The organism is Mycobacterium sp. UM_WGJ (assembly GCF_000455125.1).
GTDB lineage: Bacteria > Actinomycetota > Actinomycetes > Mycobacteriales > Mycobacteriaceae > Mycobacterium.
The window spans coordinates 1-56,949 of the sequence record NZ_AUWR01000016.1; the positions used below are offsets into that span (position 1 = coordinate 1).

Here is a 56,949-nt window from a genome sequence, read left to right on the forward strand (position 1 = left end):
TCGGCCCCCGGGCCGGCGCGCAAGCCCAGCATCGCCGCCGCCACCCATGGCAGGCAGCCGTACCCGACCAGCAGGCTCCAATGGCCCTGCAGCAGCCGCTCGGCCACATACGGGTTCCAGATCACCACCGTGATCGCCACCAGTTGACCGGGCAGTCCGGACTCCGGCAGTACGGTCGCCACCAGCCGTGCCGCCCCGCATCCAGCAAGCCACAGGCCCATGAAGAGTAGCGCCTTGACCACGGTCCCGCCGTCGATCAGCCGCGACGCCAGCGCCACCGCGAAGTCTTGGGGTACCGCCCGCGGGGATGCCTCACCCAGCCCGAGGGCGGCGCCGGTCAGATATGACCGCGGTGTCGAAACTGCGTCGCGCAACAGCAGATAACCCGGGCGCAGCAATGGCGCCAGGATGAGCAGTGTCAGCCCGAGTGCATAGCACGGCGCGATCCAGGCTCTGGCGCGCACCACCGCGCAACTACGGCTGGTCGGGAGCCGAATCCGGGGTGCCCCGTTCCGGGGGGCTCGACTCCGGTGGCGTCGCCGGGCGGTCCAGCTGGGGACGTTGCGCCGGGATCTTCTCGGTCTCGGCTTCGGCACCGGACGGGCGATCGGCCGTCGGCGCCTTGGGCGCGAAACCGCCGAAGAATCCACCGTCGGAGCCGTGCCGGTCGCTGCGGCCCAGCGCGGCCTCGGCCGGCAGGCTGAACCAGCCGACCAGGACTCCGCCGATCAAGCAGATCAGCCCCGCCGCGGTGAAGGTGATCGGCAGGACCCGGGACCACAGTGCCACCCGGTCACGTTCGTTGCGCGCCGCGTTGACCTGCTGCTCGATGGTCTCCTCGGAGCTGGTGACCGTGTAGTCGGCCAGTGCGATCTCCGGCTTGAGCGCGTCCCGGGCGTAGTAGTGGTTGGCGTGCAGCTTCGACTTGACGATGGTGCCCGAGACGGGGTCGACCCACATGGTGCGCTGCGCGGCGTAGTACCGCGTCATCGTGACGTCCTCGTCGGGGTCGGCGCCTTCGATGTTCCAGAGTCGGGCGGGCGCGGTGATCTCACCGTCTTCGTCGTGGCCGTAGAGCGACGGGTAGCGGACCGGCTCGGTCAGGCTGCCGTCGTTGTCGTAGCCGACGTTCTGGACGAACCGGTAGGTAGTCAGCCCGTTGACGTCGTCCTCACCCTCGTAGTTGGCCTCGTAGGCCTTCTGCGCGATCGGGTCGAAGTACTGGTAGGACTGCTTCTTGGTGTCGAAGGGGAACCGGTACGACAGTCCCTCGTGCGGCAGGGCGATGTTGGTGGGCGGGCTCTCGTCCTCAAAGTTGCGCGGTCGCTGCACCGAGCCACCCGGGTGTGTGTCGTCCGAAACCGCCTCGGCGGTCGTGCGGTTCAGCGTCACGGTGTCGACGATGGCCAACAGCAGCCCGGTGTCCTTCTGCCGGTCCGCGCGCCGCAGCGACGAGCCGACCTGCAGGGTCACCACGTCGGCATTGGCGGGCGACTCGACCCCGATCTGTTGCTGGGACACCAGCGGCACGTCCTGGTCGACGACGGCGTGCTCGCTGCCGAGAGACTCCGGGTCCAACGCGGCGCCGCTGCCGTTGCCGATCAGCGTGACGTCGATGTCGAGCGGGATCTTGGCGATTTTGCCCACCGTGTAGGTGGACAGCAGCAGTGCCGCAACCATCAGGGCGGCGCCGAGGCCCATGACTGCGCATGCCGCGATACGCATCATGATTGCTCGGTTCACGTCGCCGCATCCTCCTTTTGTCCCGGTACCCAAATTTGTTTGACCCTAACAGCAGCAGCCGCAACAGCTACTGTGTGTCCATCGATGCCTCGGTCGGAAATCAGATGAGTCAGCAGGTGGGTGGCGTACGTAGCTTCCTGCCCGCAGTCGAGGGTATGCGCGCCTGCGCGGCTATCGGGGTCGTGATCACACACGTCGCGTTTCAGACCGGACACTCGTCGGGGATCAGCGGCCGGATGTGGGGTCGTTTCGACATGGCGGTCGCGGTGTTCTTCGCGCTGAGCGGATTTTTGCTGTGGCGTGGGCACGCGGCGGCCGCGCGCGGACTGCGTCCGGCGCCGCGCACCGGGCATTACCTGCGTTCACGGGTGGTGCGGATCATGCCGGCCTACCTGGTGTCGGTGGTGGTGATCCTGGCGCTGCTGCCCGATGCCGGCGGCGCCAGCCTGGTGGTGTGGCTGGCCAATCTCACGATGACCCAGATCTATGTGCCGCTGACTCTGACCCCGGGCCTTACCCAGATGTGGAGCCTGGCCGTGGAGGTCAGCTTCTACGTGGCCCTGCCGCTGCTGGCATTGGCGGCGCGGCGGTTGCCGGTGCGCGCCCGAGTACCGGCGATCGCCGGCGTGGCGTTGCTCAGCCTGGGGTGGGGGTTCTTGCCCATCCACACCCCCTACGGGGTGAATCCGTTGAACTGGGCGCCGGCCTACGGCTGCTGGTTCGGGGCGGGCATGCTGCTGGCCGAGTGGGCGTACAGCCCGGTAGGGCGGGTGCACCGGCTGGCCCGTCGGCGGCTGCCCATGGCAGGGGTGACTCTGGTGGCGTTCGCAGTGGCGGCCTCGCCACTGGCTGGGCCGGAGGGGCTGACTTCGGCCACCGTCGGTCAGTTCATCGTGCGCACCGCGATGGGCGGGGTGCTGGCGTGGGCGTTGTTGGCGCCGCTGGTGCTGGATCGGCCCGACACACCGCACCGGTTCCTGGCCAGCGCGCCGATGGTGACGTTGGGCCGCTGGTCCTACGGAATCTTCATCTGGCACCTGGCGGCTCTCGACATGGTGTTCCCCGTCATCGGCCGATTCGCCTTCACCGGTGATATGGCGGTGGTGCTGGCGCTGACGCTGGTGTTCACCGTCGCCATCGCCGCGGTGAGCTATGCCCTGGTGGAGCAACCGTGCCGCGAGAAGCTACGAGGTTGGGAGACCCGGCATCTGCGGGAGCGCTCCGATGCCGATCAGGCGGCCTTGCCCGACGGGGTGTACTCGGCGGAGTCGCTGGTGAATTCGGGCGTGCCGTAGGCGGCCAGTCGTCGCTTGAGCAGCCTGAGTATGTAGGCGTTGGTCAGCCGGCGCAGGCCCGGGGTGCGCACAGCGCGCTGCACCACCAGCAGGCGACCCGTCACGAACGGAGCCGTCAGGGCGATCCGCGCGTAGTCGCCGGCGCTGAGCGTGACGCTCATCTTCTTGGCCACGTCTCGCCTGCCGCCGCAGAACGTCTTGACGAAAAAGGCCTTGCTGTAGCTCTTCTCCACCGCATCGGCGATGCGCTCACGCAGCGTCTGCTCCTGGCGCAGGTAGGCGGCCATGGTCGAGCGGACCAGTTCCCCGCAGGTGGCGTCGTCGAAGTCGTCGCGCAGTAGCGCAGCGCGGGCGCTGAACACCCGGATGATCTCATCGGGCGTGGTCGGCAGCAGTTCTTCCGGCAGGCCGAGGAGCACGCAGCGATAGCGGGTGAACTCGACCTGGGCGCGCTCGCTCGGGGTGAATTCGGTGCGTCCTTTCCGGCGGGCGTCCATCGCCAGCACGAAGAGGTTGATCATCCCGGCCGGCATCTGGTCGATCTGCGGAATCGGCAGCCCGTAGATGTCGATGTCCCATTTCGGCGATCGCTTGAGCGCGTTGAAGCGGACCATCGAGTGCATCAGCCGCACCATGGCCGCGGCCTCGAAGCCCGGGCCGTGCCGGTCCAGCGCGCCGGGCAGCGTGGTGACGGCGAAGAAACTGGTGGTTTCGTTGACCCGCCCGGCGGCACGCTTGCCCGACAGTGCGCCGGTCAGCGCCATCGGCAGCGCGGCATAGGTGTTGAGGAAGGTCGCGATGAACGCACCGCGGACGACGAAGGGTGCCAACAGCGCCATCGGGAGACGGGAATGCTCTGCTCCCTTACGCACCAGATCCATGTCCAGCCAGTCCGGGGTGGCCTCCATGTCGGCGATGAACGCAGCCAGCTCCGGCGGGGCGTCGGGCACCGCGTCGACACCGTGGCGGCAGGCCTGCTTGAGCATGCCGATCAGGGTGCTGACGCTGTGCTGGCCCATCAATGCGGCGTAGGAGTCCGACACCACGTCGCCCAGCCAGGTGGCCGTCGTGATCAGCTCGACGGCGGCATCGTCGGCCAGCAACTTGGCCCGGGTGGCGGGGTTGCCCGGCAGGGACGCGACGTCGTCGGGGGAGGCGGCCGTGCGGTAGGGCTGCACGTCGAAGTCCAGGTCGCCGTAGAGCTCCGGCAGCAGCTCGGCCTGCCGGCGAACGCGCTGGTACAGGTCGGGGTAGTGCGTGGGCATCCAAGACCTCCGGTGAACGAATTTCGGCCGCACTATGGCACAAATTCATGTAATTGTGTCACGATAACAGGTGCGAAGACCCGCCGACGGACCCGCTGGCCTACCTCGCGTCGGCCCAGCTCACCGCGCAGCATGACAGGATGAACGCCATGGGAAGTCCGGCAACGGTCAAGGTCGCCGATCCCATGACTGGCACGGCGGGCGCCATCGTCGCGGCCGCCCGCGTGGAGTTCGCCCGGCATGCCTTTCGTCGCGCCAACATCGATGCGGTCGCCCAGCGCGCCGGGGTGAGTCGCCGCACGCTGTACCGGCACTTCCCCACCAAGGAAGCACTGTTCGAGCAGCTGGTGGAAACCGACACGCAAGCGCTGTTCGTCGAACTCGGCAACGCCGCCCGCGCGCAGGACGCCCGCGGCGCCATCGTGGAATGCTTCACCCTGGCCATGCGCCGCATCACCGAGAGTCCGCTGGCGACCGCGGTCATCGAAAGTGAGCCGGAACTGCTCATCGGAGTCAATACCCCCAGCGGTGAGAAGGCGCTGGTGCGTGCCAGCCATCTGGTCGCCGCGACGCTGCGTCTCTGTGGAGTCGGCATGCCCGACGATGAGGTCCTCACCACCGCCGAAATCCTGGTGCGGCTGGTCGCCTCACTGCTCACCAACAGGGCAGGGGTCCTCGACATCAACGACACCGCCGCCGTTCGCAAATTCGCCCAGACCTACCTCGCCCGACTGGTCTGGTAGCCGGCGGGCACCCGGACCCGTTACGCCAGCTGTCCAGCTGGCGTGTAATCCTTTGCATCGCTGGTGAATTCGGGCTTGCCATAGGTCTTGAGCCGACGCTTGACGAGCCGCACCAGGTAGTCATCGGTGATCTGGCGGAGTGCCGGGATCCGATTGGCGCGCCGAACCACCAGTAGGCGCCCGATGATGAACGGCGCCGTCACGGCGATCCGCAGGTAGTCGGCCAGGCCGATCGGCACTCCCTTGTCCTTGGCCACGGCGCGGTCGCCGTTGCAGAAGGCCTTCGTGAAAGCTGCCTTGCTGTAACTCTTCTCGACGGCATCGGCCATGCGTTCCCATCGGGTGTCGACGGGTCGCAGATAGGCGGCCATAGTCGAGCGCACCATCTCGCCACAGGTGGCGTCGTCGAAGTCCTCACGCAGTAGCGCCGCGCGGGTGTGGATGAGGTGGATGATCTCGGTGGGCGTGGTCGGCAGGAGCTCCTCGGGCAGCCCCAGCAAAAACGCGCGGTAGCGAGTGAATTCGACCTGGGCGCGCTCGCTCGGCGTGAATTCGGTGCGCCCTTTCCGGTGGGCGGCCGTAGCCAGCAGGTAGAGGTTGATCATTCCGGCCGGCATCTGGTCGACCTGGGGGACGGGGACGCCGTAGACGTCGACGTCCCACTTGTCCGAGCGCTTGAGCGCGTTGTAGCGGACCATCGAGTGCATCAGCCGCACCATGGCGGCCGCTTCGAATCCGGGGCCGTAGCGGTCCAGAGCGCCGGGCAGCGTGGTGACGGCGAAGAAGCTGGTGGTCTCGTTGACCCGGCGCGCGGCGCGGCGGCCGGACAACGCGCCGGTCAGCGCCATCGGCAATGCGGCGTAGGTGTTGACGAAGGTCGCGATGAAGGCGCCTCGGGTGACGAACGGCGCCACCAGGGCCGCCGGGATGCGGGCGTGCCGTGCACCCTCACGCACCAGATCCATGTCCAGCCAGGAGGGCGCGGCTTCCATGTCGGCGATGAACGCCGCCAACTCCGGCGGCGCGCCGGGCACGGCGTCGATGCCTTCGCGGCAGGCCACCTGGAGCATGTCGATCAGAGCGGAAACGCTGTACTCGGACATCAGTGCCGCATAGGGATCGGCCACCACGTCGCCCAGCAGGGTTGTCGTGCAGATCAGTTCGACGGCTTGTTCGTCGGCCAGATAGGGAGCGCGGTCGGCGACCCACTGCGGCAGCGCCGAGAGGTCGCCCGGGTCGGTGGTGGTGCGGTAGGGCTGCGCGTCGAAGTCGATGCCGCCGTAAAGGCCCGGCTGCAGCTCGCGCTGACTGTGAACACGGCGCGCAAGCTCGGGGTAGTGCGTGGGCATCCGACCTCCGGTAACTAACATATTGTTAGTTACAGGTAACAGGCCGTTATTTATGCTGTCAACTATGACTTTGGCGCAGTCGCGGCGGCGGATGACGGCCGAGGCTCGGCGTAGCCAGATCCTCGACGTCACCCACGCGATCGTGGATGCGGAAGGCTTCCACGCCGCCACGCCGAATCGAATAGCCCGCGAGGCCGGGATCAACCGCTCGCTGCTCTACCAGCAGTTCGGTGACCCCGCCGGCCTGTTCGTCGCGCTGATCGATCGCGAAGCCGCCCGCGCGGGCGCCCAGTTCGCAGAGGTGATCGCCGAAGCGGCGGAACCCGGTGGCGACGGCGACCTGGCCGGCAGATTCGACAGCGTGGTCAAGGCCGCCGACGCCCATCCCGCGACCTGGCGGCTGTTCCTGTTCCCCCCGCAGGGCGCGCCGCCGGAACTGCATGAACGCCTTGCGCAGGCGCAAGAAGTGGTGCGCGGCTATCTGGCGGGTGAGTTGCTGCGTGTCTACCCGGACCTGCCGGATCCCGACTACACCGCCCGCGTGCTACACGCAGTCGCCCGTGAACTCCTGCAGTTGCGCCTCAGCGATCCCGACGCCGCCACCCACGAGCGGTTGCACGCGCTGGTCCGATCATTGGCGCTACGTGCTGCGACACCGGCACGGTGAAAGTCACGGTGCGGCCTCAGTAGCCGCCGGAGTGCTCGAAGATCTTGCGCGGGTTGTCGACCAGCATGGTGCGCAGCTGCTCTTCGGTGACGCCGCGCTGCCGTAGCGCCGGAATCACGTCATTGTGGATGTGCAGGTAGTGCCAGTTCGGTGCGGCCACTGAGCTCAGATCGCCGGGCAGCGCGTCGAAATAGCAGTTGGCGTCGTGGGAGAGCACCATCTTGTCGGCATGGCCGCGCTCGCACATGGCCGCCACGGTGTTCACGCGCTCCTCGAACGGCAGGATCAGGTCGATGCCGAAGCGGTCCATGCCCAGATACGATCCCGCCGCGATCAGCTCCTCCAGGTAGCCCAGATCGGTGCTGTCCCCGGAGTGCCCGATCACCACCCGGGACAGGTCGACGCCTTCTTCTTCGAAGATGCGCTGCTGCTCCAGGCCGCGGCGAGTGCCGGCGTGGGTGTGCGTGGAGATGGGCGCGCCGGTGCGGCGGTGGGCGTTGGCCACCGCGCGCAGCACCCGCTCGACGCCGGGAGTCACGCCCGGTTCGTCGGTGGCGCACTTGAGGATTCCCGCCTTGATCCCGGTGTCGGCGATGCCGGACTCGATGTCGCGGACAAACATGTCGGCCATGATCTCGGGTCCGTCCAGCATGGTTCCGGGTCCGCGATAGTGGTAGAAGAACGGCACGTCGTTGTAGGTGTAGATACCGGTGGCCACCACGATGTTCAGGTCGGTGCCGGCGGCCACGCGGGCGATCCGTGGGATGTAGCGGCCCAGTCCGATCACGGTCAGGTCGACGATGGTGTCGACTCCGGCGGCCTTCAACGCGCCCAGTCGGGCGATCGCGTCGGCCACCCGGGCGTCCTCGTCGCCCCAGGCGTCCGGATAGTTCTGGGCGATCTCGGTGGTCATGATGAACACGTGCTCGTGCATCAGGGTGACGCCGAGGTCAGCGGTGTCGATGGGCCCGCGCGCGGTGTGGCATTGCGACATGGCTCGATCGTATGGAGATTGGCGCGGCGGGCGGTTGCCTTCGCCGAGAATGCCTAGTGGTGCTCCAGCAGATTGTCGCGGATCCGCGCGTAGGAGTGGGTGAACAGTTCCACCTCGCGCGGACTGAGCGAGTCGAACAGACCGGCCCGCACCGCGTGCACATGGCCCGGCGCCGCCGCACGCAACTTGTCCATGCCCGACTCGGTGAGCTCGGCGTACTGGCCGCGCTTGTCTTCTTCACACTTGACCTGGTGGACCCAACCGGCGTCGGTCAGCCGTTTGACCGCTCGGGTGACCCCGCTGCGGGTCGTCACGGTGATGTCGGCCAACGCATTCATCCGCAGCCGGCGGTCGGGCGCTTCGGACAGCAGCGCCAGGATCTCGAAGTCGGACAGGCTCAGTCCTGAGTCGCTGACCAGTTGTCGGTCCAGGCTGCGCAGCAGCAGGCGCGTGCTGTCGAGGTAGCCCCGCCACATCTGCTGCTCCTCCTCGGTGAGCCACCGTGTCTCCATAAGACCTAAATATAGTTGACTAAATCACAATCGTCCAGGTGAATATCGGGTTCAGATGGCTAGGAAATGCGGGAATTGACCACAAAATAGTTGCGTTGACAACTATCAGCTAGAGTAGCGAGCAACGCACAAGGAGGGCCGCAATGGCGAGCACCGGTATGCAGTTCGGCATTTTCACCGTCGGCGACGTGACCGTCGACCCGACCACCGGTCGTGCGCCGACCGAAGCCGAGCGGATCCGGGCGACCGTGGCGATCGCCAAGAAGGCCGAGGAAGTCGGCCTGGACGTCTTCGCCACCGGCGAGCACCACAACCCGCCGTTCGTGCCGTCGTCGCCGACAACCCTGCTGGGTTACATCGCGGCACAGACTGAGCGTATTCAGCTGACCACCGCCACCACCCTGATCACCACGAACGACCCGGTGAAGATCGCCGAGGACTACAGCGTGCTGCAGCACCTCGCCGACGGCCGGGTTGACCTGATGCTGGGGCGTGGCAACACCGGACCGGTGTACCCCTGGTTCGGCAAAGACATCCGGACCGCGCTGCCGCTGACGGTGGAGAACTATCAGTTGCTGCGCCGGCTGTGGCGCGCGGACGTCGTCGACTTCAGCGGTGAATACCGCACTCCGCTACACGGATTCACCCTGGCGCCGCGGCCGCTCGACGGAGTTCCCCCGTTCGTCTGGCACGGCTCTATTCGCACCCCCGAAATCGCCGAGCTGGCCGCGCACTTCGGTGATGGCTTCTTCGCCAACCACATCTTCTGGCCGGCGTCGCATACCAAGCGGATGGTGCAGCTCTACCGGCAGCGCTTCGAGCACTACGGTCACGGCGGTGCCGATCAGGCGATCGTGGGCCTGGGCGGTCAGGTGTTCCTGCGACCCAACAGCCAGGATGCGATCAACGAGTTCCGGCCGTACTTCGACAACGCCCCGGTTTACGGGCACGGCCCGAGTCTGGAGGAGTTCAGTGAGCAGACCCCGCTGACAGTCGGCTCGCCGCAACAGGTGATCGACAAGACCCTGAGCTTTCGGGAATACGTCGGCGACTACCAACGCCAGCTGTTCCTGGTCGATCACGCGGGCCTGCCGTTGAAAACGGTGCTCGAACAGCTCGACCTGCTGGGTGAGCAGGTAATCCCGGTGCTGCGCAAGGAGTTCGCCATCGGACGGCCCGCGCACGTGCCCGGCGCGCCGACGCACGAGTCTCTGGTCGAGGCTGCGCGGCTATCCGAGATCCAGGAGGCGTCATGAAGTTGATCGTGGTCAGCGGCGGTCTGCGTGAGCCGTCGTCCACTCGGCTGTTGGCCGACCGGCTCGGTGCGGCGGTTCGCGCCGAGCTCGGCCGGGACGATGTTGCGGTGCTCACGCAGGTAGTCGAGCTGCGTCATCTGGCTCGGGCGATCACCGACGCGATGTTGACCGGTTTCGCCGCACCGGAACTGGAGGCGGTGTTCGACGCGATCGCGGACGGTGACGGGGTGATCGCGGTGACGCCGACGTTCAACGCGACGTTCAGCGGGCTGTTCAAGTCCTTCTTCGACGTGCTGCCCGAGCAGACCCTGGCGGAGAAGCCGGTACTGATCGCGGCGACCGGCGGTACCGAGCGCCACTCGCTGATGCTGGACCACGCCCTGCGTCCGATGTTCTGCTATCTGCATGCGCTGGTATCACCTACCGGGGTGTTCGCCGCCACCGCAGACTTCGGCGCGGACGGATCCGGCTCAGGCCTGTCCGAACGGATCGCCAAGGCGGCCAAGGATTTCGCCCGGCTGTTGCGGGCGAGCGGCGCACGGCCGCACCAAGACCAGTTCAACGACGAGCTGACCGAAATTCAGGGCCTGCTGACCGGCACGCGCTGACCGACACGACCCAACAATCAAAGGAGTGATGGCAATGACGAAGTTGGCGGTTATCTACTACTCGGCCACCGGCCACGGCACCAAGATGGCCGAACGGGTGGCCCGGGCGGGCGAGGCGGCGGGCGCCGAGGTCCGCGTGCGTCATATCGAGGAGACACGCGACCCAGAGACCTTCGCTCACAACCCGGCGTGGAGCGCCAACTACGAGGCGACCAAGGATCTGCCCGCGGCCAGCGGTGAGGACATCGTCTGGGCGGACGCCGTCATCTTCGGGTCCCCGACCCGATTCGGTTCCCCCGCTGCGCAATTCCGGAACTTTCTGGACGGGCTGGGCGGGCTGTGGGCCAAGGGCCAACTCGCCGACAAGGTCTACGCCGGCTTCACCTCGAGTCAGACCGCCCACGGTGGGCAGGAGGCCACGCTGCTGAATCTGTACGTGTCCCTGATGCATTTCGGCGGCATCCTGGTACCGCCGGGCTACACCGACCCGATCAAGTTCGCCGACGGCAACCCCTACGGTGTCGGGCACATCACCGGACCGAACAACCAGAACGAGCTGGACGAGCCCACGCTGGCCGCACTCGACCACCTGGCCACTCGGGTGGTGGGCGTCGCCGCCAAGGTCGCGGCGGGGTGATGACCGGCGTCAGGCCACCCACACCGTCTTGAGGTTGCAGAACTCCCGGATGCCGTGTCCAGAGAGTTCCCGGCCGTAGCCGGACCGCTTGATCCCACCGAACGGCAACTCCGGGTAGGACACTGTCATGCCGTTGATGAAGACCTGGCCGGCCTCGATCTCGTCGGCGAACCGGCTGATCTCCGCCTCATCGCGGGTCCAGGCATTGGACCCCAGCCCGAACGGGCTGGCGTTGGCGATTTCAATGGCCTCGTCGATGTCGGCGGCGCGGTACACCGATGCCACCGGGCCGAACACCTCCTCGGTGAAGATCGCCATGTCGCGACTGATGTCGGTGATCACGGTGGGGGGATAGAACCAGCCCGGGCGGTTGAGTCGCTTACCGCCGCAACGGATCACCGCTCCGGCAGCGGCGGCGGCATCGACCTGCTGCGCGACCTCGTCACGGCCCGATTCGGTGGCCAGCGGTCCGACATCGGTGTCCGGGTCGGTCGGATCGCCGACCCGCAGTGTCGACATCTGGCTGACGAACTGGGTGACAAACTCGTCGTAGATGTCGGTGTGGACGATGAATCGCTTTGCCGCGATGCATGATTGGCCGTTGTTCTGAACCCGCGCGGTGACCGCGGTGCGGACCGCGGCCTCCAGGTCGGCCGAGGGCATGACAATGAACGGGTCGCTGCCGCCCAGTTCCAGCACGGTGTGTTTGACCTCGTCGCCGGCTATAGCGGCGACCGAACGCCCGGCTGGTTCGCTGCCGGTCAGGGTGGCCGCCGCCACCCGCGGGTCGCGCAGCACCCGCTCGACGGCACCCGAGGAGATCAGCAGGGTCTGGAAGCAACCGTCCGGGAAACCGGCGCGGCCCAGCAGGTCGGCGAGGTACAGCGCGGTCTGCGGCACGTTCGAGGCGTGCTTGAGCAGGCCCACATTGCCGGCCATCAGGGCTGGGGCGGCGAATCGGACCGCTTGCCACAGTGGGAAGTTCCACGGCATCACCGCCAGCACCACCCCGAGCGGTTGATAGCGGGCGAACGCCTTGGATGCGTTGACCTTCGACGCGTCGGCGACCTCGTCGGCCAGCAACTCCGCACTGTGGTCGGCGTAGTAGCGGAAGCCCTTGACGCACTTGAGCGCTTCGGCTTTGGCCGAGGTCAACGTCTTGCCCATCTCAAGGGTCATCATGGCGGCGACTTCGTCGGCTTCGGACTCCAGCAGATCAGCGGCGGCGTGCATCCATCTGGCTCGCTGAGCGAAATCGGTGCGACGGTATTCGACGAAGCGATTCGCCGCGCGGGTGATCGCGGCATCGACTTCGGTGTCGCTGGCGGCGGTGAACGTCTTGACCGTTTCGCCGGTGGCCGGGTTGGTCGTGGCTATCGGTGTTGCAGGCACGCGGGCCTCCTTCTCAGGCGCTGCGGTGTGAGAGTGCATGTCCAGCCTGCCACCATCGAACCGCGTAGGCTCGCCACGAGCCAGCGTCAGTACATCGATACGGGAGTCGCCCGATGCGTTTCAACCCACCGCCCAACTGGCCGCCCGCGCCACCTGGCTGGGCACCGGATGCCAACTGGGCGCCGGATCCGACGTGGCCGCCCCCGCCCCCGGGCTGGCCGCTGTGGGTGGAGGACGACGCTGTCGGCATGGCTCCCGGGGGCTATCCGCCGTATGGTGCGCCGTGGCCGGTCCCGGGTGCTCAGCCCAGGTCACGCAGGGTGTTGTGGCTGTCGCTGGCCGCGGCCGCAGTGGTGGTCGCGGTCGTTGCCGGGCTGGTTCTGAGCCTGGGTGGCCGACTCACGGCAGCGGACAATCCGTCACGCAAACCCGACATCAAGGAGTTGACGTCGGAGATGTTGGTGGAGCGGTCCTCGTTTCCCGACCCGTCCGGTGGCAAGTGGATCAGCGGGGTGAACAGCGCCGGCGACGCGCCCTCGGACATGCCGAATCTGTCGGTCGACCCGCCCGAATGCGCCGACTTCTACTCCAGTCCGGCCTCCGCCACGCAGACCGCGACGGCGACGCTGGCCAAGCTGCAGCCCGGCGGCCTGCACACGATGCGCGTGCGACTGGCCCTGACGCCGGACCGCCCGAACCTCAAGCGGTTCGTGGAGAAGTGCCAGACATTCACGCAGACCTTTGAGCAGGGTGGGCGTTCGGTGACCACCGACATCCAGATGAACCCGCTGGATGCGGATGGAGTGCCGCCGTGGGCGGTCGCGACCGTGATCACCAGCGCCAGCAAGGCCGCCATCCGGTTGCCGATCTCGATCACCGCTTCCACCATCTCCGGCTATTACCGCGGGGTGCTCGTCGTGGCGACCAGCAACGACATCGGATTACGTGTGGAGAGCGACGGATCCGACGACGCCACGCACGCCGAGGATCTGGTGAAGCTGTTCAACACGCAGATCGAGAAGCTCGAAGCCGCGCAGTAGCGGCACTCTTCGCCGCAGATGCCACAGGGGCGCCACCGGCCCCTGGCGCCCGCTGCCCTCGACTCCGTCGGCTGGGCTTATTGCGGTGGCCCGCTGCCCTTGACTCCGTCGAGCTTGCGACCACCGCGCGCGACCACCGCGGGCGACCACCGCCGTACCTATGGGCGCTGGCCCGCTTCGCCCGACTCCGTCGGCTCGGCCCATTGCGGTGGCCCGCTGCCCTCGACTCCGTCGAGCTTGCGACCACCGCGCGCGACCACCGCCGTCGCCGCCAGGACCGCCACCGAGACCAGGGCCGCCAGCTGCACCCCTGCGGAATGGCCGGCATAGCCGTCCACCGACCGCCAGGGGTGCCGGCACAGCACCGCGCCCGCCGTGATCAGACCGCCGGCGCTCAACCCGAGCCGGGCCACCTCAAAGGAGCGCTGCCGGTGCTGCAACGCGAGCAGCAACACCATCGCGGCGCCGAGCACCGCCGCCCCGGCAGTCCCGGCGATCAGGAAGCCGACCGTCAGCGCACCGGCCGCCGCCACGCGCCGGCTCGGCCCCCACGGCGCTGCCGGCGGGCCGGGGTCGCGGACCCGCCGCACTGGCCACCAGGCCAACAACGCAAGCAGCGGAAGCAGAGCCAGGCCGCCGGCCATCCCGAGCCGGTACATCCGATTGGGCCCGAACGTCAGCGTGATCGCGCCGTCGGTGCCTGCGGGCAGCACAAAGCCCTGCTGCCATCCGTTGACCGCCACCGGAGCCAAGCGTGTGCCGTCCGACGTGCGCGCCACCCACCCGCCGTTGATGCTCTCCGGAACAACCAGCACCCGAGCGGCCGCCGCGGCGGGCACTGTCACTTCACGCCGGTCCGCGCTCCACGTGCCGATCTGCGCGGGCCTGGTCGCGGCGGCCCTCGTAGACGCTGACGGCGCGGACAGCGTCGCGCCGTCGACGACGAACGCCGGTCCCGGGCTGACCATCAATTCCTGCGCGCCGGGCGGCAACGCGATCGGACGCAGGTCGCATGCCTGCGCTGCCACCGGTTTGTCATCGAGCAGCGCGCCGACCGTGGTCGTGATCGAGGTGTGTACGAACCGGCCGGCGATCGCGATGATCGGCCCGTGGTCGCAGTCGACGTGAACCGCACGCGACCGGTTTCGGACGGGATCGGCGGGGGCCACGGGACGTCCGTCGGAGCCGAGCACACTGACCTCGGCCAGCCCCGGCGGCTTGAGCTGATCGAAGCCGATCGCGGTCCGATCGATCACGTCCTCCCACCCCAGCAGGCTGATCGTGACGGTGTCGGTGACCCGCGGCAGCAAGCCCACCTGCTGATCGTCGGATCCCCCTAGCTCCCGCACTTGGGGGCCGGAGCCCAGGTCGACGGCCACCAGTGTGGGGTGCGCCGGCAGCGGGGACTGACTGGGGGTGAACCGCACTCCGGTCACCTTGACCGGACGCGGCAACGTGATGGTCAGGGTCGGCGGGGATCGGTGTGCGACCACTCGCTGTGACGCCGTCCAGGCGGTGCCTGGGTCACCGTCGGCCGCGGCATACGCCGCCCCCTGCACGTCGAGCACGTCGGCGTCACCGCGGGCCCGCAAGGCGCCCGGCTCGGCGATCAGGTCGACCAGGTTCGGGCCCTGGCGCGGTCGCACCCACACTGTCGGGGTCACCGACATGGCTCGCGGCACGTTCAGGGTGCGGCTGAAGGTGGCGGGCTCCTCGGGCTCCAGCATCATCGATGCCGCGCAGCGCACCGCGCCGTCGGCCTTCGCGCAACCGGTCCGGCCCGGCAAGCCCGCACCCAAGTCCCACTGCGCCACTTGAGCTCCCGCGGGTGGAGCGGGAACCAGCGCCGTGTGGCGCAGGTCGACCGGATGCGCGAAGCCCGACGCGTCGTATTGGGTGATCGCCAGATCGGTGATTCCGAATTGCACGCCGGGGGAGCCGTCGTCGGTGCCCGACGCGGTGATCCGCACCCAGGGTGTTTCGCCGTAGGGCAGTGCGGCGATCAGGGGCTCGCCGGCGCGGTCGAACCGTAAGGTGGTGGTGCCGTTCACCGTGGAGATCTGTATCCGCCGCACCTGGGCGCCGACGGCCGTCGCACTGGGCGTCAAGGTGATGGTGCCGTTGGTCAGCGGGTGGTCGAAATCCACCTGCAACCACTGGCCGACCGCCGACTGCAGGGCGTTGGACACCCAGGCGGTTCCCGAGTCGCCGTCGATGGCGGCTGCCGGTGAGGTCGACGGTGCGACGTCGGGCAGCGTGGTGGCGTCCGAGGACGAGCTGGACGCCGTGAGACGGCCGCCGAGCCAGCCGCCGAACACCGTGCTGGCGCCCGGTGTCGGATAGTCCGGTACCCGACTGTGGGTGTGCCGGGCGTCGCCGGCTGCCCGGATCGTCGACGAATGGTCATCGACCCGGCCGTAGTCGGTCTCGCGCGCCAGCGGGGTGTCGGTGACGGTGACCACCGGCGTGCCCAAGTCCGCGCGCCGGGCGTCGGCGGTCAGCAGCACCGGGCCCAGGGCGGGCTCACCGCGCAACCGGCGGTGTTCGTCGAGTCGCAGCAGCACCTCCGGGCCGCCGTCGACCCGCGGCATCGCGTGGAGGTCGGCCAGGTACGGCGCGCCCGGGTTGGCATCGGTCGCGGGGTCGCCGACCCGGTAGATCTCGATCGCGGGATAGGCCGGCCGCAGGCCGCTGTCGGCGACGAATCCCGGGACGGTGCCGGACCCGACGGGCTCGCCGAACTGGGCCACGCGCTGTAGTCCCGGTGAGCCGTCGACGGCGCGGTGCACCAGCAGCGGTCGGGCCGACCGGGAGGTGTCGGGGTCCAGGTCGTTGCGCACCACCAGGTAGGAGATGCCCTGTCGGAGCAGGGTGTCGGCCAAGCCTGCAGACGGGCGGCCGGCGGCGAACAGGCGCTGCACGGAGTCGAGCGCCCGAATGGTCTGCGGTGGGGTCAGCGGGATCGAGTCGCGCACCCCCCACGGGCCGACATCGAGGACCTGCAGCGGTTCGTCGTGGCTGGTGCCCCAGGTCTGAGTGGCAAACGGGGCTCCCGGTGCCACCAGCACCCGGCCGGGGGTGGGGCCCCCGCTGTTGTGTTCGGCGATCCACGCCGCGGCGTCGCGCCAATACTGCGGCAACGCGCTGAATGTCCCCGGCGGGGTGAGCCGGCCGGTCCAGGCCAGTGACGTCGAGACCATCAGCGCCGTCAGGACCACCAGACCGACCGCGGCCGACTTGTGATGTTCGGGGTGAACGAACGCGCGCCGCCACACCACTGCCGGCGCGCTGCCCGGCAGCGGGATACGCCCCAGCAGATGGGTAAGCCCCAGGACCAGCGGGATACGGAGCACGGACTCGAGTTTGTGCAGGTTGCGCAGCGGCGCCCCGGCGCCGTCCAGGAAGGCCTGCACCGAGTGGGCCAGCGGCGAGCCCAGTCCCCCGGCATAGCCGATGGCCAACAGCGTCACCCCGATCAGCAGCATGGTGACCAGCCGTCCGGCGCCGGGCGACCGCCGAGACAGCATGCCGGTCAGTCCGGCCAGACCGGCGGCCGCCACCAGGCAGGTGCCCAGGATCATCACCGGGCGGGTGACCAGCGGCGCCCCGGCCGTGGCATTCGGCGCGACGAACGGCGTCCAACTATGGGTGCCGCGCAGCATTTCGGTCAGCGACGTCCACCGGGTGGTGACCCCGGCCGATTCGATGAAGTCCAGGAACGGTGGGCTGACCCGGCCAAGCAGCAGCAGGGCCACCACCCACCACGTCACCGCCAACCCCAGCGCCAGCAGCCACCAGCCGGTGAAGCGCCACCAGCGCCGGTTCGGGCGATGACACAGCCACCAGATGATCGCCGGCAGGCACCCCGCGAGCGTCGCGACCGCGTTCACGGCGCCCATCAACGCGACCGCGACCCCAGCCTGGCCGGCCAGCACCCGGGTGGGCCGCTCCGGGATGTCCTGGCCCGGGTCACGTGGCGCCCCCAACGCTCGGATCACCGGCAGCAGCACCCAGGGCGCCAGCATCATCGGCAGTGTCTCGGAAGAGATAGAACCCAGGGTGCTGAGCACTCGCGGCGACAGTGCGAACGCGGCGGCGCCGATCAACCGTGCCGTCGGGGTTCCGATCCGCAACGTCTCGGCGACCCGCAGCAGGCCCCAGAAGCCCACCGTGAGCAGCACCGCCCACCACAGCCGCTGAACGATCCAGCCGGGCAGCCCCAGCAGATCACCGGCCAAGAAGAACGTGCCGTGCGGGAACAGGTAGCCGTACGCCTGGTTCTGCACCTGGCCGAACGGCAGTTCGCTGCTCCACAGGTTGGCGGCACGAGCCAGGAAGCGCAGCGGAGCGATGGTCAGATCGAGTTTGGTGTCCGGAGAGATCCGGCCGGGTGCCTGCAAGAGGCTAAAAATCAGCGTGACGAGGCCAACCAACCACAACCAGCGCCGGGACAACGGTGTTACAGCCTGCGGCTTTGCCGGCGGACAGTCAGGCATTGCCGGCGTCCGCAGGTCAGCCGCGGTTGCCGTACTCCACCCTGTTCAGCACCGAGGACTGCGGGTCGCCACCGGCGATCTGCGGCTTGGTGTCTTGTTGCACCATCAGCGTGACGCCGAAGACGGCCGCCGCACCCAGCAAGACCCCCACGACCATGCTTATGGCGGCCGGTACCACGAACCGAGGCATGGTCAGGCTCCTTCTGCACTCTCGTGACGTCGATCAGGGGCGCCATCAACATCAGCCCCCGCTTGGGCCCCGACCGCCAACGTAGCACGTGGGCTTCGCGAGCCCGGCGGTTCAGGGAGGCTCGACGTAGGAGAGGCGATGCTGGGGCCGCCGCATGAGCCCGGCGGTTCAGGGAGGCTCGACGTAGGAGAGGCGATGCTGGGGCCGCCGTATGGGCCGGGCGGTTCAGGGAGGCTCGACGTAGGAGAGGCGATGCTGGGGCCGCCGCATGAGCCCGGCGGTTCAGGCCGTGACAGCATGGTGCGATGCCTGGATCGCTGACTCGACAACTGCCCGGTCTGCTGCTGGCCGCCGCGGTACTGCCGGCGCTCGTCACGTCGTGCTCGCACCGTGACGAGACGCCCGCACCGTCGTCTGACGCCGCGGCGTCGCCTACCGCGACAGTCTCCGCGCCGCCGGGCGATCCGGTGTGTGAGCAGGTGTCGGCTTTGTCGGTCCGCGACAAGTTGGCGCAGCTGGTGATGGTGGGGGTCCGCGATGCGGCCGACGCCCGCGCCGTGGTGACCGATCACCACGTCGGCGGCATCTTCATCGGCAGCTGGACTGACCTGTCCATGCTCACCGATGGCTCGCTGAAGGAGATCAAGGACAGCCAAGCACCCACCGGCCCGCTGCCGCTGGCGGTCAGCGTGGACGAGGAGGGCGGCCGGGTGTCTCGGCTGTCGTCGCTGATCGGGAAGTCGCCGTCGGCCAAGGAACTGGCGCAGACCAGTAGCGCCGCGCAGGTGCGTGAGCTGGCCGCCGAGCGGGGCCGCAAGATGGCTGACCTGGGCATCACTGTCGATTTCGCGCCGGTTGTCGATGTGGTGGACGCCGATACCGACGAAGACACCGTGATCGGGGACCGTTCGTTCGGTTCGGACCCGGCCAAGGTCACCGAGTACGCCGGCGCGTACGCGCAGGGTCTGCGCGACGCCGGGCTGCTGCCGGTGCTCAAGCACTTCCCCGGCCACGGCCACGGTTCCGGTGACTCGCACACTGCCGGAGCGGTGGTCACGCCGTCTCTGGCGCAGTTGCAGGACAACGACCTGGTGCCCTACCGCACCCTGGTCACCGAGGCGCCGGTGGCGGTGATGATGGGCCACCTGGAGGTTCCCGGGCTGACCGAGGATCCAGCCAGCCTGAGCCCGGCGGCGGTCACGCTGCTGCGCACCGGCACCGACTATCACGGACCGGCGTTCGACGGCCCGGTGTTCAGTGACGACCTGTCGTCGATGGCGGCGATCACCGAGCACTACGGAGTCGCCGAGGCGGTGCTGCGCAGCCTTCAGGCCGGTGTCGACATCGCACTGTGGGTCACCACCGACGAGGTGCCCGCGGTGTTGGACCGGCTGGAGCAAGCGGTGTCCGCCGGCGAGCTGAAGCAGGAAGCCGTCGACGCCTCGCTGGCGCGCGTCGCCGCGGCCAAGTTGCCCGGTACGCACTGCCACGGGTGATTCCGGCGGCGCGGACAGCGCACAAGTTACTCTTCGGTAAGATCGGGCCGAGGGGGATCGCGGAAGGACCTCGAGGCGATGGCAGCTGGTAACAAGCGGTTACCGCGGGCCGTGCGCGAACAGCAGATGCTCGACGCCGCGGTGCAGATGTTCTCGGTCAACGGCTACCACGAGACCTCGATGGATTCGATCGCCGCGGCCGCACAGATCTCCAAGCCGATGCTCTACCTGTACTACGGCTCCAAAGAGGAGTTGTTCGGGGCGTGTCTGGACCGCGAACTGCGCCGCTTCGTCGAGTCGGTGCGCACCGAAATCGACTTTCAACAGCCCCCGAAAGACATGCTGCGCAACACGATTCGGGCCTTCTTGCGGTACATCGACGCCAACCGGGCGTCCTGGATCGTGATGTACACCCAGGCCACCAGTTCGCAGGCGTTCGCCCACACCGTGCGCGAGGGACGCGAGCGAATCATCGAGCTGGTCGGCCGGCTGTTGCGGGCCGGCACGCGTAAGCCCGAGCCGGGCGTGGACTTCGAGTTGATGGCGGTCGCGCTGGTGGGTGCCGGCGAGGCGATCGCGAGCCGGGTCAGCACCGGTGATACCGGCGTCGACGAAGCCGGCGAGCTGATGATCGACCTGTTCTGGCGTGGACTCAAGGAAGCCCCGGGCGGCCGCGACGGCGCCGACGCCGCCGCGGCCGGGTAGTGGGGCGCGGCCTCAGGCCGTGAAGAGATCCTGGATGGTCGCGGTGATGTCGCGGACCGCACCGTTGAGTGCCAGGAATTCGAAACCGGCTGCCAGCGTGCCCAATCCGACGACGCCGGCAATCGGCAGGCCGATGGCGTCGATGACGTCACCTTGGGTGAGTTCCTGGGCGAACACTTCGAACGCATAGGCCGGTGCGGTGGTGAGCAAGGCGTTGAGGATGTCGGCAGTCGGAAGCAGCGTCGCGTACGCCGAGGCAACGATGCTGCTGAACGCGTTGGCGAGTTCGCTGAGGCTGGGCAGCGTGAACGACGTGACATCGCCCGCCGAGGCGCCCAGGAAATCGGCTGCGCTGGGGATTTGGCGCGAATTCACTACCCCGGAAGCACTTTCGGTAACCCACCTATGGGCTGCGTGTTGGACGGATGCACAGGTCGCCAAGACGGTGAAGTCGTTGGAGCAGCACATCTATCGACTGGCAGTGGCCTCCGCTGAGGCGTTGCCCGAGGCTGCTCCGGGGTTCTCCGCGCCCGCCTATATGGCGGCCGTGATGGTGGTGGTCCGCGGCCTGGTGATGTCGATCCCGGTTTGGGGTATCGACGTCGTCAGCACCCGTTGGGAGGCCAGCAAGGCGACCCTGCTGAAGGCGGCCGGCTTCGCCGTCGACAACGCCTAAGGGGCAACAGCGGTATCGGCTATAGGCCCCGCACCGCCCCCGTCAGGTAGGGGTAGCCCTTGGCTACGTTGCGCAGCGCCAGATCCCAGCCGCCGTCAACCCTGTCGATGTAGAGGCCGGGGCTGGCCGGCAGGAGCATCGGCTTGCCGAACCGCACCGCATAGTCGACAGCGTCCGGAAGCGCGCCTTCGATATTGGCCAGAACGGTTGCCGCGGAGAACATCCCGTGCGCAATCGCGGTGGGGAATCCGAACAGCTTGGCGCCGATCGAGCTGGTGTGGATCGGGTTGTGATCGCCGCCCGCGGATGCGTACCGCCTAATCTGGCCCGGCGTCACACGCAGCACCGCGTTGGGAGGGCCCAGCTTGGGCTGCTTGGCCGGCGGCGGCTTCGGCTCGTCGGACAGGCTGGTGCGCTGCTGGTGCAGGAATGTCGTCACCTGGTGCCAGGCCGGGTCGTTGCCCACGGTGATGTCGGTGACGATGTCGACCAGCAGGCCCTTGCGATGTTCCCGCAGGTTCTCTGCCCGCACCGTCACTCCGACGGTGTCGGTGACGGTGATCGGGCGGTGGCGCGTGATCCGGTTTTCGGTGTGCACCGAACCCATCGCGGCGAATGGGAAGTCAAACCCGGTCGCCAGCTCCATCACGGTCGGGAAGGTCAGCGCGAACGGGTAGGTCAGCGGGACCTGATCGGCGAATCGCAGCCCGGTGACGGCCGCGTAGGCGGCGACGTGGTTGGGGTCGATCACCAGCTCGTCGACCCGCAGCGTCCGGTTCGGCAGCGTTGGTGTGCGCGGAATGAAGGGCAGCGCCCCGGCTACCGCACGCACCATGTTTCTCATGCCACTGGGTTGGGACATCCGTCTCACGCTCCCAGCATGGCTTGGCCACAGACCCGGATGGTGTTGCCGGTGACCGCATTCGACGCCGGACTGGCGAAGTAGCCGATCAACTCGGCGACGTCGACGGGTTGACCGCCCTGGAACAGCGAGTTGAGCCGGCGTCCGACCTCGCGGGTGGCCAGCGGGATCGCCGCCGTCATCTCGGTTTCGATGAACCCTGGGGCGACGGCATTGATCGTGATGCCCTTCTTGGCCAGTGTCGGAGCCAGCGCTTCGGTCAGGCCGATCATGCCGGCCTTGGTGGCCGCGTAGTTGGTCTGGCCGCGGTTACCCGCGATCCCGGCCATCGACGACAGGCCGATCACCCGGCCGCCGTCACCGATGCTGCCGTTGGCGACCAGCCCTTCGGTAAGGCGCTGCGGTGCAAGCAGGTTGACCGCCAAAACTGCGTTCCATCGGGCGTCGTCCATGTTGGCCAGCAATTTGTCGCGAGTGATACCGGCGTTGTTGACCAACACATCGGCCTTGCCGCCATGGTGTTCGGCGAGGTGCGCGGTGATCTGGTCCACTGCGTCGTCGGCGGTGACGTCCAGGGCCAGCGCGGTCCCTCCCACCCGGGAAGCCGTCTTCTGCAGCGCCTCGGCGGCCTGCGGCACGTCGATCGCCACCACCTTGGCGCCGTCGCGGGCGAACACCTCGGCAATGGTGGCGCCGATGCCGCGCGCCGCCCCGGTGATGATCGCGACCTTGCCCTCCAGCGGCCGGTCCCAGTCGGCGGGAGCGGTCGCGTCGTCGGCGCCCACGTAGAACACCTGGCCGTCGACGTAGGCCGAGCGGGCCGAGAGGACGAATCGCAGCGTCGATTCCAGGCCGGTGGCCCCAGGCTTGGCGTCGGGCGACAGGTACACCAGCTGCACGGTGGCACCGCGCTGCAGTTCCTTGCCCAGCGAGCGGGTGAAGCCCTCCAGCGCGCGCTGGGCGATCTGCTCGTCGGCGCTGCCGGCGGCCGCGGGGGTGGTGCCGACGACGACCAACCGGCCGCAGCGCCCCACGTTGCGCAGCAGCGGGGTGAAGAACTCATGCAGTGCGGTCAGCCCGGCGGGTGAGGTGATGCCGGTGGCGTCGAAGACCAGTCCGCCGAAGGAGTCGGCCCACCGGCCGCCCAGGTTGTCGCCGACCAGCTCGTAGTCGTCGGCCAGCGCGGCCCGCAGCGGCTCGACCACCCGGCCCGACCCGCCGATCAGCAGCGGGCCGGCCAGCGCCGGCTCGCCGACCCGGTAACGACGCAGCGTCTCGGCCTGCGGAACGCCGAGCTGCTTGGCCAGGAACGATCCGGGGGCGGAGCCCAGGATCTGGGACAACAGGTCCGAGGGAACTTTGGGGGCCATCGTGCTGCCTTCCATGTGGGGACGTGCCTGGTGCGGGCCACGGTGTCGACAACGAACTTACTCCAGAGTAAGAATACTGGGTAGTATCAGGACGACCGTCCCCGGCAATGCGGGGGACCCACCATCAGAGACGAGAGATCGTGGCATCTGCATCTGCTGCTAAACCTGCCGAGGCAACCGCCGGCACGCGCCGCCGCGTCGCCGTCCTCGGGGGCAATCGCATTCCGTTCGCACGCTCCGACGGCGCCTACGCGAACGCGTCCAACCAGGACATGTTCACCGCAGCGCTAGGCGGTCTCATCGATCGGTTCGGCCTCGCCGGCGAGAAGCTGGACGCGGTGATCGGCGGGGCGGTGCTCAAGCACAGCCGTGACTTCAACCTGATCCGCGAATCGGTGTTGGGCTCGGCGCTGTCGCCCTACACGCAGGCCTTCGACCTGCAGCAGGCCTGCGGTACCGGGTTGCAGGCGGCGATCTGCGCCGCCGACGGAATCGCCGCTGGCCGTTACGAGGTGGCTGCCGCCGGTGGCGTGGACACCACCTCGGACGCGCCCTTGGCGATCGGCAACGAACTGCGTCGCACGCTGCTTGCGCTGCGCCGGTCGAAGTCGAACCTGCAGCGCCTCAAGCTGGCAGGCAAACTGCCCGCCGCGCTGGGCGTGGAAATCCCGGCCAACAAAGAGGCGCGGACCGGCCTTTCCATGGGCGAGCACCAGGCCATCACCACCAAGCAGATGGGCATCAAGCGGGTCGACCAGGACGAGCTGGCCGCAGCCAGCCACCGCAACATGGCCGCCGCCTATGACGGGGGCTTCTTCGACGACCTGGTGACGCCGTTCCAGGGGCTCTACCGCGACGACAACCTGCGGCCCCAGTCCAGCCCGGAGAAGCTGGCCACGCTCAAGCCGGTGTTCGGCGCGAAGGCCGGTGACGCCACCATGACCGCGGGCAACTCCACCCCGCTTACCGACGGTGCGTCGGTGGCACTGCTGGCCAGCGAGGAGTGGGCGGCCGCACGCAACCTGACCCCGCTGGCGTATTTCGTCGACGCCGAGACGGCCGCGGTGGACTACGTCAACGGCGCCGACGGCCTGCTGATGGCGCCGACCTACGCGGTGCCGCGACTGTTGGCGCGCAATGGTCTGACCTTGCAGGACTTCGACTTCTACGAGATTCACGAGGCGTTCGCCGCCACGGTGCTGTGTCACCTGGCGGCGTGGGAGTCGCAGGAGTACTGCACGCAGCGGCTGGGACTGGATTCGGCGCTGGGCGCCATCGACCGGTCCAAGCTCAATGTCAACGGCTCGTCGCTGGCGTCGGGTCACCCGTTCGCGGCCACCGGCGGGCGGATCGTGGCGCAGGCGGCCAAGCAGATCGCCGAGGCCAAGGCCGCCAAGAAGGGCGCCGCGAAGAACAAGCCGGTGCGTGCGCTGATCTCGATCTGCGCAGCCGGGGGCCAGGGCGTGGCCGCCATCCTCGAGGGCTGACAGGCGCGACGATCGACGTTTGATTCGCGCCGTTGCCGGGTAGTCGAGACATCGGTTCGCTTCGCGTGGCCGCGGGCCCCCGGTGGCAGCGCGAAGCAACCTGCCCGGTCCGCCGCTGAACTGAGGGGATTCAGCGGCGGACCGTTTGGATCCGCCGCCGGTTGCGAACCGCGCCGATCGCCTGATCCCACAGCAACAGCGCGCTGGCCTTCAACTGGGCCGGCTTCGCCAGGTCCCTGGCCATCAGCGCGGTGGCCGCCGCTTTGGTCTGCACCGATGCCTTCGACGTGTGGCCGGAGTCGAATGGCGGCTGCGGGTCGTATTCCATCGACAACTGGATGGCCTTGGCGCGGCCCTCGCCGCCGATCTGGCCGGCCAGCCACAGCCCGAGATCGATCCCGGCCGACACCCCCGCACAGGTGACGATGTCTCCCTCGTGCACGATCCGCTCGTCGCCGACCGCGGTAGCGCCGAACGTCTTCAGCGCCGGCAGCGCCATCCAGTGCGAGGTGGCGCGCTTGCCGGTGAGCAGTCCGGCGGCGCCCAGCACGACCGAACCCGAGCACACCGATGCCGTCCACGTCGCCGTCGGGTGGGCGGACCGGACCCAGTCCAGCAGTTTCTCGTCGCGGGCATGTGCCATGGTCGTCATCCCGCCGGGGATCAGAATCACGTCGGGGGAGGGCGTCTCGTCGAACGAGTGGGTTGCCCCGACCACCAGAACCCCGGAGTCCGCGGTAATCGGCCCCGGCTCGTGCCACACGAAGCGCACCTGCGCATCCGGGAGCCAGCGCAACACCTCGTAGGGGCCGATGAAGTCCAGCGAGGTGAATCCGGGGTAGAGCACAATTGCGATCTGCATGGGTATTTCCTTTCAGGCGAAGGTCTTGCGGTAGTGATCGGGCGAGATGCCGAGTCGGCGAATGAAGGTGCGCCGCAGGGTTTCCGCGGTGCCGAATCCACAGCGCCCGGCGATCGCGACGACGGTGTCGTCGGTCTCCTCGAGTTGTCGGCGGGCGGCCTCGGTGCGCACCCGCTCCACGTACGCGCCCGGTGCCATGCCCACTTCGTCGGTGAAGACCCGGGTGAAGTGCCGGGGGCTCATCGAGGCCCGCGATGCCAGCTCGGTTATCCGGTGCGGGCCGCCGGGTTCGGACTCGATCAGCTCCTGGACGTCACGGATCGGCGCGCGCCGGGAGCGCGGCAGCCATGCGGGGACCGCAAACTGGGACTGGCCGCCGGGTCGCCGCAGATACAGCACCAGCCAACGGGCCGCGGTCTGTGCCACCTCGGTTCCGTAGTCCTCTTCCACCAACGCCAGGGCCAGATCGATGCCGGCGGTGACCCCCGCCGCGGTCCACACCGCCGCCGAACTGCGCACGAAGATGGGCTCCGGGTCGACGCGGACTGCGGGGAACTCGCGGGCCAGCGCGTCGGCGAACGCCCAATGTGTGGTGGCCCGGCTTCCGTCGAGCAGACCCGCCTGCGCGGCCAGGAACGCGCCGGTACACACGCTGACCACCCGTCGGGTTTGAGCCGACGCGCGCCGGACCCAGTCGACGGTTTCCGGGTCGGCTTGCGCCGCCTGGACGCCGACGCCGCCGGGCAGGACCAGGGTGTCGATGGGCTCGTTCGGTTCTGGTAGCGGACTCGGCGCGAGCGCCAGCCCGCTGCTGGTGGCGATCGGTGCGCCGCCAACACTGGCCACGGTGACCTGGTAGCCGTCCTCGCCACGGCCCTGACCGAGCAGCACCAGCGTCGCGGTGGCGAAGACCTCCGCGGGCCCGAAAACATCCAGTGCCTGGATGCCGGGGTAACCGAGGATGACGACATTGCGGGCCATGCCATCAGTGTCAGCTGCCCGGGCAGCTGGCGTCTACGACATACATCCCACATATCAGGACACAGCCGCGTTCGCCGAGCAGACGTGGAGGCCCTCATTTCGAGCCAGCATGAGGGCTTTCGGGTCTGCCCGCCGGGTGATCCCGGAAATGCAACAGGCCCCCAAGGGGTCTCCCCGGGGGCCTGCGCGGTCTGTGCGTGGCGTTTAGAACGCCGCTTCGTCGAGCTCCATGATGTCGTTGTCGATGTTCTCGATCACCGAGCGGGTGCTGGTCAGCAGCGGCAGGAAGTTCTTGGTGAAGAACGACGCCACCGCGATCTTGCCTTCGTAGAAGGAGCGGTCGGCACCTTCGGCACCGGCGTCGAGCTTCGCCACCGCGACAGCCGCCTGCCGGGCCAGCAGCCAGCCGATCATCAGGTCGCCGACGCTCATCAGGAAGCGCACCGAACCCAGGCCGACTTTGTAGATGCTGGTGATGTCCTCCTGCGCGGCCATCAGGTAGCCGGTCAGCGTTGCCGCCATGCCCTGCACGTCGGCCAGCGCGGTGGCCAGCAGTTCCCGCTCCGCTTTCAGCCGCCCGTTGCCGGTCTCGTTCTTGATGAACGTCTCGATCTCGCCCGCGACGTGGCCCAGCGCGGCGCCCTTGTCGCGGATGATCTTGCGGAAGAAGAAGTCCTGCGCCTGAATTGCCGTGGTGCCCTCGTAGAGCGAGTCGATCTTGGCGTCACGGATGTACTGCTCGATCGGGTAGTCCTGCAGGAAGCCCGAGCCACCCAGGGTCTGGAGGCTCTCGGTGAGCTTGGCGTAGGCCTGCTCGGAGCCCACCCCCTTGACGATCGGCAGCATCAAGTCGTTGATCTTGACCGCCAGGTCGGCGTCGACGTCGTGCAGCGCCTTGGCGACCACTTCGTCCTGGAAGGTGGCGGTGTACATGTACAACGCGCGCAGACCCTCGGCGTAGGCCTTCTGGGTCATCAGCGAACGGCGGACGTCCGGGTGGTGGGTGATGGTCACCCGCGGCGCGGCCTTGTCGGTCATCTGGGTGAGGTCGGCGCCCTGCACCCGCTCCTTGGCGTACTCGAGCGCGTTGAGGTAGCCGGTGGACAGCGTCGCGATGGCCTTGGTGCCGACCATCATCCGGGCCTGCTCGATCACGTCGAACATCTGCGCGATGCCGTTGTGCACCTCGCCGACGAGCCAGCCCTTGGCCGGTACGCCGTGCTGACCGAAGGTCAGCTCACAGGTGGCCGAGACCTTCAGGCCCATCTTGTGCTCGACGTTGGTGACGAAGACACCGTTGCGCTCGCCGAGCTCACCGGTTTCGAAGTCGAACAGGAACTTCGGCACGAAGAACAGCGACAGACCCTTGGTGCCGGGCTTTGCGCCCTCCGGGCGGGCCAGCACCAGGTGGAAGATGTTCTCGAACAGGTCATCGGAGTCAGCCGAGGTGATGAATCGCTTCACACCGTCGATGTGCCACGAGCCGTCCTCTTGCTGGACGGCCTTGGTGCGGCCGGCGCCCACGTCCGAGCCGGCGTCCGGCTCGGTCAGCACCATGGTCGAACCCCAACCGCGCTCGGCGGCGAGGACGGCCCACTTCTTCTGCTCTTCGGTGGCGATGTTGTAGAAGATGTTGGCGAAGCCGGCGCCACCGCCGTACATCCACACCGCGGGGTTGGCACCCAAGATGTGCTCCTGCAGGGCCCACATCAGGACTTTGGGCATCGGAATGCCGCCGAGCTCCTCGATCACCCCGACCCGGTCCCAGCCGGCTTCCAGGTGGGCGCGCACCGACTTCTTGAAGGACTCGGGCAGCGTCACCGAGTGGGTGGCCGGGTCGAACACCGGGGGGTTGCGGTCGCCGTCGACGAAGGACTCCGCGATCGGGCCCTCGGCCAGGCGGACCATCTCGCCGAGCATCTCTTGAGCGGTGTCGACGTCCAGGTCGGCGTAGTCGCCTTCGCCGAAGACCTGGTCCAAGCCCAGCACCTCGAACAGGTTGAACACCTGGTCACGGACATTGCTCTTGTAGTGGCTCACTACTTCCTCCTCATGGAATGCCACCTGTGGTTGGGTACTCAGGCTTAAGTTACCCACCAGTAACGTAACCTGAAATATACTCGCCAGTAGCCATAGTGCAAGCTGATGTGAGCTATGTCCTTCATGCGGGTGACCAACCGGTTGGTCCCTGGCCCAGAATGCGGTCGCCAGCGGCCGATCTGCCGAGGTGACAGGGCGGCGAGTAGGGTTCTGGGCGACCAGACCAGACGAGGCGAATGAGTCCCCGGTGAATCCCCACGTGAGTTCCGAGAGCAAGTTGACCCCGTTGACCCAGTCGTCGTTGCGGGAGGCCTTCGGGCATTTCCCGTCCGGAGTGGTGGCGGTGGCAGCCGAGATCGACGGCGTTAGGGTCGGCCTGGCCGCCAGCACCTTCGTGCCGGTCTCGTTGGAGCCGCCGTTGGTGTCCTTCTGCGTGCAGAACACCTCGAGCACCTGGCCCAAGCTCAAGGACTCGCCCCGGCTGGGCATCAGCGTGCTCGGCGAGGCGCACGATGTCGCGGCGCGCACCCTGGCTGCCAAGACCGGTGATCGCTTCGCCGGGCTGGAGACGGTGACCAACGACGGCGCGGTGTTCATCAAGGGCACCGGAGTATGGCTGGGCAGCTCGATCGAGCAGTTGGTGCCCGCCGGGGACCACACCATCGTGGTGCTGCGGGTCTGTGATTTGACCGTCGATCCAGAGATCGCCCCGATCGTTTTCCACCGCAGCGGTTTTCGCCGCCTCGGGGGCTAAGGCCCGAGTCGCTGTGCGGGTGCCGGGGGTGCGATAGCCCCCGCCGATGTGTTGCTATGGGCAGATGGCGCCCCTGCGTAGCGACCCCGTGCAGTTGAGGACCACCGCCGAGACGCTGGTGGCCGAGGCCGCCGCATTCGTCCGGCGTCGGCGTGCCGAGGTGTTCGGCGCCGAAGTGGCCGAGCCGTCCTCAGGCCTGGTCCAGACGAAGAGCACTCCGACCGATCCGGTGACCGTGGTCGACACCGAGACCGAGAGCTTCATCCGGGATCGGCTGACCGGGCTGCGGCCCGGTGATGCGGTGCTGGGCGAGGAAGGCGGAGGTTCCGGGGACGTCTCTGGCCGCGAACCGGGTGTCGTCACCTGGGTGGTCGACCCGATCGACGGCACGGTGAACTTCATGTACGACGTCCCGGCATACGCGGTTTCGGTGGCAGCGCAGATCGGCGGGGTCTCGGTGGCCGGCGCGGTCGCCGACGTAGTGGGTGACCGGATCTATTCTGCCGGTGCCGGATTGGGCGCCCGAGTGACCGATCAGCAGGGAACTGTCGCGCTGCGCTGCGCCGATGTGAGCGAGCTGGCACTGGCACTGCTGGGCACCGGGTTCGGCTATTCGCCACGGCGCCGGGCCGCCCAGGCCGCGTTGCTTGCCCGGTTGCTGCCGGAAGTGCGCGATGTGCGCCGGATCGGATCGGCCGCGCTGGACCTGTGCATGGTCGCTGCCGGGCGGCTCGACGCCTACTACGAGCATGGGATCAAGCCGTGGGACTACGCCGCCGGAGCACTGATCGCGGTCGAGGCCGGGGCGCGGGTGGTGCTGCCCGGTCCAGAGGTCGACGGCGGCGACGTGTGTGTCGCCGCCGCACCCGGTGTCGCCGATGCCCTGATCGCCTTGCTGCAACGCGAAGGTGGCTGGGCCGCTATTCCGGCGTAGCCTCCGATCGCCGCGGCCTGCGGCCAGTCACGGGGTCGAGGGTCAGTCCGCCTTGCGGCGGAAAATCTTTCGACCGAGCCAGACGACGGGGTCATAACGGTTCCCGACCACCCGCTCCTTCATCGGGATGATGGCGTTGTCGGTGATCGTGATGTGTTCCGGGCAGACCTCGGTGCAGCACTTGGTGATGTTGCACAGTCCCAGACCCGCGTCGTCCTGGGCGAAGTCACGCCGGTCGGCGGCGTCGAGCGGGTGCATGTCCAACTCCGCAAGCCGGATGAACATCCGCGGCCCGGAGAACCGCGGCTTGTTCTCCTCATGGTCCCGGATGACGTGGCAGACGTTCTGGCACAGGAAGCATTCGATGCACTTGCGGAACTCCTGGGAGCGCTCCACATCCACCTGCTGCATCCGGTACTCGCCGGGCTTGAGATCCGCCGGCGGCTTGAAGGCCGGCATCTCTCGGGCCTTCTCGTAGTTGAACGAGACATCGGTGACCAGGTCACGAACCACCGGGAATGTCCGCACCGGGGTCACGGTGATCGTTTCAGCCGGGTCGAACATCGACATCCGCGTCATACACAGCAGTCGCGGGAAACCGTTGATCTCCGCCGAACACGATCCGCACTTGCCGGCCTTGCAGTTCCAGCGCACCGCCAGATCCGGGGTCTGGGTGGCCTGCAGGCGGTGGATGACGTCGAGCACCACCTCGCCCTCGTTGACCTCGACCTCGAAATCTTCAAGTCCACCGCCGTCAACGTCACCGCGCCAGACTCGCAGGTGGGCGTTGTGTGTCATTACGCTCTCCGTCCCGGATGTTGCGCCAGCTCTTGGTCGGTGTAGTACTTCTCCAGTTCGGAGATCTCGAACAGCTCCAGCAAGTCCTCACGCATCCCGGTCTGAGATTCCGGCGTGACCGTGATGTCAAAAATCGCCTGGGGGCTCTGCTTCTCCGCGACCCGGCAGACCAGCAGGGTCTTGCGCCAGTTGGCGTCCATCCCCGGGTGGTCGTCGCGGGTGTGCCCACCGCGGCTCTCGGTGCGTTGCAGCGCGGCTTTGGCCACGCATTCGCTGACCAGCAGCATGTTGCGCAGGTCGACGGCCAGATGCCAGCCCGGGTTGTAGTGCCGTCCGCCGTCGACGGTGACCGCCGCGAAGCGGGCCTTGAATTCCTCGAGTCGGACCAGGGCCTGCTCCAGCTCGCCGGCATTGCGGATGATGCCGACCAGGTCGTTCATCGACTGCTGCAACTCGGAGTGCAAGGTGTACGGGTTCTCCGGTGTGGCGCCGCCGGCCGGACCGTGGAACGGCGCCAGCGCCAGCTCTGCTGCGGCTTCCAGCGCTGCCGGTGTCACCGACGGGCGGGTGTTCAGCCCCTGCACGTACTGTGCCGCGCCCAACCCGGCGCGACGGCCGAACACCAGCAGATCCGACAGGGAGTTGCCGCCCAGCCGGTTGGAACCGTGCATCCCACCGGAGCATTCGCCTGCGGCAAACAGTCCGGGCACCGCCGCCGCGCCGGTGTCCGGGTCGACCTCGATACCACCCATCACGTAGTGGCAGGTGGGGCCGACTTCCATTGCTTCCTTGGTGATGTCCACCTCGGCGAGCTGCATGAACTGGTGGTACATCGAGGGCAGTCGCCGCTTGATCTCCTCGGGCGTCAGCCGAGAGGCGATGTCGAGGAACACCCCGCCATGCGGCGAACCGCGGCCGGCTTTGACCTCGGAGTTGATGGCGCGGGCCACCTCGTCACGGGGCAGCAGGTCCGGGGTGCGGCGGGCCGAGTCGTTGTCCTTGAGCCACTGATCGGCCTCTTGCTCGGTCTCGGCGTACTGGCCCTTGAACACCGGCGGGATGTAGTCGAACATGAACCGGGTTCCGTCGGAGTTCTTGAGCACCCCGCCGTCGCCGCGGACGCCCTCGGTGACCAGGATCCCCTTCACGCTGGGCGGCCACACCATCCCGGTCGGGTGGAATTGGACGAACTCCATGTTGATCAGCGTCGCGCCGGCTCGCAGCGCCAGCGCGTGGCCGTCGCCGGTGTACTCCCACGAGTTGGACGTCACCTTGAACGACTTGCCGATGCCGCCGGTGGCCAGCACCACGGCCGGCGCTTCGAACAGCACGAAGTTGCCGCTCTCACGCCAGTAGCCGAAGGCGCCCGAAATAGCGCCGCTGGCTTCGTCTTTGAGCAGTTCAGTGATGGTGCACTCGTGGAAGATTTTTATCCGGGCCTCGTAGTCACCGAACTCGGCATAATCGTCCTGCTGCAGCGAGACCACTTTCTGCTGCATGGTGCGGATCAATTCCAGGCCGGTGCGGTCACCGACGTGGGCCAGCCGCGGATAGGTGTGGCCGCCGAAGTTGCGCTGGTTGATCTTTCCGTCGGGGGTGCGGTCGAACAGTGCGCCGTAGGTCTCCAGCTCCCAGACCCGCTCGGGTGCTTCCCGGGCGTGCAACTCGGCCATCCGCCAGTTGTTGAGGAACTTCCCGCCGCGCATGGTGTCGCGGAAGTGCACCTGCCAGTTGTCCTTGGAGTTGACGTTGCCCATCGACGCCGCGCAACCACCCTCGGCCATCACGGTGTGCGCCTTGCCGAACAGCGACTTGCACACCACCGCAACGCTGAGGCCCTGTTCGCGTGCTTCGATCACCGCGCGCAGGCCAGCGCCCCCGGCACCGATCACGACCACGTCGTAGGAGTGCCGTTCGACTTCAACCATGAATTCTCGCTAACCCTTCGTGTGATCGCGGCACTTAGCCGACGAACCGGAAATCGGTGATGACGCCGCTGGAGACCAGGGCGACGTAGAGGTCGGTGAACGCCAGCGTGCCGAGGGTGATCCAGGCGAACTGCTGGTGGCGGCCGTTGAACCAGCTGATCTTCGTCCAAAACCAGTAGCGGACCGGGTGTTTGGAGAAGTGGTTGAGGCGACCGCCGAATATGTGCCGGCAGGAGTGGCAGCCGCCGGTATAGGCCCAGAGCATCGCCACGTTCGCGAGCAGCACGATGTTGCCCACCCCGAACCCGAACCCGCCGGGCCCGTCGTCGGAGTGCAGTGCGGCGATTGCGTCATAGGTGTTGAGCGCCGCGAGCGCGAACGCCGCATAGAAGAAGTAGCGGTGGCTGTTCTGCATGATCAACGGCAAACGAGTCTCGCCGGTGTAGTGGGCACGGGGCTCGGGCACCGCGCAGGCCGTCGGCGACTGCCAGACGGAGCGATAGTAGGCCTTGCGGTAGTAGTAGCAGGTCAGCCGGAAGCAGAGCAGGAAGGGCAATACCAATGCCCCCAACGGAATCCACCGAGGGAATTCCGGCAGCCAGACGCCCAAGTGGCTTGAGCCGGGCACACACGACGCGCTGATGCACGGCGAGTAGAACGGTGTCAGGTAGTGGTACTTGTCAACCCAGTAGGCGCTGCCCCAGAACGATCGGATGGTCGCGTAGATGATGAACGCGAGCAGTCCCAGGTTCACCCGCAGCGGCGAGAGCCACCAGCGGTCGGTACGCAGGGTGCGATTCGCGATTCGTGCGCGAGTCGCCGAGTAGACGCCGGGACGGTTCACGGCGGGTGCGCTCATCTAATGGGGTTCCCTTCGGCTCAGTTCGTCGGAGGGCGCCCCTTGGCCGCAGGCAGCACCCGGTGTGGGTCAGTACCTGCCTTGGCCGCCGACGCCTTCGTCGTCGACGTCGCGCCAGAATTCGGTGTCGTATTCGGTGTCAGGGATGGTGATCTTCTCGTGCGACCGCTCGGCCGCCCAGCGCTCCAAGTCCAGCTCTCCGGCATCGGATTCGAGGAGCTGAACGTCGGTGAGGATGCGCTCGGCGTCCAGCTCGATGCGGCGCATTCCAGGGATGTCGCCGAAGCGGGTCTTCAGCCCCAGCACGCAACGCCGCAGGTCACCGATCAGGGTGTGCAGCTCGGCGAGTTCGGTAGTGCTCGACACCAGACCTCCTCGGGTGGTACGGATCACAGTACGTTCACCCGATGCTAATCACACCAGGAACGGAACGTGAGACAGATCACGTTGTGCGCTGACGTGTTGGACGCCGAAAACCCCTACACACAGGCGTGTGCAGGGGTTTTCGGGTCGAAGACCGCCGCGCCGGTTTACTTGGTGATGGCGATGGTCTGCGGCCGGGTGCCCGCGTACACCCCGGCTACCCGGACGGTCAGTACGCCGGCGTCATAGGTCGCGGTCACGGCGTCGCCGGTGACATGGGCCGGAACCGCGAACGAGCGGCGGAACGCGCCGTAGCGCACCTCGCGCAGCGTGCGGTTGGTGTCGGCGTCGGTCTCGGCGTACTCGTCGCGCCGTTCGCCGCGGACCACCAGGTGGCCGCCGTCGAGTTCGACCGTCACGTCCTTGTCGACGTCGATGCCCGGCAGTTCCAGTCGCACCACAGCGTCGTCGCCGTCCTTGGTGATCTCGGCAGCCGGCCGGAACCCCGTCGCGGCGGGAGCCCGCCAGTCGCTGGCGGTGGCCGGGCTGAAGAAGTCACGGACCCAACGGTCGGTGTCGAACGGGTGGTGCCTCAAGGTCAGGGTGCTCATGGGGACTCCTCGAATGATTACCGCGTGCCGGTCGGGTGCCGGCCCGTCACTGGGTAGAACTTGAGTCACCCTCGCTAAAGTTCCGTGTTCGCCGGCAGTGAACACGGACTCACAAAAGTGGTGCCGTGAGCGGTATCACGGCGTAAGCAGCGAACCGTTCACACGCTTGTAACGTATGGCGATACTCCGGCAATATCGGGTTCCTAACCTCCCTTCTATGACCACGATCGAAACCCCGCGCGCCGTCAAAGACCTTGTCGTGGTCGGACACGGCATGGTGGGGCACCGCTTCGTGGAGGCGCTGCGCAGCCGGCCCGGAGGCGCCGACTGGCGGGTCACGGTGCTGGCCGAGGAATCCGATCCCGCCTACGACCGCGTCGGGCTGACCTCCTACACCGACGGGTGGGACCGGTCCCGGCTGGCGCTGCCGGGCAACGACTACGCCGACGACGAGCAGGTGCGGCTGATGCTGAGCACCCGGGTCGAGAAGGTCGATCTGGCCGACAAGTCGGTGCTCGCCGCGGATGGGCAGCGTTACGGCTACGACACCCTGGTGCTGGCGACCGGCTCACGCGCGTTCGTCCCCCCGGTGCCCGGCCACGATCTGCCCGGCTGCCATGTCTACCGGACCCTGGACGATCTGGACGGAATCCGGGCCGACATCGAGTGCATGCTGGAAGCCGGTAACGCCCGGGCCGGAGTGGTGATCGGGGGCGGACTGCTGGGGCTGGAGGCCGCCAACGCGCTCCGGGCGTCCGGGATCGAGCCGCACATCGTCGAGATGGCGCCGCGCCTGATGCCGCAACAGCTCGATGACGCCGGCGGTGTGCTGCTGAGCCGGATGATCTCGGAACTGGGCATCGCGGTGCACGTCGGTGTGGGCACCGAGTCCATCGAGCAGCTGACCCACCAGTACGGTTCACCGACCCTGCGGGTAAAGCTCTCCGACGGCAACGCGATCGAGGCCGGCCTGGTGATCTTCGCCGCGGGCGTGCGTCCCCGTGACGAACTGGCTCGTGAGGCGGGTCTGGCGATCGCCGAGCGTGGCGGTGTGTTGACCGACCTGTGTTGCCGGACCAGCGATTCCGACGTGTACGCGATCGGTGAGGTGGCCGCCATCGAGGGCGTCTGCTACGGCTTGGTCGGCCCCGGCTACACCAGCGCCGAGGTGGTCGCCGACCGCCTGCTCGAGGGTGTGGCCGAATTCGGCGAGGCGGACATGTCCACCAAGCTCAAGCTGCTCGGTGTCGACGTGGCCAGCTTCGGCGACGCGATGGGGTCGACGGAGAACTCGCTGTCGGTCGTCATCAACGATCCGGTGAAGCGCACCTATGCCAAGTTGGTGCTCTCCGACGACGCCAAGACTCTGCTCGGCGGGATCCTGGTCGGCGACGCCTCCTCCTACGGCGTGCTGCGTCCGATGGTCGGCGCCGAGCTGCCTGGCGATCCCCTGGATCTGATCGCTCCGGCCAGCTCCGGCGACAGCAAGAGCGCCCTGGGGATCAGTGCGTTGCCTGGGGCGGCGCAGATCTGTTCCTGCAACAACGTCAGCAAGGACCAGTTGTGCGCCGCGATCGCCGGCGGCTGCCACGACGTGCAGAGCCTGAAGGACTGCACCAAGGCGGGAACTTCGTGTGGATCCTGCATTCCGCTGCTCAAGGAGCTGCTGGTCGCCGAGGGTGTCGAGCAGTCCAAGGCGCTGTGCGAACACTTCGCCCAGTCGCGCGCGGAGCTGTTTGAGATCGTCCAGGTCACCGGAATCCGCACCTTCTCCGAACTGCTGGAGCGGTTCGGCACGGGCCACGGCTGTGACATCTGCAAGCCCACCGTCGCCTCCATCTTGGCGTCCACCGGATCAGACCACATCCTTGAGGGCGAGCAGGCCGCTCTGCAGGACACCAACGACCACTTCCTGGCCAATATTCAGCGCAACGGCAGCTACTCAGTGGTTCCGCGGGTGCCCGGCGGTGAGATCAAGCCCGAGCACCTGATCCTGATCGGCCAGATTGCCCAGGAATTCGGCCTTTACACCAAGATCACCGGTGGCCAGCGCATCGACATGTTCGGTGCACGGGTGGATCAGCTGCCCGCGATCTGGCGCAAGCTGGTGGACGCCGGCATGGAATCCGGTCAGGCGTACGGAAAGTCGTTGCGGACAGTGAAAAGCTGTGTGGGCAGCGACTGGTGCCGCTACGGGCAGCAGGATTCGGTGAAGATGGCCATCGATCTGGAGCTGCGCTACCGCGGACTGCGCGCGCCGCACAAGATCAAGATGGGCGTCTCGGGCTGCGCGCGTGAGTGCGCCGAGGCACGCGGCAAAGACGTCGGTGTGATCGCGACCGAGATCGGTTGGAATCTTTACGTGGGCGGGAACGGCGGTATGTCGCCCAAGCACGCCCAGTTGCTCGCCAGCGACCTCGACACCGAGACCGTGTTCCGCTATGTCGACCGGTTCCTGATGTTCTACATCCGCACCGCCGATCGGTTGCAGCGCACCGCGCCCTGGATCGAGGCGATGGAAGGTGGACTCGACCACGTCCGCGAGGTCGTCTGCGACGACTCCCTGGGGCTGGCAGCGGAATTCGAGGCGGAGATGGCTCGCCACGTCGACAACTACGCCGATGAGTGGAAGGGCGTCCTCGACGACCCGGAGAAGCTGTCACGATTCGTCTCCTTCGTCAACGCCCCCGATGCCGAAGATCCCACCGTCGCCTTCACCGTGCGCGACGGCCGCAAGGTCCCGTTACCCGTCCCCGTCCTGCGAGTATCTGAGGAGAAGTCATGAACACCAACAACATCGACACCTGGATCACCGCCTGCCGCTACGACAGCATGATTCCCGGACTCGGAGTGGGTGTCCTGCTCGCCAACGGCAAGCAGGCGGCGCTGTTCCGGCTCGACGACGGCTCGGTCCGTGCGGTGTGCAACATCGACCCGTTCTTCCGGGCAGCGGTGCTGTCCCGCGGAATCGTCGGTGACCGCGGCGGCCGGCTATCTGTCATCTCCCCGTTGAAGAAGCAGGCCTTCGCCTTTGACGACGGCAGCTGCTTGGACGACCCGAGCGTCTCGGTGCGGGTGTATCCGACTCGGATCAGCGAGGACGGCTACGTGCAGGTCGGGCAGCCGGTCGCGGAACGGGCCGTTGCTTAGCCGGCCCTAGCCGGCTTCCTGGCCTACCTGGTCCACCTGATCTACGGCCAGGCGATACCCCCGTTTGACAACGGTGGTGACGATATTCTTGTCGCCCAGCGTTGTTCGCAGCCTCAGGACAGCGGTTTCTACCGCATGAGTGCTGGTGCCGTTGCCGGGTAGCGCCTCGAGGAGGGTCTGCCGGGAGACAACGCGGCCGGGCTGGTGAGCCAGCGCCCGTAGTGTGGCCATGCTCGAGGGCGACATCGGCTTGGCCACCCCGTCGACCAGTACGCAATTGCCGCGCACTTCGATGCGATGGCCCGCGGCGTGAACGGTGTGGGCGCGCAGCCGCGGAAGCTCATCGATGATGTGGCGAGCTAACGCCCCCAGTCGCATTCTCCGCGGCGAAGAGGTCGGGATGTCCAAGAGTGCCAACGGCCGCGCCGTCAACGGTCCGACGCACATGGCATGCACGTCGTCGGAACGCAGAGCGAGCAGCAGTGCGTCCGAGATGCCCAGATCGGCGGCACGGGTCAGTGTCGCCATCACAGCGGCGGCCGAGGTGAAGCTGACAGCATCGAATTGGCGTTGGGCGATCTGGGAAGTGAGCTGGTCGAACTCCCCGCCGGGCTGGGCCGGACGCCATCGGTAGACGGGGATGGGCAGTACGTCGGCGCCCGCCTTGCGAAACTGATCGAGCAGCTCCGGAGCGGGATCCCAGTCGCCGGTGGTGCCGTGGAGCTGCACGGCCACGCGGGCTCCGGCGATATCGGATTTCAGGTAATCGAGCATCGCGGCCGATGACTCCGATTCGGGTGACCACTCCTCGGGCAGGCCCGCGGTGCGCAATGCGCCAACAGCCTTCGGTCCACGGGCCACGACACGGGCGGTCGTCAGGGCTGCGATCAGCCGGTCGGCAATACCCCATCCTTCGGCAGCGGCGATCCAGCCGCGGAGGCCCATCGCCGTCGTCACCACCAGGACATCTGGCGGGTTCTCGATCAATGATTCAGTGCGCCCGTGCAATACGGTGTCGTCGGTCAAGTCGATCATGGTGATGGCCGGGGCCGCACAGACCGAGGCGCCGTGGCGACGCAGCAAGGTGCAGAGCTCCTCGGCGCGGCGCGCTGACGTGACTGCGACCCGGTAGCCACTCAGCGACGTGGACACCTTACGCCGGTGCCAACGCGGCCCGGGCCGGCTGCGGGGCGAAGAACGGCCGACGTACATACCTGTGCCAGGTCAGCGCCGCGGCCCCCACATAACCCACCAGGAAGATCCAGAATGCCGTGGTCGCCGAGCCGCTGGTGATGTACGACTGGCGCAGTGCCAGGTTGATTCCTACGCCACCCAGGGCGCCGATTGCGCCGGCAAATCCGATCAGTGCCCCCGACATGGCCCGCGCCCAGTGCCGACGGTCGCTCTCGTGCATACCCATTTGGTGACTGCGGGCCTCGAAGACCGACGGAATCATCTTATACACCGAGCCATTGCCGATCCCGGAGACGATAAACAGCGCCACGAAGCCGATGACGTAGCCGACCATGACCGCGCCGGACGTGGGGCCGGTGCGACCGCTGTCCAGTGTGCTCACGGCGACGAGCAACGCGGAGGCTGCGAACAAGCCGCCAAAGGCAGCCAGCGTCACCCGGCTGCCGCCAAGCCGATCGGCGAGGCGCCCGCCGAAGATCCGGGACAACGACCCCAAAAGCGGTCCCAAAAAGGCGATTTGGGCAGCGTGCAACGAGGCCTGAGCGGGACTCTGGCCGCCGCCCACAAAGCTGATCTGCAACACCTGGCCGAACGCGAACGAGAACCCGATGAAGGAGCCGAACGTGCCGATGTAGAGCAGTGCGACGATCCAGGTGTCGAGTTCGGGAAGGATCGCACGCATGGCCGTCAGGTCTGCCCTTTGACCGTCGAGGTTGTCCATGAAAAGTGCTGCGCCGATCGCGGCCACCGCGAGGACGACCAGATAGATCGCACATACCCAGTACGGCTGGCGGTTACCCACGGTGGCTAGCACCGCCAACCCGACCAGCTGGATCAGCGGAACGCCCAGGTTGCCACCGCCGGCATTGACCGCCAGCGCCCAGCCCTTGAGTCGATGCGGGTAGAAGGCATTCACGTTGGTCATCGAGGCGGCAAAGTTGCCCCCGCCCAGACCGGTCATGGCCGCGCACACCAGGTAAGGCCACAGCGGCAGACCCGGATGGGCCAGCAGGCCCATCATCCCGATGGTCGGGATCAATAGCACCAGCGCGGAGAAGATCGTCCAGTTGCGGCCGCCGAAGGCCGCGGTGGCCAGCGAGTACGGTATGCGCAGCACGCCACCGGCGAGGGTGGCGGTGGCTGCCAGCAGGAACTTGTCGCCGGCGCTGAAGCCGTACACCGACTCGGGCATGAACAGCACCATCACCGACCAGATCGACCAGATCGAAAAGCCGGCGTGCTCAGCAACTGTCGACCAGATCAGGTTGCGTCGCGCAACCTTGTCGTTGCCGGCCTTCCAGGCCACGGTGTCTTCGGGATCCCACTGGGTAATCAGGTGTGAACGAGCCATGTGGTCACGGTAGAAATCTTTCGTTACCGCAATGCTGCACGAGATGACTCAGTCGTGAACTTCTCCTCACGGCGCTGGTGGAAGCGTGTGAGGCGGGAGGTCCGGTGAGGGCGCAAAGGCAGCGCAGGCTACCGATCAATATGGCGGGGATAGAATGGAATTCACAGTGCAAGCGCCATGTCCCAAGTTCGGAACGACGCAGACCGATGCCGAAAAGGTGTTATCGCACCGGAATCCGCGTATGGGCGGTGATGAACCGATCGGCGACGACCCGGGCGATCCCGGGATGCGTGCCCAGCGGCGCGGTAACTCGATCCGCGCCGGCATTGTGCAGGCGGCGCTGGAAAAGACCGTCGGCCAACAAATATGACGCGATCACGACGCGTGACGCGCCTTGGCTGCGCAGGTCGGCGACAGCCTCGGGAACGCTGGGTCCACCGGTAGCGGCGAATGCCACTGTGACGGGTGCTCCGATTATGCCAGACACCATCTGCGCTGCGTGCTTGAGGTCGGCCTGCGCGACCGGATCGGTGGACCCCGCTGCAGCGAGAACCACTGATTCACCTTGGCGCCAGCCTGATTCGGACAGCCGAGCGGCGACGACCGCGGCGACACGAGGATCGGGTCCCAGTGCTGGGGTGATCGTGACGTCGGGGTGGACGCTGGCGGCGACCTGGGTCGGCACGTCGACGCCGACGTGGTAGCCGCGGGCAAGGAAGGCGGGGACGAGGATAGCCGGGCGGCCGTTTTCGGCCTCAGCGGAGAGGATCTCGGCCGGGCTGGGCCCCAACACGTCGATGAATGCCACTCTGACCGGTTGCGCCAGCAGGGTGCCGACCCGTTCGGCGAGTTCGCCGATCATGACTACCCCGTCGGGCTGACGGGTGCCGTGCGCGACCAGGATGGGAATCATGCCACGCCCTGCTCAGTGTCGACGGCGAGTCGGTAACCTCGCTTGACCACCGTGGCGACGATGTGGCTGTCGCCCAGCGCTGTTCGCAGTCGGAGGACGGCAGAGTCGACGGCGTGGATACTGTTGCCACGTCCCGGGAGAGCGCGCAGCAGGGTTTCCCGGGCGACGACGTGGCCCGGTCGGAGCGCCAAGACGCGCAAAGCGGCCAGGCCGGCCGGCGAAACCGGCTTGACTATCCCATCCACGAGGACCCGGCTCTCCTCAATATCAATACGATGACCGGCGGCATAGACGGCGGTACTCATGCATAAGATTTAGTCGCAGTCGATTTCGTCTGTGTTACCCCGCGATTTCGGAGCCGTTGCCCTATATGTGTTCCAGGTCACGCCGAGATCTTCTCGGCGTCGACCCGAACCCGGTCGCCTCGGCTGCCGCGTGGCCGGCGGACATACATCACCCAGGTCAAACCCGCAACGGCGCAGTAGGACGCCAGAAACACCCAGAATGCCGGGGTCTCGGACCCGAAGCTGGCGTAGGCCTGACGCAGGATCAGGTTGATGGCGACCCCGCCGAGCCCGCCGACTGCGGTGGCAAACCCGATCAAAGCGCCGGAATGTGAACGCGCCCAATGCCGGCGCTCGGCTTCGTCGGCGTCCAGCGAGCGACTGCGGGCCTCGAAGATCGACGGGATCATCTTCAGCACTGATCCGTTGCCCATCCCGGCAAGGATGAACAGCACCATGAATGCGGCGATGTAGATCGCGATCGTCGATGTGGTCGCGCGGGTAGTGTGGTCGTCGATGGTGCTGGTCACCACCAGCACGGCGGACGCCAGAATCATGCCGAGGAACACCACCAGGGTGATGCGGCCCCCGCCGCGGCGGTCGGCCACCCGGCCGCCGTAGATGCGGGCCAAGGCGCCCAACAGTGGGCCCAGGAACGCGATTCGCGCGGCATAGAGTGCCGCCTCGGCGGGACTGTGGCCGGCCTTTTCGAAGGTGACGTGCAGCACCTGGGCGAACGCGAAGGCGAAGCCGATGAACGAGCCGAACGCTGCGCAGTACAACGCCGAGACGATCCAGCTGTCCGGGACCGCCAGGATCGACCGAATGCTGCCGACCTCTTCCTTGCCGTGGTCGAGGTTGTCCATCCACAGTGCCGCGCAGGTGCCCACCACGGCAAGCAGGACCAGGTAGACCGAGCAGACCAACTCCGGCTTGGTGTTGCCGACGGTGGCCAGGACCAGGAGGCCGACGAGCTGGATGGCTGCCACCCCGAGGTTGCCGATGCCGCCGCACAGTCCGAGGGCGACGCCCTTGAGACGCTGAGGATAGAAGGCGTCGACGTTGGCCAGGGAGGCGGCGTAGTTGCCGCCGCCCAGGCCGGTCAGCGCAGCGCACACCAGATACATCCACAGCGGTTGGCCGGGGTTGAGGAGCAACAGCAGTGTCCCGGCGGTCGGAATCAGCAAGATCAGTGACGAGGCCACCGCCCAGTTGCGGCCGCCGAATTTTGCGGTGGCGCGAACGTAGGGGACGCGGACGCATCCGCCGACCAGAGTGGCGACCGCGGCCAGCAGCAGTTTGTCGCCGGCCTTGATGCCATAGACCGACTCGGGCATGAACAGCACCACTACCGACCACAGCGACCAGATCGAGAACGCGACATGCGTACTGGCGGTAGACCAGATCAGGTTGCGGCGTGCGATGGCGGCATTGCCGGCCTCCCAGGCTGCGCTGTCCTCAGGATCGAAATTGGTGATGTGGCCGTTGCTCATGCGATCTCCTCGGGATCCGGGCCACCGCCACGCGCAGAATCTCGCATCACGATGGACGGTGTGCGAACCTACCGGCCCGATCTGGCAAGTGGCAGAGCGGAACCTGAAAATGAGGTGGACTCAAGGAATTTGAGTGGCCCGCATCACGTATTGGACGCGCGCGCAGGATATTTCGCCTGGTTGACCGAGCGAGTGGAGAAGCGTTGCGTTCGGTTGGAAGCTTCTGTCAGCTGACTGGAAGCCAGATGTTGACGGCCTTCGAAATCTGCAGATAGAGCGGTATCCCGATGGTCACGTTGTAGGAGAACGTCAGGCCCAAGGATGCGGCCAGGGGTACCGTCGGACTGGCCTCGGGGATCGCCATTCGCTGCACCGCCGGCACGGCGATGTAGGACGCCGCACCGCACAGCACTGCGAAGAGCACGTAGCTGCCGGCCTCGAAAGGGGTGCCGGTGATTTGCGCGTAGGTGTGGATGATGAAAATTCCAGCGATCGCAAAGAGGTTGGGCGCCAACAATCCAAAGGCGATCAAGCCGCGTCCCGCCGACCGCAGGTCCTTGAGCTTGCGGGAGGCTGTCATCCCCATCTCGAGCAGGAAGAGGCACAGCATCCCCTGGAACGCGGTGACGAAGACATGATCGCCGTCCTCGATGACCGAAGCGCCCTGCAGGCGGCCGACGAAGCCGATAACGATCCCACCGAACAGCAGGTACAGCCCCGGGTTGAGCAGCACCTCTCGCAACAGCGCTCCGCTGGGCGGCGCCGAGGATGTAGTCGACATCGCAGCGCTCGGCTGGGCATGCTCCCGCCTTTCCAGCGCGAGGTCGATCTCGTCTTGGATGTGCCCTGTTGTGGTGTGCGCTGCGCTCATAAGGGCGGAGGCGGTGACGAGCTGTCGGCTGGCCTTTTTCTTCTTCTTCTTGTAGCCGGGTTCGTCGGCCATGTTGCCCTGCGCGTCCATCCCGCGTGCCCGCAACCGTGACACCAGGATCAGGGCCACGATGCAGCCCGGAATCTCCATGACGGCCAGCATTACCGGCATGTAGGCGTCGAACGCTATGTCCAAAGTGGCGAGTACGCCAAGGCAGGTGGCGAACGTGCCGGCGGAGTCCGACCCGTAATACCCGGCGACGGTGGCTCGGTCGATACGTCTCATCTTGGTCATCCGGGTCAGCAACCAGTAGGCGACGAATCCGATGATCAAGTTGGTGGCGAAGCCCAGCACGATGAAGCCCAGAACGCCGCCGATGCTCGACGAGTCGACGGTCGCGAGCTCTTCGCCGCCGCGCCAGCCGATGGCCAGCAGCAAATACAACGTCAAGCCCTGATACAGGACGTAGGGGAACTCGAACTTGATCTTCAGCAGCGGGATGAGGAAGCCCATGTAGAAGAAAAGCAACAGTGGCTTGAACAAGTTGTGGGTGAAGTTGTGCCAAAACTCGTACAGCATGAGGGTGCGTCTTTCGAGAGGGGGACCGCCAGGGCCGGGGCAAGCTGTGACGGTCACACCATAAGGCCACACGCGTTAGTTAGCGCCTCGAAGTAGGGCCCCTGCGACGATTGGCAGCAGAGTGGCAGGGAGTCACAAAATCCGGCCTTGCCCCCGGAATGTCTCCACGCGGGGCGAGGGGCGCCGATACGGCCACGATGGCGAATATGCCCAGCTCAGAGCGCTGAAAAATTGTCTCCCGGGGGCGGCAAGCGCCGATACGTGCGGTCGTGACCCGGTTTTCCGGTGAGGTCCACGCAATATTAAGTTAACAATCAATCTGGGCGACGCTTCAATCGCACGGCCGATTCTTATGAACATCCGGAGAAAGGGTGCGGTTCGGCCCGGGTACGTCCAGTCGCCGCCCATACACGGCGCATCCACCCTCCGTTAACCGTGCGGCTACCAGACGTGGCCGTCCCGCCAGCCGCACGTCAGTTCGGCGGTGAGGTCCAGGTCGGTGCCCACCGGCATAACGAACACGGTCCCGTCCGCCTCGGGGGTGCGCACCGGACCGGTCGGGGCTAAGACGGCCGTGGGACCACGCCACAGCAACCATCCCCGCGCGGTGTAGAGCCGGCGGCTGATACGGGGTGAACTGAGCGCGCCGAGCTCGAACGCGCCGCGGATCACCTGTTCGCATGCCTCAAGTACCGCGGTGCCCAGACCCCGCTCCCGGTGATCGGCCCGGACGGTGACGGCCTCTACATAGCCGCACCGCAGAGATCTGCCGCGATAGAGCAGTTGGCGCCGGATCACAGAGCCGTGGGCGATCAGGACGCCGTGGTGCCAGATCAACGCGTGCATGCCGCCGAGCGCGTGCTGCCAATCGGCGTCAGAAAGTTCGCCCCCGGAGGCTTCGGTGACCAGCCGATGGGCGCCGCGACGGGTCTCATCGTCCAGATCGCTGGTGTGGATCAGGCGGGCGGTAGGAACTTGGCCGAGCACCCGACGGGCCTACCAGGCCGAGCGTGCGGCGGGGTGCTGGCGGGGCCGAGACCAGTGCATCCGTACGGTCTGTCCGGGCCGGACCTGGGCCAACGTGTCGATGTCGTCGTCGACCACCACCCCGACCACCGGGTAGGCGCCGGTCACCGGATGGTCGGGTCCCAGGATTATCGGGAAGCCGTTCGGCAAGATCTGGATGGCGCCCCGGTCGGTACCCTCGGCGGGCAATTGCCTTTCCGGCCAACGGTATTCCAGCGGCATCCCCACCAAGCGCATGCCGACGCGGTCGCTGCGGTTACTCACCAGCCAATTGGTGCGCACCATAATGTCGGGGTCGACAAACCAGTCGTCGCGTGGGCCGGGTGTCACCCGCAACTCGACCACGTCGTCGGGGATGGTCGCCACCGGCGCCTGGTCGATCTCGGGGAAGTGGCCGGTCCGTTCGCCGATCTGCAGCACGTCGCCGTCACGCAACGGGGCGGGGCCGATCTCGCCCATCACGTCGTAACTGCGGGAACCCAGCACCGGGGTGACATCGATGCCGCCTCGCACCGCCAGATAGCTGCGCAGTCCCGACCGCGGCCTGCCCAAGGAGACCACCTGGCCGTCGCGGACGTGCTGGATGCTGTTGGTGCCGAAGCTGACTCCGTTGACATCGGGTTCGGTGTCGGCGCCGGTGACCGCGATGTCGACGTCTCCGCCGTGGACTCGCACGGACAATCCGCCGAATGCCACCTCGATGGTGGCTCGATCGTCGGGATTGGCCAGCAGCCGGTTGGCCAACTTGTGCGAGCGGCGGTCGGCAGCGCCGGACGGGCTGACTCCGAGGTGGCCCATCCCGGCCCGGCCCAGATCTTCGACCAAAGCCAGCGGGCCGGTGTGCAGCACTTCCAGGGTGGTTGTCATGGCGGTCACGCAGCCCGGAATCGCACCGACAGGCCCGGGGTCAACAGCGCCGGGGCGGGCCGCTCCAGATCCCACAACACGGCGTCGGTGTGGCCGATCACCTGCCAACCGCCGGGCCACGGACGCGGATAGATGCCGCTGAACTGGCCGGCCAGCGCAACCGAGCCGGCCGGAACCGGACGCAACTCGGCGCGCCGGGGCACCTGCAGCCGGGGGTCGCCGCCGAGCAGGTAGGCGAAACCCGGAGTGGATCCGCCGAACCCCACCAACCAGGGCGTCGCGGTATGGGCATTGATGACCTGGGCGACGCTCAGGCCGGTGTGTTCGGCCACCTCGGCCAGGTCCGGCCCGTCGTAGATGACGTCGACAATCACGTCTGCGGTGCCCTCGGGGGCGCGCATCCGGACAGCGTCCCGGTCGACGTCCAGGGTCGTCAGGCGCCGCCGGACACCGGCCCGGTACCTGGGCGCGGCCAGTTTCACCAACACCGTGTGGGACGCCGGGACTACGTCGACAACGCCGGGCAGCGCGGCGGAACGTATTGCCGCGGTCCATGCCAGCACGTCGGTGGTGGAGTCGAACTGCAGCAGCAGGGCGCTGTCGCCGTAGTCGAGGACCACGTCGGTCTTGGTGAAATCGTTGAAATCCAATGCCACGCTCATGCCACGACCGTAGCCCCGAATGACGCCCAATAGTGACGTAGAACACAATTCTGCGGGGTATGCCAGAAGGGTCTTACGGAACGCGCAGAGTCGGCCCTAGCCAGTGATCTTGGCGATGAGCGCGGGCAGCTGCGCTGCCACCAGCGGATAGCTCAGCGGCGAGGCGAAGGCGATCGCGCCGGCCTGATCCTTGGTTGTGAAGACGCTGCGAGACTCGAACCCGGCGATGTCGCGATCGGCCAGCAGCGCCGCCCGTTCCTCGTCGCTCTCGGTGGTCCAGATCAGCACATCCGCGGCGCCGAGCGTGGCGCCGATCCGCCCGTGCTCGATCACCGGGGATGCCTCCGCGACGGTCAACCCCATCTGAGTCAGAAAGGCGGTTCGCCAGCCGGTGGCGGCGCTGACATCGCCCTGGTCCAGTCGGCCTGCCAGCAGCAGCACCTTCTTGCCCTTGAAGCCGGGGCGCGCAGCGGCGACGTCGGTGAACGCGCCGTCGACGCCGTCGATCAGCGACTGCATCTGCTGACCGCGATGCACGGCTTTGCCGATGGCGGCGGCCTGAACCTTCCAGGGCTCGAAGAAGGCGTCACCACCGGACTGCGGCACGGTCGGCGCGATCGCCGACAGCTTCTGATAGGTGTCGGCATCCACCCCGGCGTTTGTCGCGATGATCAGATCCGGCTTGAGGTCGGCGATCTGGGCGACCGCGATCCCGTTGTCCAACTCCAGCACCACCGGCTTGGCGTCCCCGAGCTGTCGCTGCGCCCAGGGCCACACCGCGAACGGCTGATCGCCGAACCAATTGGTCACCGCGATCGGAACGACACCGACCGCCAGTAGGTCGTCTTGACCGGTGTATCCGGCGCACACCACCCGGCTGGGCGGCTCCGGGACGGTGGTCTCACCAAAGATATGGGCGATGGTGACCGGCCCGGGTGCGCCGTCGTCGGGCTGCTCGCGCGATGAGCAGGTGGTCAGGAGCGCGGTGGCACCGGCCGCGCCGCAGAGGCCGAAGAAACCGCGCCGGCTCCACTGGTCTCGCATCGCGTGAGATTAACCCGCGATCAGGCGGGCTCGCCATACCCGCCGCCGCCGGGGGTCTCGATCACCAGCACGTCGCCGGGACCTAAGTCGGTGGAATCGCAGCCGGCCAGCTCGGTCACCGAGCCGTCCGCGCGTTCCACCCGGTTGCGTCCCAAGCCGCCGGATTGGCCGCCGGCCATACCGTAGGGCGCGACTCGCCGGTGCCCGGTCAGCACACTGACGGTCATCGGCTCGCGGAACTCGATCCTGCGCACGCCGCCGTCGCCGCCGTGCCAGCGACCGGCTCCTCCGCTGCCGTGCCGGATCGCGTACTCGCGCAACAACACTGGGTAACGCATCTCCAGCACTTCGGGGTCGGTGAGCCGTGAGTTGGTCATGTGGGTCTGCACCACCGAGGCGCCGTCGAAACCTTCGCCGGCCCCGGACCCGCAGCCCAGCGTCTCGTAGTACTGGTGGTCGGCGTTGCCGAACGTGACATTGTTCATCGTCCCGGAACCCTCGGCCTGCACCCGAAGTGCGGCCAGCAGAGCCCCGGTGATGGCCTGGGAGGTCTCGACGTTTCCGGCGACCACCGCGGCCGGGTAGGCCGGCGACAACAGGGTGCCGTCCGGGATCGTGATCTGTAGCGGGCGCAGGCACCCGTCGTTGATCGGGATGTCGTCGGCTACCAGCGTGCGGAACACGTAGAGCACGGCGGCGGTGGCAACCGATGATGGCGCGTTGAAGTTCGTGGCCAACTGCGGCGAGGTCCCGGCGAAGTCGATGGTGGCACCGCGTGCCGCGCGGTCCACGGAAACCCGCACCGCGATCGTCGCGCCGGAGTCCATCTCATAGCGGTACTCGCCGTCGTCGAGGGAATCGATGACCCGGCGCACCGCCTCCTCGGCGTTGTCCTGGACGTGGCGCATATAGGCCTGCACGACGTCCAGACCGAAATGGGAGATCATCGACCGGATCTCGTCGATACCCTTCTGGTTGGCGGCGACTTGTGCACGCAGATCCGCGAGGTTGGTGTCGGGACTGCGCGAGGCGTACGTCGCCGCGGTGAGAAGGTCCCGGGTCGGTGTCTCACGAAAGTGGCCGTCGTCGACCAACAGCCAGTTGTCGAACAGCACGCCTTCCTCGACCACGGACCGGCTGTCCGCGGGCATGGAACCGGGTGTGGTGCCCCCGATCTCGGCATGGTGACCGCGCGAGGCCACAAAGAACAACACCGGGTCGTCCGGCCCCGCGGCTTGGGCGTACACCGGAGTGACGACGGTGATGTCGGGCAGGTGGGTGCCGCCGTGATACGGGTCGTTGACCGCATAGACCTGGCCGGGCCGCATCGTCGACGCCCGGCGGGCGATGACCTCCTTGACCGTGGCGCCCATCGATCCCAGATGCACCGGGATATGCGGTGCATTGGCCACCAGACAGCCATCGGCGTCGAACAATGCGCAGGAGAAGTCCAGCCGCTCACGGATATTGACCGATTGGGCGGTTGCCTCCAGCCGGGTTCCCATCTGCTCGGCGATGGCCATGAACAGGTTGTTGAAGATCTCCAGCAACACCGGATCGGCCGCGGTTCCGGCGGCGGCAACCGGTGCGGGCGCGGCCAGCCGTTGCAGCACCAGTTGGCCGTCGGCGGTGAGCTGGGCCTGCCAACCGTCGTCGACGACAGTGGTGGCGTTGTCCTCGGCGATGACGGCCGGCCCGACCACCACGTCGGTGATGGCGTCTCGCTGGTGTAGCGGCGCGTCAGTCCAGGCACCGCCGGCGTAGAGGCGCACGACTTCAACGGGTTGACGGGATGCCTCGGCATCGTTTCGCCCGAACAGTTCGGGTTGCTCGGTGAGCCCGGTCGCCTCGACCGAAACCGCCTCGGCGATCAGCGCACGCTCCATCAGGAACGAGTACATGCCGCGGTGGATCTCTTCGAACGCCGCTGTCATCGAAGCGATGTCGCCGAGCTCGACCGGGATCGAGGTGTCGGTGCCCTGGTAGCGAAGGTGCACCCGGCGTATCACGTGGGTCTGGTCGGCCGGAATGTGCTGGGCGGCGAGCTCGCCGCGTGCCTGCCCCTCCAGGTTGTCGGCGACCTGCTCCAATCCCGCGAGGGCGGTGTAATCCAGCTCGGTCTCGACGGCGCGCTCGCGGATCACGGTGGTGTCGGCCAAGCCGATTCCGAGTGCGGAGAGCACGCCCGCCATCGGCGGCACCAACACCGTACGGATGCCGAGTTCGTCGGCCACCGCGCACGCGTGCTGTCCGCCGGCACCCCCGAAGGTGGTCAAAGCGTATCGGGTGATGTCGTGTCCCCGGGCCACCGAGATCTTCTTGACCGCGTTGGCCATGTTGGCCACCGCGATGCGGAGAAACCCTTCGGCGACCTGCTCGGGGCTGCGGTCATCGCCTGTGGCGGAGAGGATTTCGTTGGCCAGCTCGGCGAAGGAGTGCCTCACCACCGCTGCGTCCAGCGGCTCGTCGCCGGCCGGTCCGAACACCGCCGGGAAATGGGCGGGCTGGATACGGCCCAGCATGACGTTGGCGTCGGTGACGGTCAACGGCCCCCCGCGCCGGTAGCAAGCAGGTCCCGGGTCGGCGCCCGCCGACTCCGGCCCCACCCGATAGCGGCTGCCGTCGAAGTGCAGGATCGAGCCGCCGCCCGCAGCGACGGTGTGGATGTGCAGCATCGGCGCCCGCAGTCGCACACCGGCAACCTCGGTGGTGAACACCCGCTCGTATCCGCCGGAAGCACTGTAATGCGATACGTCGGTGGAGGTTCCGCCCATGTCGAAACCGATCACCGAGTCGAAGCCGGCCAACGCCGACATCCGAACCATGCCGACGATTCCGCCGGCCGGACCGGACAGGATCGCGTCCTTGCCGCGGAAATGATCTGCCGCCGCCAGGCCCCCGTTGGACTGCATGAACATCAGTCGCACGCCGGTGAGTTGGTCGGCCACTTGGGCCACATAGCGGCGCAGTACCGGTGACAGGTAGGAGTCGACGACGGCGGTATCGCCACGGGGGATCAGCTTCGGCAGTGGACTCACCTCAGATGACAGCGAGATCTGGGTAAAGCCGATCTCGCGGGCCAGCTCGCCGATCACCCTTTCATGCAAAGGATTTCGATAACTGTGCAGGCATACCACCGCGCACGCGCGGATACCGTCGGCATGCGCGTCCCGCAGCTGTGCGGCCACGGCCTCCACGTCCGGTTCCTGTAGCACGGTCCCGTCGGCGGCCACGCGCTCATCGACTTCGACGGTGCGTTCGTAGAGTTGCTCGGGCAGCACGATCTGCCGGTCGAAGATGTGTGGCCGATTCTGATAGGCGATGCGCAGGGCATCGCCGAAACCACGCGTGATGACCAACAGGGTTCGCTCCCCGGCGCGCTCCAGCAGCGCGTTGGTGGCTACCGTCGTGCCCATCCGAACCGCGCCGATCAACCCGGCCGGGATCGGCGCGTCGCCCTCGATCTGTAGCAGGGCGCGGATACCGGCCACCGCCGCGTCGCGGTACTGCTCAGGATTCTCCGAGAGGAGCTTGTGGGTGAGCAGGCGCCCGTCGGGGCGGCGGGCCACGATGTCGGTGAACGTGCCGCCCCGGTCGATCCAGAACTGCCAGGTAGCCACCACGAGTCACATTCTGCCGTCGGCTGCCGATGGTGGGAAACCCAGTCCGGGGCTGCGCGCCTTGGTGAGCAGGGCGACGGCGAAGTCGGCGTAGCTGCGGGCGGTCTCCTCGGGACTGGCGGGCCCGTCGGCGTTGAACCACTGCGGCAGCGAGGTGCACATGGTGGTGATGGCGCGGCCTGCGACGCGACGGTCGAGGATATCGGCGACGTCGACTTCAGACTCGCGTGCGGCACGGTCGATGGCGGCGTCGAGGCTGTGCTGCAGTTGATTTCGTGAGTCGGCGATACGTTGCCGATTCGCCGCCGTCAGACTGCGCATCTCGCTGGCTCCGATGAAGGCCAGCTTCTGGCGGTGCGTGTGGAACAGGGCCAGGGCTTCTACGATCAGCCGCACCTCCTGCAGGCCGGTTGCGGCGTCGGCGCGGGCGGCGCCGACGCGCCAGTGCAGCTCGGTCATGGTCAGATCGAGTAGCGCCACCAGCAGCGCCTGCTTGTCGGGGTAGTGGTGGTAAATCCCCGGCACGCTCATGCCCGCGCGCGCAGACACGTCCCGCATGGAACTGCCGTGGTAGCCGGTCTCGACGAACGCATCGATAGCAGCGGCCAAGACGCTGTCCAGGGCCAGGGGCGGAAACCTTCGCCAGTCGTGTTGCCCGGAATCGGCCACCTCGTCGGGTATGTGCGCTGGGCGGGCGGGTCCCGCGGAGACGGTGCCCGCCAGGATCTGGTCCGGTGTGACGCCCAGTGCTCCCGCGCACTCCTGGAGGCGTGACACCGAGATCCCGGTCTTGCCGTTCTCCATGGCGCTGATCGTGGCGGGGCTGACCCGCAGGCACTGCGCAAGGTCGCGGACGGTGAGTCCTCTGGCCCGACGGGCAGCGCGGATCGCCGTGCCGCACTCCGGCGATCCCGCCACGGCCACCTCCGGATTGTTCAGGATTTCTGAACTATACCGGAGGGCACGGTAATCGCCTGATAGCCGATTTTTGACGGAAAACAGGCTCCTGTGTCACAGTCCGTAGTGTTCGGGCCGAGTGATCGGTCGGTCATTGCGAGAGTGGTGATGGGGTGTCATGGCGATCGAGTTGAACTACTCGCCGGAAGTGTCGGCGGTTGTCGAAAAGACGCGGGCGTTCATCGAGGACGTGGTGTTGCCGGTGGAGGACCGCTTCGGCGGGGACGTCGCCGCCGCAGGCGGGGATGCCGCGGTGAAGGAGCTGCAGGCCGCTGCTCGCGATGCGGGCGTGTTCGCGCCGCACGCGCCCGTCGAATACGGCGGGATGGGCCTGAACATGTCCGACCGGGCGCCGGTGTTCGAAGCCGCCGGCTATTCGCTGTTCGGTCCGGCCGCGGTGAACATCGCCGCCCCCGATGAGGGCAATGTGCATCTGCTGGCGGAGGTGGCCAGTCCTGAGCAGAAGGCGCGTTACCTCGCACCCCTGGCCGCCGGCGACGTGCGATCTGCGTTCGCGATGACCGAGCCGGGACCGGGTGCGGGCTCGGATCCGTCTGCGCTGACGACCAAGGCCGAACGCCGGTCGGGAGATTGGTACATCACCGGCCGCAAGTGGTACATCACCGGCGCCGACGGCGCGGGATTCTTCATCGTCATGGCCCGCACCTCCGGGGAACCCGGCCAGCGCGGCGGCGCCACCATGTTCCTGGTCCCCGCCGACACCGCGGGGCTGACCGTCGGCCGACACATCCCGACCCTGGACCGGTCCATGGTGGGCGGCCACTGTGAAGTGTTCTTCGACGACGTTCGGGTTCCCGAGGAAGCGGTGCTCGGCGAGGTGGACCGCGGCTTCGAGTACGCCCAGGTACGTCTCGGGCCTGCGCGCATGACGCACGTCATGCGGTGGCTCGGCGCCGCGCGTCGGGGCCACGACACCGCGCTGTCGCATGTCGTGGAGCGCCAGGCATTCGGCTCACCGCTCGGCGATCTCGGCATGATCCAGAACATGGTGGCCGACAACGAAATCGACATCGCGGCTACCCGAGCGCTGCTGGTGCGCGCATGCTGGGAACTGGACCAGGGCGGCAGCGCCGGCGATGCGACGTCGATCGCCAAGACGTTCGCCGCCGAGGCGATCTTCCGGATCGTCGACCGCAGCGTGCAGATGTGCGGTGCGCTCGGCGTCACCGAGGACCTACCCCCCGCGCGGCTTTCCCGTGAGGTGCGTCCGTTCCGGGTTTACGACGGTCCTTCCGAGGTGCACCGCTGGGCCATCGCCAAGCGGCGGGTCGGGGCGGCCCGGCGCGCGCGCAAGGACGCCGGGCAGTGACGGTCGAAGCCCTGGATCCGGTTGCCTTGCGGCGATACCTCATCGCCAACGACGTCCCGGTTCAGGGAGAGCTCACCGTAGAGCTGATCGCCGGTGGCCGGTCCAACCTCACGTTCAAGGTCAGCGACGAATCGTCGGCCTGGGTTGTGCGTCGGCCTCCGCTCGGCGGCCTGACTCCGTCGGCGCACGATGTGGGTCGCGAATTCGCGGTCACCGACCGGCTTTACGGCACCGGTGTTCCGATCGCGCGGCCCGTGGCGCTCGACGCCGACGGCACGGTGTGCGGTGCTCCGCTGACCGTCACGGAGTTCGTGACCGGCCGGGTCTACCGCCACAAGGATGATCTGGACACCCTGTCCGATGCGGAACTGGCTGCCAACGCCTCGGCGCTGGTGCGGGTTCTGGCGGATCTGCACGCGGTCGACTACCGCGCCGTTGGGCTCGAATCCTTCGGCAGGCCAGACGGTTTCCTGGAACGCCAGGTGCGGCTGTGGGCCCGCCAGTGGGAACTGGTCAAGACGCCCGAGAACGATGAGGCGCTGTCCGGTGATATCACGAAACTGGCCGCGGCACTGGCCGGCGCCATTCCGCAGACATCGCAACCCTCGGTGGTGCACGGCGACTTCCGTATCGACAACACCATCTGCGATCCAGAGCAGGCGGACGTCATCCGGGCAGTGGTGGACTGGGAGCTTTCCACCCTCGGCGACCCGCTCACCGATATCGCCCTGATGTGCGTCTACCGGTCACCGGCATTCGACCTGGTGTTCGGCCACCCCGCGGCGTGGACCAGTGCACGCCTGCCGTCCGCCGACGCCCTCGCCGAGGAATACGCACGGCTGTCCGGTCGGGACCTGAGCGACTGGCGCTTCTATCTGGCGCTGGCGAACTTCAAAATCGCAGTGATCGCCGAAGGAATCACCCACCGGGCCCAGCATGGTGCGAAGGACGTGCAGAACGCCGGTGAAGCGGCACACGCTGCGCCGGAGTTCATCGCCGCGGCGCTGAATGCGTTGCAGTAACCGCAGAAAAGTCGAGAAAGGTTGAGTCGGGTGAGCGTACTGGACAAGTTCCGTATGGACGGCAAGGTCGCCGTGGTGACCGGGGCGTCCTCGGGCCTCGGCGTGTATTTCGCCCGGGCCTTCGCCGAGGCCGGCGCGGACGTAGTGCTGGCGGCGCGGCGGGTGGAGAAGCTCGCGGAGGCAGCAGAACTGGTGACCGCTGCCGGACGCGCAGCTCTGCCGGTGGCGACCGATGTCGCCGACCCGGCGGCGGCGACCAGAATGGTCGAGGCCGCCATCGAGCGGTTCGACCGGGTGGACGTGCTGATCAACAACGCGGGTATCGGAACGGCGCATCCGGCCACCCGGGAGACCCCCGAGCAGTTCCGTGAGGTCATCGACATCAACCTCAACGGGGCCTACTGGGCGGCGCAGGCCTGCGGGCGGGTGATGAAACCGGGTTCGTCGATCGTCAACATCTCCAGCATCCTGGGCCTGACCACCGCGGGCCTCCCGCAGGCGGCGTATGCGGCCAGCAAGGCGGGGCTGATCGGTCTGACTCGGGACCTGGCGCAGCAGTGGGGTAGCCGGAAGGGGATCCGGGTCAATGCGATCGCGCCGGGCTTCTTCGCATCGGAGATGACCGAGCAGTACCGTCCGGGCTACCTGGACAGCGTCGCTCACCGAATCGTGCTGGGCCGGATGGGCGATCCGGAAGATCTCGCGGCCTCGGTTCTGTGGCTGGCCTCGGATGCCGGTGGTTACGTCACCGGACAGACCATCGCAGTCGACGGCGGTTTCACGATCAACTGAAGCCGCCTCGCGGATCCGCGATAGCCTTGGCTGGTGGCTCCCCCGGTCTTGAAACTCCCCGGATCCGGCCTGAATGCCTGACGACATCGCCGGGATGCTGCTCGACCGCCTCGGCGACCGCCATCTGGGGCTGCGCACCCGGCAACAGGACTGGACGTGGGACGACGTGGTGCGCGAGTCCGCCGCGCGTGCCGCGCTGGCATCGGCGTTGCGCCGGGACGGACCGTTTCACATCGGCATCCTGCTGGACAACGTGCCGGATTTCGTGTTCTGGCTCGGCGCAGGCGCGCTGTCCGGCGGGGTCATCGTCGGAATCAACCCCACCCGCGGGGATACCGAGATGGCCGCGGAGATCCGGCACGCGGACTGTCAGCTGATCGTCACCGACACCGCCGGGGTGGGCCGACTGCGCGGCCTGGACCACGGCCTGGAGCCCGGGCGCTTCTTGGTGATCGACGAGCCCGGCTACGCCGCGCTCATTGCCGAGCACCGGGTGGAGCCGGCCGCCGCCGCGGGCGTGGGGCCGGAGTCGTTGTTGCTGCTGCTGTTCACCTCGGGCACCACCGGTGCCTCCAAGGCGGTCAAGTGCAGCCAGGGCCGGCTGGTCCGCATCGCCGAGGCGGCCACCGCCAAATTCGGTCATGTGCGCGCCGACGTCGACTACTGCTGCATGCCGCTGTTTCACGGCAACGCGATCATGGCGCTCTGGGCGCCTGCGCTGGCCAACGGAGCCACGATCTGTCTGACACCTAAGTTCTCGGCATCGCAGTTCCTGCCCGACGTGCGCTACTTCGACGCGACGTTCTTCACCTATGTGGGCAAGGCGCTGGGCTACCTGCTGGCCACCACCGAACAGCCCGACGACGCCGATAACTCCCTGA

General features: G+C 67.4%; 50 protein-coding genes and 2 pseudogenes (1 of these 52 only partly in view). 20 read left to right on the top strand and 32 right to left on the bottom strand.

Annotation, left to right across the window (positions count from 1 at the left end; genetic code table 11):
* Both N416_RS21380 and N416_RS0106815 read right to left on the bottom strand, forming a co-directional pair.
* A pseudogene (locus N416_RS21380) lies at window positions 1-467 on the bottom strand (hypothetical protein); the annotation flags it as partial.
* Window positions 468-474: 7 nt separating this feature from the next.
* Window positions 475-1,743 carry a DUF3068 domain-containing protein gene (locus N416_RS0106815; RefSeq protein WP_081654481.1) on the bottom strand — a complete coding sequence of 423 codons (1,269 nt, stop codon included), beginning with the start codon at window positions 1,741-1,743 and terminating at the stop codon, window positions 475-477.
* A 104-nt stretch (window positions 1,744-1,847) separates the two neighbouring features.
* Between N416_RS0106815 and N416_RS0106820 the strand changes: the two genes are divergently transcribed.
* Complete coding sequence (locus tag N416_RS0106820) at window positions 1,848-3,038, top strand: acyltransferase (protein ID WP_024441372.1); 1,191 nt, start codon at window positions 1,848-1,850, stop codon at window positions 3,036-3,038.
* On the opposite strand, the gene N416_RS0106825 is transcribed toward N416_RS0106820, so the two are convergent.
* Entirely contained in the window at window positions 2,975-4,303 is a 1,329-nt protein-coding gene (locus N416_RS0106825; protein WP_024441373.1) for an oxygenase MpaB family protein, read from the bottom strand. The genes N416_RS0106820 and N416_RS0106825 overlap by 64 nt on opposite strands.
* Window positions 4,304-4,452: 149 nt before the next feature.
* Between N416_RS0106825 and N416_RS0106830 the strand changes: the two genes are divergently transcribed.
* Window positions 4,453-5,046 (top strand): TetR/AcrR family transcriptional regulator, encoded by a 594-nt coding sequence (locus tag N416_RS0106830; RefSeq protein ID WP_024441374.1) that lies wholly within the window; start codon window positions 4,453-4,455, stop codon window positions 5,044-5,046.
* Window positions 5,047-5,066: 20 nt separating this feature from the next.
* On the opposite strand, the gene N416_RS0106835 is transcribed toward N416_RS0106830, so the two are convergent.
* On the bottom strand, window positions 5,067-6,395 hold the full coding sequence (locus tag N416_RS0106835) for an oxygenase MpaB family protein (RefSeq protein ID WP_024441375.1): 1,329 nt from the start codon (window positions 6,393-6,395) through the stop codon (window positions 5,067-5,069).
* 91 nt (window positions 6,396-6,486) lie between these two features.
* Between N416_RS0106835 and N416_RS0106840 the strand changes: the two genes are divergently transcribed.
* Entirely contained in the window at window positions 6,487-7,062 is a 576-nt protein-coding gene (locus N416_RS0106840; RefSeq protein WP_024441376.1) for a TetR/AcrR family transcriptional regulator, read from the top strand.
* A gap of 16 nt (window positions 7,063-7,078) precedes the next feature.
* On the opposite strand, the gene N416_RS0106845 is transcribed toward N416_RS0106840, so the two are convergent.
* On the bottom strand, window positions 7,079-8,056 hold the full coding sequence (locus N416_RS0106845) for a phosphotriesterase (protein ID WP_024441377.1): 978 nt from the start codon (window positions 8,054-8,056) through the stop codon (window positions 7,079-7,081).
* Between the two features lie 53 nt (window positions 8,057-8,109).
* On the bottom strand, window positions 8,110-8,568 hold the full coding sequence (locus tag N416_RS0106850) for a MarR family winged helix-turn-helix transcriptional regulator (protein ID WP_024441378.1): 459 nt from the start codon (window positions 8,566-8,568) through the stop codon (window positions 8,110-8,112).
* A 158-nt stretch (window positions 8,569-8,726) separates the two neighbouring features.
* On the opposite strand from N416_RS0106850, the gene N416_RS0106855 reads away from it, so the two are divergent.
* Genes N416_RS0106855 through wrbA form a run of 3 tightly spaced genes read left to right on the top strand, consistent with a single transcriptional unit; the run spans window position 8,727 to window position 11,069 of the window.
* Window positions 8,727-9,824, top strand: a complete 1,098-nt coding sequence (locus N416_RS0106855) for an LLM class flavin-dependent oxidoreductase (protein ID WP_024441379.1) — start codon at window positions 8,727-8,729, stop codon at window positions 9,822-9,824.
* Window positions 9,821-10,432 carry an FMN reductase gene (locus N416_RS0106860; RefSeq protein ID WP_024441380.1) on the top strand — a complete coding sequence of 204 codons (612 nt, stop codon included), beginning with the start codon at window positions 9,821-9,823 and terminating at the stop codon, window positions 10,430-10,432. Before N416_RS0106855 ends, N416_RS0106860 begins: the two co-directional genes overlap by 4 nt.
* A 34-nt stretch (window positions 10,433-10,466) precedes the next feature.
* Entirely contained in the window at window positions 10,467-11,069 is a 603-nt protein-coding gene (wrbA, locus tag N416_RS0106865) for an NAD(P)H:quinone oxidoreductase (protein ID WP_024441381.1), read from the top strand.
* Window positions 11,070-11,078: 9 nt separating this feature from the next.
* Here the strand turns inward: wrbA and N416_RS0106870 are convergent, their stop codons facing one another.
* On the bottom strand, window positions 11,079-12,461 hold the full coding sequence (locus N416_RS0106870; RefSeq protein WP_036457471.1) for an NADP-dependent succinic semialdehyde dehydrogenase: 1,383 nt from the start codon (window positions 12,459-12,461) through the stop codon (window positions 11,079-11,081).
* A gap of 113 nt (window positions 12,462-12,574) precedes the next feature.
* Between N416_RS0106870 and N416_RS0106875 the strand changes: the two genes are divergently transcribed.
* Window positions 12,575-13,501, top strand: a complete 927-nt coding sequence (locus N416_RS0106875; protein ID WP_024441383.1) for a hypothetical protein — start codon at window positions 12,575-12,577, stop codon at window positions 13,499-13,501.
* A gap of 158 nt (window positions 13,502-13,659) precedes the next feature.
* Here N416_RS0106875 and N416_RS0106880 read toward each other — a convergent pair whose 3' ends face one another.
* Both N416_RS0106880 and N416_RS22450 read right to left on the bottom strand, forming a co-directional pair.
* Window positions 13,660-17,997 carry an alpha-(1->3)-arabinofuranosyltransferase gene (locus tag N416_RS0106880; protein WP_081654482.1) on the bottom strand — a complete coding sequence of 1,446 codons (4,338 nt, stop codon included), beginning with the start codon at window positions 17,995-17,997 and terminating at the stop codon, window positions 13,660-13,662.
* Window positions 17,998-18,013: 16 nt separating this feature from the next.
* Entirely contained in the window at window positions 18,014-18,187 is a 174-nt protein-coding gene (locus tag N416_RS22450) for a DUF2613 domain-containing protein (RefSeq protein ID WP_081654483.1), read from the bottom strand.
* A gap of 138 nt (window positions 18,188-18,325) precedes the next feature.
* Between N416_RS22450 and N416_RS22455 the strand changes: the two genes are divergently transcribed.
* The 3 genes from N416_RS22455 to N416_RS0106895 all read left to right on the top strand — a co-directional run bounded on the left by N416_RS22455 (window position 18,326) and on the right by N416_RS0106895 (window position 20,388).
* On the top strand, window positions 18,326-18,508 hold the full coding sequence (locus tag N416_RS22455; RefSeq protein WP_196805108.1) for a hypothetical protein: 183 nt from the start codon (window positions 18,326-18,328) through the stop codon (window positions 18,506-18,508).
* Complete coding sequence (locus N416_RS0106890) at window positions 18,493-19,683, top strand: glycoside hydrolase family 3 N-terminal domain-containing protein (protein ID WP_024441385.1); 1,191 nt, start codon at window positions 18,493-18,495, stop codon at window positions 19,681-19,683. Before N416_RS22455 ends, N416_RS0106890 begins: the two co-directional genes overlap by 16 nt.
* A 78-nt stretch (window positions 19,684-19,761) precedes the next feature.
* A complete protein-coding gene (locus tag N416_RS0106895; RefSeq protein ID WP_024441386.1) occupies window positions 19,762-20,388 on the top strand; it encodes a TetR/AcrR family transcriptional regulator in 627 nt (208 codons plus the stop codon).
* A 12-nt stretch (window positions 20,389-20,400) separates the two neighbouring features.
* Here the strand turns inward: N416_RS0106895 and N416_RS0106900 are convergent, their stop codons facing one another.
* Complete coding sequence (locus N416_RS0106900; RefSeq protein ID WP_024441387.1) at window positions 20,401-20,763, bottom strand: hypothetical protein; 363 nt, start codon at window positions 20,761-20,763, stop codon at window positions 20,401-20,403.
* 70 nt (window positions 20,764-20,833) lie between these two features.
* Between N416_RS0106900 and N416_RS0106905 the strand changes: the two genes are divergently transcribed.
* Complete coding sequence (locus tag N416_RS0106905; protein ID WP_024441388.1) at window positions 20,834-21,064, top strand: hypothetical protein; 231 nt, start codon at window positions 20,834-20,836, stop codon at window positions 21,062-21,064.
* Window positions 21,065-21,083: 19 nt separating this feature from the next.
* Here the strand turns inward: N416_RS0106905 and N416_RS0106910 are convergent, their stop codons facing one another.
* Both N416_RS0106910 and N416_RS0106915 read right to left on the bottom strand, forming a co-directional pair.
* A complete protein-coding gene (locus tag N416_RS0106910; protein ID WP_024441389.1) occupies window positions 21,084-21,926 on the bottom strand; it encodes a MaoC/PaaZ C-terminal domain-containing protein in 843 nt (280 codons plus the stop codon).
* A 5-nt stretch (window positions 21,927-21,931) separates the two neighbouring features.
* Window positions 21,932-23,296, bottom strand: coding sequence for a 3-oxoacyl-ACP reductase (locus N416_RS0106915; protein WP_024441390.1), 1,365 nt, complete (start codon window positions 23,294-23,296; stop codon window positions 21,932-21,934).
* A gap of 107 nt (window positions 23,297-23,403) precedes the next feature.
* On the opposite strand from N416_RS0106915, the gene N416_RS0106920 reads away from it, so the two are divergent.
* On the top strand, window positions 23,404-24,783 hold the full coding sequence (locus tag N416_RS0106920; RefSeq protein ID WP_046300942.1) for an acetyl-CoA C-acetyltransferase: 1,380 nt from the start codon (window positions 23,404-23,406) through the stop codon (window positions 24,781-24,783).
* A gap of 130 nt (window positions 24,784-24,913) precedes the next feature.
* Here N416_RS0106920 and N416_RS0106925 read toward each other — a convergent pair whose 3' ends face one another.
* The 3 genes from N416_RS0106925 to N416_RS0106935 form a co-directional block, all read right to left on the bottom strand.
* A complete protein-coding gene (locus N416_RS0106925) occupies window positions 24,914-25,645 on the bottom strand; it encodes a DJ-1/PfpI family protein (RefSeq protein ID WP_024441392.1) in 732 nt (243 codons plus the stop codon).
* 12 nt (window positions 25,646-25,657) lie between these two features.
* Window positions 25,658-26,626 (bottom strand): GlxA family transcriptional regulator, encoded by a 969-nt coding sequence (locus N416_RS0106930; RefSeq protein ID WP_024441393.1) that lies wholly within the window; start codon window positions 26,624-26,626, stop codon window positions 25,658-25,660.
* 204 nt (window positions 26,627-26,830) lie between these two features.
* Window positions 26,831-28,666, bottom strand: coding sequence for an acyl-CoA dehydrogenase (locus tag N416_RS0106935; RefSeq protein ID WP_024441394.1), 1,836 nt, complete (start codon window positions 28,664-28,666; stop codon window positions 26,831-26,833).
* Between the two features lie 277 nt (window positions 28,667-28,943).
* Between N416_RS0106935 and N416_RS0106940 the strand changes: the two genes are divergently transcribed.
* Together N416_RS0106940 and N416_RS0106945 are read left to right on the top strand one after the other, a co-directional pair.
* Window positions 28,944-29,420, top strand: a complete 477-nt coding sequence (locus N416_RS0106940) for a flavin reductase family protein (protein WP_369797573.1) — start codon at window positions 28,944-28,946, stop codon at window positions 29,418-29,420.
* A gap of 64 nt (window positions 29,421-29,484) precedes the next feature.
* Complete coding sequence (locus tag N416_RS0106945) at window positions 29,485-30,354, top strand: inositol monophosphatase family protein (protein WP_024441396.1); 870 nt, start codon at window positions 29,485-29,487, stop codon at window positions 30,352-30,354.
* A 42-nt stretch (window positions 30,355-30,396) separates the two neighbouring features.
* Here the strand turns inward: N416_RS0106945 and N416_RS0106950 are convergent, their stop codons facing one another.
* From N416_RS0106950 to N416_RS0106970, 5 genes are all read right to left on the bottom strand, one after another.
* A complete protein-coding gene (locus N416_RS0106950; protein WP_024441397.1) occupies window positions 30,397-31,152 on the bottom strand; it encodes a succinate dehydrogenase/fumarate reductase iron-sulfur subunit in 756 nt (251 codons plus the stop codon).
* A complete protein-coding gene (locus N416_RS0106955) occupies window positions 31,152-33,080 on the bottom strand; it encodes a fumarate reductase/succinate dehydrogenase flavoprotein subunit (protein ID WP_024441398.1) in 1,929 nt (642 codons plus the stop codon). Before N416_RS0106955 ends, N416_RS0106950 begins: the two co-directional genes overlap by 1 nt.
* Window positions 33,081-33,114: 34 nt before the next feature.
* Complete coding sequence (locus tag N416_RS0106960; RefSeq protein WP_024441399.1) at window positions 33,115-33,939, bottom strand: hypothetical protein; 825 nt, start codon at window positions 33,937-33,939, stop codon at window positions 33,115-33,117.
* A 69-nt stretch (window positions 33,940-34,008) separates the two neighbouring features.
* Complete coding sequence (locus N416_RS0106965) at window positions 34,009-34,305, bottom strand: hypothetical protein (protein ID WP_024441400.1); 297 nt, start codon at window positions 34,303-34,305, stop codon at window positions 34,009-34,011.
* A gap of 164 nt (window positions 34,306-34,469) precedes the next feature.
* Entirely contained in the window at window positions 34,470-34,913 is a 444-nt protein-coding gene (locus tag N416_RS0106970) for an Hsp20/alpha crystallin family protein (RefSeq protein WP_024441401.1), read from the bottom strand.
* Between the two features lie 217 nt (window positions 34,914-35,130).
* Here N416_RS0106970 and nirB point away from each other — a divergent pair, with 217 nt between their 5' ends.
* Entirely contained in the window at window positions 35,131-37,698 is a 2,568-nt protein-coding gene (nirB, locus tag N416_RS0106975) for a nitrite reductase large subunit NirB (protein WP_036457466.1), read from the top strand.
* Window positions 37,695-38,063: a nitrite reductase small subunit NirD gene (nirD, locus tag N416_RS0106980; RefSeq protein ID WP_024441403.1), complete on the top strand. Its 369-nt coding sequence runs from the start codon at window positions 37,695-37,697 to the stop codon at window positions 38,061-38,063. The genes nirB and nirD overlap by 4 nt, the downstream gene beginning before the upstream one ends.
* A 6-nt stretch (window positions 38,064-38,069) precedes the next feature.
* Here the strand turns inward: nirD and N416_RS0106985 are convergent, their stop codons facing one another.
* The 12 genes and pseudogenes from N416_RS0106985 to N416_RS0107040 form a co-directional block, all read right to left on the bottom strand.
* On the bottom strand, window positions 38,070-39,215 hold the full coding sequence (locus N416_RS0106985; RefSeq protein ID WP_024441404.1) for a uroporphyrinogen-III synthase: 1,146 nt from the start codon (window positions 39,213-39,215) through the stop codon (window positions 38,070-38,072).
* A 1-nt stretch (window position 39,216) separates the two neighbouring features.
* Window positions 39,217-40,608 carry a NarK/NasA family nitrate transporter gene (locus tag N416_RS0106990; protein WP_024441405.1) on the bottom strand — a complete coding sequence of 464 codons (1,392 nt, stop codon included), beginning with the start codon at window positions 40,606-40,608 and terminating at the stop codon, window positions 39,217-39,219.
* 220 nt (window positions 40,609-40,828) lie between these two features.
* Window positions 40,829-41,521 (bottom strand): sirohydrochlorin chelatase, encoded by a 693-nt coding sequence (locus N416_RS0106995; RefSeq protein WP_024441406.1) that lies wholly within the window; start codon window positions 41,519-41,521, stop codon window positions 40,829-40,831.
* A pseudogene (locus N416_RS0107000) lies at window positions 41,518-41,823 on the bottom strand (winged helix-turn-helix domain-containing protein); the annotation flags it as partial. The gene N416_RS0106995 and the pseudogene N416_RS0107000, both read right to left, overlap by 4 nt.
* An 80-nt stretch (window positions 41,824-41,903) precedes the next feature.
* Window positions 41,904-43,298, bottom strand: coding sequence for an MFS transporter (locus tag N416_RS0107005; RefSeq protein ID WP_024441408.1), 1,395 nt, complete (start codon window positions 43,296-43,298; stop codon window positions 41,904-41,906).
* Window positions 43,299-43,524: 226 nt separating this feature from the next.
* The gene (locus tag N416_RS0107010; RefSeq protein ID WP_024441409.1) at window positions 43,525-44,748 is read right to left on the bottom strand and encodes a sodium-dependent bicarbonate transport family permease; all 1,224 of its coding nucleotides are present in this window, start codon (window positions 44,746-44,748) and stop codon (window positions 43,525-43,527) included.
* Window positions 44,749-45,189: 441 nt separating this feature from the next.
* Window positions 45,190-45,735 (bottom strand): GNAT family N-acetyltransferase, encoded by a 546-nt coding sequence (locus tag N416_RS0107015; RefSeq protein WP_024441410.1) that lies wholly within the window; start codon window positions 45,733-45,735, stop codon window positions 45,190-45,192.
* Between the two features lie 9 nt (window positions 45,736-45,744).
* Window positions 45,745-46,641 carry a 5-oxoprolinase/urea amidolyase family protein gene (locus N416_RS0107020; protein ID WP_024441411.1) on the bottom strand — a complete coding sequence of 299 codons (897 nt, stop codon included), beginning with the start codon at window positions 46,639-46,641 and terminating at the stop codon, window positions 45,745-45,747.
* 5 nt (window positions 46,642-46,646) lie between these two features.
* Window positions 46,647-47,303: an allophanate hydrolase subunit 1 gene (locus tag N416_RS0107025; RefSeq protein ID WP_046300842.1), complete on the bottom strand. Its 657-nt coding sequence runs from the start codon at window positions 47,301-47,303 to the stop codon at window positions 46,647-46,649.
* A gap of 96 nt (window positions 47,304-47,399) precedes the next feature.
* The gene (locus tag N416_RS0107030) at window positions 47,400-48,347 is read right to left on the bottom strand and encodes an ABC transporter substrate-binding protein (RefSeq protein ID WP_024441413.1); all 948 of its coding nucleotides are present in this window, start codon (window positions 48,345-48,347) and stop codon (window positions 47,400-47,402) included.
* Window positions 48,348-48,367: 20 nt separating this feature from the next.
* On the bottom strand, window positions 48,368-51,970 hold the full coding sequence (locus N416_RS0107035) for a hydantoinase B/oxoprolinase family protein (RefSeq protein WP_024441414.1): 3,603 nt from the start codon (window positions 51,968-51,970) through the stop codon (window positions 48,368-48,370).
* 3 nt (window positions 51,971-51,973) lie between these two features.
* Window positions 51,974-52,891, bottom strand: a complete 918-nt coding sequence (locus N416_RS0107040; protein WP_024441415.1) for a TetR family transcriptional regulator — start codon at window positions 52,889-52,891, stop codon at window positions 51,974-51,976.
* A 151-nt stretch (window positions 52,892-53,042) separates the two neighbouring features.
* Here N416_RS0107040 and N416_RS0107045 point away from each other — a divergent pair, with 151 nt between their 5' ends.
* The 4 genes from N416_RS0107045 to N416_RS0107060 form a co-directional block, all read left to right on the top strand.
* Complete coding sequence (locus N416_RS0107045) at window positions 53,043-54,254, top strand: acyl-CoA dehydrogenase family protein (protein WP_024441416.1); 1,212 nt, start codon at window positions 53,043-53,045, stop codon at window positions 54,252-54,254.
* Window positions 54,251-55,276 carry a phosphotransferase family protein gene (locus tag N416_RS0107050; RefSeq protein ID WP_024441417.1) on the top strand — a complete coding sequence of 342 codons (1,026 nt, stop codon included), beginning with the start codon at window positions 54,251-54,253 and terminating at the stop codon, window positions 55,274-55,276. Before N416_RS0107045 ends, N416_RS0107050 begins: the two co-directional genes overlap by 4 nt.
* Before the next feature lie 30 nt (window positions 55,277-55,306).
* The gene (locus tag N416_RS0107055; protein ID WP_024441418.1) at window positions 55,307-56,068 is read left to right on the top strand and encodes an SDR family NAD(P)-dependent oxidoreductase; all 762 of its coding nucleotides are present in this window, start codon (window positions 55,307-55,309) and stop codon (window positions 56,066-56,068) included.
* A gap of 73 nt (window positions 56,069-56,141) precedes the next feature.
* On the top strand, window positions 56,142-56,949 hold the 5' portion of the coding sequence (locus N416_RS0107060; protein ID WP_024441419.1) for an AMP-binding protein. The gene runs 854 nt beyond the window's last position; only the first 808 of its 1,662 coding nucleotides appear in the window; it begins with the start codon at window positions 56,142-56,144; the stop codon falls past the right edge of the window.

What these genes read in the sequence shown, in the direction of transcription:
- nirD (WP_024441403.1), top strand. Translation starts at nt 37,695, where the DNA reads ATGAACACCAACAACATCGACACCTGGATCACCGCCTGCCGCTACGAC.
- N416_RS0106925 (WP_024441392.1), bottom strand. Translation starts at nt 25,645, where the DNA reads ATGCAGATCGCAATTGTGCTCTACCCCGGATTCACCTCGCTGGACTTC.
- N416_RS0106830 (WP_024441374.1), top strand. Translation starts at nt 4,453, where the DNA reads ATGGGAAGTCCGGCAACGGTCAAGGTCGCCGATCCCATGACTGGCACG.
- N416_RS0106825 (WP_024441373.1), bottom strand. Translation starts at nt 4,303, where the DNA reads ATGCCCACGCACTACCCCGACCTGTACCAGCGCGTTCGCCGGCAGGCC.
- wrbA (WP_024441381.1), top strand. Translation starts at nt 10,467, where the DNA reads ATGACGAAGTTGGCGGTTATCTACTACTCGGCCACCGGCCACGGCACC.
- nirB (WP_036457466.1), top strand. Translation starts at nt 35,131, where the DNA reads ATGACCACGATCGAAACCCCGCGCGCCGTCAAAGACCTTGTCGTGGTC.
- N416_RS0106840 (WP_024441376.1), top strand. Translation starts at nt 6,487, where the DNA reads ATGACGGCCGAGGCTCGGCGTAGCCAGATCCTCGACGTCACCCACGCG.
- N416_RS0106990 (WP_024441405.1), bottom strand. Translation starts at nt 40,608, where the DNA reads ATGGCTCGTTCACACCTGATTACCCAGTGGGATCCCGAAGACACCGTG.
- N416_RS0106960 (WP_024441399.1), bottom strand. Translation starts at nt 33,939, where the DNA reads ATGAGCGCACCCGCCGTGAACCGTCCCGGCGTCTACTCGGCGACTCGC.
- N416_RS0106850 (WP_024441378.1), bottom strand. Translation starts at nt 8,568, where the DNA reads ATGGAGACACGGTGGCTCACCGAGGAGGAGCAGCAGATGTGGCGGGGC.
- N416_RS0106895 (WP_024441386.1), top strand. Translation starts at nt 19,762, where the DNA reads ATGGCAGCTGGTAACAAGCGGTTACCGCGGGCCGTGCGCGAACAGCAG.
- N416_RS0107005 (WP_024441408.1), bottom strand. Translation starts at nt 43,298, where the DNA reads ATGAGCAACGGCCACATCACCAATTTCGATCCTGAGGACAGCGCAGCC.
- N416_RS0106945 (WP_024441396.1), top strand. Translation starts at nt 29,485, where the DNA reads ATGGCGCCCCTGCGTAGCGACCCCGTGCAGTTGAGGACCACCGCCGAG.
- N416_RS0106950 (WP_024441397.1), bottom strand. Translation starts at nt 31,152, where the DNA reads ATGACACACAACGCCCACCTGCGAGTCTGGCGCGGTGACGTTGACGGC.
- N416_RS0106855 (WP_024441379.1), top strand. Translation starts at nt 8,727, where the DNA reads ATGCAGTTCGGCATTTTCACCGTCGGCGACGTGACCGTCGACCCGACC.
- N416_RS0106995 (WP_024441406.1), bottom strand. Translation starts at nt 41,521, where the DNA reads ATGATTCCCATCCTGGTCGCGCACGGCACCCGTCAGCCCGACGGGGTA.
- N416_RS0107020 (WP_024441411.1), bottom strand. Translation starts at nt 46,641, where the DNA reads ATGACAACCACCCTGGAAGTGCTGCACACCGGCCCGCTGGCTTTGGTC.
- N416_RS0107045 (WP_024441416.1), top strand. Translation starts at nt 53,043, where the DNA reads ATGGCGATCGAGTTGAACTACTCGCCGGAAGTGTCGGCGGTTGTCGAA.
- N416_RS0107010 (WP_024441409.1), bottom strand. Translation starts at nt 44,748, where the DNA reads ATGCTGTACGAGTTTTGGCACAACTTCACCCACAACTTGTTCAAGCCA.
- N416_RS0107025 (WP_046300842.1), bottom strand. Translation starts at nt 47,303, where the DNA reads ATGAGCGTGGCATTGGATTTCAACGATTTCACCAAGACCGACGTGGTC.
- N416_RS0106955 (WP_024441398.1), bottom strand. Translation starts at nt 33,080, where the DNA reads ATGGTTGAAGTCGAACGGCACTCCTACGACGTGGTCGTGATCGGTGCC.
- N416_RS0106835 (WP_024441375.1), bottom strand. Translation starts at nt 6,395, where the DNA reads ATGCCCACGCACTACCCCGAGCTTGCGCGCCGTGTTCACAGTCAGCGC.
- N416_RS0106930 (WP_024441393.1), bottom strand. Translation starts at nt 26,626, where the DNA reads ATGGCCCGCAATGTCGTCATCCTCGGTTACCCCGGCATCCAGGCACTG.
- N416_RS0106880 (WP_081654482.1), bottom strand. Translation starts at nt 17,997, where the DNA reads ATGCCTGACTGTCCGCCGGCAAAGCCGCAGGCTGTAACACCGTTGTCC.
- N416_RS0106860 (WP_024441380.1), top strand. Translation starts at nt 9,821, where the DNA reads ATGAAGTTGATCGTGGTCAGCGGCGGTCTGCGTGAGCCGTCGTCCACT.
- N416_RS22455 (WP_196805108.1), top strand. Translation starts at nt 18,326, where the DNA reads ATGCTGGGGCCGCCGCATGAGCCCGGCGGTTCAGGGAGGCTCGACGTA.
- N416_RS0106970 (WP_024441401.1), bottom strand. Translation starts at nt 34,913, where the DNA reads ATGAGCACCCTGACCTTGAGGCACCACCCGTTCGACACCGACCGTTGG.
- N416_RS0106875 (WP_024441383.1), top strand. Translation starts at nt 12,575, where the DNA reads ATGCGTTTCAACCCACCGCCCAACTGGCCGCCCGCGCCACCTGGCTGG.
- N416_RS0106915 (WP_024441390.1), bottom strand. Translation starts at nt 23,296, where the DNA reads ATGGCCCCCAAAGTTCCCTCGGACCTGTTGTCCCAGATCCTGGGCTCC.
- N416_RS0107030 (WP_024441413.1), bottom strand. Translation starts at nt 48,347, where the DNA reads ATGCGAGACCAGTGGAGCCGGCGCGGTTTCTTCGGCCTCTGCGGCGCG.
- N416_RS0106845 (WP_024441377.1), bottom strand. Translation starts at nt 8,056, where the DNA reads ATGTCGCAATGCCACACCGCGCGCGGGCCCATCGACACCGCTGACCTC.
- N416_RS0106920 (WP_046300942.1), top strand. Translation starts at nt 23,404, where the DNA reads ATGCGGGGGACCCACCATCAGAGACGAGAGATCGTGGCATCTGCATCT.
- N416_RS0106910 (WP_024441389.1), bottom strand. Translation starts at nt 21,926, where the DNA reads ATGTCCCAACCCAGTGGCATGAGAAACATGGTGCGTGCGGTAGCCGGG.
- N416_RS0106890 (WP_024441385.1), top strand. Translation starts at nt 18,493, where the DNA reads ATGCCTGGATCGCTGACTCGACAACTGCCCGGTCTGCTGCTGGCCGCC.
- N416_RS22450 (WP_081654483.1), bottom strand. Translation starts at nt 18,187, where the DNA reads ATGCCTCGGTTCGTGGTACCGGCCGCCATAAGCATGGTCGTGGGGGTC.
- N416_RS0106820 (WP_024441372.1), top strand. Translation starts at nt 1,848, where the DNA reads ATGAGTCAGCAGGTGGGTGGCGTACGTAGCTTCCTGCCCGCAGTCGAG.